This window comes from Sabulicella flocculans, assembly GCF_045449635.1.
Lineage (GTDB): Bacteria > Pseudomonadota > Alphaproteobacteria > Acetobacterales > Acetobacteraceae > Roseococcus.
In genome coordinates this window covers 437263-491570 of the sequence record NZ_JBJJBR010000001.1, presented here as the reverse complement: position 1 = coordinate 491570, position 54308 = coordinate 437263, and the positions used below count along the sequence as shown (strand labels likewise).

Annotated in this window: 54 protein-coding genes and 2 tRNA genes (2 of these 56 only partly in view); 33 read left to right on the top strand and 23 right to left on the bottom strand. The window is 73.4% G+C overall.

The window, feature by feature from the left end; genetic code table 11:
- The 3 genes in view from thrS to ACI6QG_RS02440 are tightly spaced (at most 58 nt apart) and all read right to left on the bottom strand, a layout consistent with a single transcriptional unit that may run on beyond the window.
- A protein-coding gene (gene thrS / locus ACI6QG_RS02450) for a threonine--tRNA ligase (RefSeq protein WP_407022967.1) crosses the window boundary here: on the bottom strand, positions 1-367 show its 5' end (the start). It extends 1574 nt beyond the left edge of the window; only the first 367 of its 1941 coding nucleotides appear in the window; the start codon lies at positions 365-367; its stop codon lies off the left edge, out of view.
- 58 nt (positions 368-425) lie between these two features.
- On the bottom strand, positions 426-1298 hold the full coding sequence (locus ACI6QG_RS02445) for a glycosyltransferase family 9 protein (RefSeq protein ID WP_407022966.1): 873 nt from the start codon (positions 1296-1298) through the stop codon (positions 426-428).
- The gene (locus ACI6QG_RS02440) at positions 1295-2398 is read right to left on the bottom strand and encodes a glycosyltransferase family 4 protein (protein WP_407022965.1); all 1104 of its coding nucleotides are present in this window, start codon (positions 2396-2398) and stop codon (positions 1295-1297) included. The genes ACI6QG_RS02445 and ACI6QG_RS02440 overlap by 4 nt, the downstream gene beginning before the upstream one ends.
- A 101-nt stretch (positions 2399-2499) precedes the next feature.
- Between ACI6QG_RS02440 and ACI6QG_RS02435 the strand changes: the two genes are divergently transcribed.
- Positions 2500-3255: an alpha/beta hydrolase gene (locus tag ACI6QG_RS02435; protein WP_407022964.1), complete on the top strand. Its 756-nt coding sequence runs from the start codon at positions 2500-2502 to the stop codon at positions 3253-3255.
- Here the strand turns inward: ACI6QG_RS02435 and ACI6QG_RS02430 are convergent.
- Positions 3205-4053, bottom strand: a complete 849-nt coding sequence (locus ACI6QG_RS02430; protein WP_407022963.1) for a Rossmann-fold NAD(P)-binding domain-containing protein — start codon at positions 4051-4053, stop codon at positions 3205-3207. The genes ACI6QG_RS02435 and ACI6QG_RS02430 overlap by 51 nt on opposite strands.
- Before the next feature lie 36 nt (positions 4054-4089).
- Between ACI6QG_RS02430 and ACI6QG_RS02425 the strand changes: the two genes are divergently transcribed.
- Positions 4090-4923 (top strand): tetratricopeptide repeat protein, encoded by an 834-nt coding sequence (locus tag ACI6QG_RS02425; protein ID WP_407022962.1) that lies wholly within the window; start codon positions 4090-4092, stop codon positions 4921-4923.
- A complete protein-coding gene (locus ACI6QG_RS02420) occupies positions 4920-5378 on the top strand; it encodes a hypothetical protein (RefSeq protein WP_407022961.1) in 459 nt (152 codons plus the stop codon). Before ACI6QG_RS02425 ends, ACI6QG_RS02420 begins: the two co-directional genes overlap by 4 nt.
- Before the next feature lie 9 nt (positions 5379-5387).
- Here the strand turns inward: ACI6QG_RS02420 and ACI6QG_RS02415 are convergent, their stop codons facing one another.
- The 4 genes from ACI6QG_RS02415 to ACI6QG_RS02400 all read right to left on the bottom strand — a co-directional run bounded on the left by ACI6QG_RS02415 (position 5388) and on the right by ACI6QG_RS02400 (position 13202).
- Positions 5388-6056, bottom strand: a complete 669-nt coding sequence (locus ACI6QG_RS02415) for a glutathione S-transferase family protein (RefSeq protein ID WP_407022960.1) — start codon at positions 6054-6056, stop codon at positions 5388-5390.
- Positions 6057-6142: 86 nt separating this feature from the next.
- On the bottom strand, positions 6143-10660 hold the full coding sequence (gltB, locus tag ACI6QG_RS02410) for a glutamate synthase large subunit (protein WP_407023041.1): 4518 nt from the start codon (positions 10658-10660) through the stop codon (positions 6143-6145).
- 5 nt (positions 10661-10665) lie between these two features.
- Positions 10666-12102, bottom strand: a complete 1437-nt coding sequence (locus ACI6QG_RS02405; RefSeq protein WP_407022959.1) for an NAD(P)-dependent oxidoreductase — start codon at positions 12100-12102, stop codon at positions 10666-10668.
- Between the two features lie 170 nt (positions 12103-12272).
- On the bottom strand, positions 12273-13202 hold the full coding sequence (locus ACI6QG_RS02400; protein ID WP_407022958.1) for a complex I NDUFA9 subunit family protein: 930 nt from the start codon (positions 13200-13202) through the stop codon (positions 12273-12275).
- Positions 13203-13313: 111 nt separating this feature from the next.
- Between ACI6QG_RS02400 and ACI6QG_RS02395 the strand changes: the two genes are divergently transcribed.
- Together ACI6QG_RS02395 and ACI6QG_RS02390 are read left to right on the top strand one after the other, a co-directional pair.
- Positions 13314-13400, top strand: a tRNA-Leu gene (locus tag ACI6QG_RS02395).
- A gap of 26 nt (positions 13401-13426) precedes the next feature.
- Positions 13427-14080 (top strand): ribonuclease D, encoded by a 654-nt coding sequence (locus ACI6QG_RS02390; protein ID WP_407022957.1) that lies wholly within the window; start codon positions 13427-13429, stop codon positions 14078-14080.
- A gap of 22 nt (positions 14081-14102) precedes the next feature.
- Here ACI6QG_RS02390 and ACI6QG_RS02385 read toward each other — a convergent pair whose 3' ends face one another.
- The gene (locus ACI6QG_RS02385; protein ID WP_407022956.1) at positions 14103-15065 is read right to left on the bottom strand and encodes a tripartite tricarboxylate transporter substrate binding protein; all 963 of its coding nucleotides are present in this window, start codon (positions 15063-15065) and stop codon (positions 14103-14105) included.
- 184 nt (positions 15066-15249) lie between these two features.
- On the bottom strand, positions 15250-16218 hold the full coding sequence (locus tag ACI6QG_RS02380; RefSeq protein WP_407022955.1) for a tripartite tricarboxylate transporter substrate binding protein: 969 nt from the start codon (positions 16216-16218) through the stop codon (positions 15250-15252).
- Between the two features lie 208 nt (positions 16219-16426).
- On the opposite strand from ACI6QG_RS02380, the gene lpdA reads away from it, so the two are divergent.
- Positions 16427-17818, top strand: coding sequence for a dihydrolipoyl dehydrogenase (gene lpdA / locus ACI6QG_RS02375; RefSeq protein WP_407022954.1), 1392 nt, complete (start codon positions 16427-16429; stop codon positions 17816-17818).
- Positions 17819-17822: 4 nt separating this feature from the next.
- Here lpdA and ACI6QG_RS02370 read toward each other — a convergent pair whose 3' ends face one another.
- Positions 17823-18566 (bottom strand): Crp/Fnr family transcriptional regulator, encoded by a 744-nt coding sequence (locus ACI6QG_RS02370; RefSeq protein ID WP_407022953.1) that lies wholly within the window; start codon positions 18564-18566, stop codon positions 17823-17825.
- A gap of 102 nt (positions 18567-18668) precedes the next feature.
- Between ACI6QG_RS02370 and ACI6QG_RS02365 the strand changes: the two genes are divergently transcribed.
- The 6 genes from ACI6QG_RS02365 to ACI6QG_RS02340 all read left to right on the top strand — a co-directional run bounded on the left by ACI6QG_RS02365 (position 18669) and on the right by ACI6QG_RS02340 (position 23632).
- Complete coding sequence (locus ACI6QG_RS02365; RefSeq protein WP_407022952.1) at positions 18669-19019, top strand: hypothetical protein; 351 nt, start codon at positions 18669-18671, stop codon at positions 19017-19019.
- A 68-nt stretch (positions 19020-19087) separates the two neighbouring features.
- Complete coding sequence (locus tag ACI6QG_RS02360; RefSeq protein WP_407022951.1) at positions 19088-19378, top strand: acyl carrier protein; 291 nt, start codon at positions 19088-19090, stop codon at positions 19376-19378.
- Positions 19378-19821, top strand: a complete 444-nt coding sequence (locus ACI6QG_RS02355) for a 3-hydroxyacyl-ACP dehydratase FabZ family protein (RefSeq protein WP_407022950.1) — start codon at positions 19378-19380, stop codon at positions 19819-19821. The genes ACI6QG_RS02360 and ACI6QG_RS02355 overlap by 1 nt, the downstream gene beginning before the upstream one ends.
- Complete coding sequence (locus ACI6QG_RS02350) at positions 19818-20831, top strand: beta-ketoacyl synthase N-terminal-like domain-containing protein (protein WP_407022949.1); 1014 nt, start codon at positions 19818-19820, stop codon at positions 20829-20831. Before ACI6QG_RS02355 ends, ACI6QG_RS02350 begins: the two co-directional genes overlap by 4 nt.
- The gene (locus tag ACI6QG_RS02345) at positions 20828-22048 is read left to right on the top strand and encodes a beta-ketoacyl synthase N-terminal-like domain-containing protein (protein WP_407022948.1); all 1221 of its coding nucleotides are present in this window, start codon (positions 20828-20830) and stop codon (positions 22046-22048) included. The genes ACI6QG_RS02350 and ACI6QG_RS02345 overlap by 4 nt, the downstream gene beginning before the upstream one ends.
- Positions 22049-22216: 168 nt before the next feature.
- A complete protein-coding gene (locus ACI6QG_RS02340) occupies positions 22217-23632 on the top strand; it encodes a sensor histidine kinase (RefSeq protein ID WP_407022947.1) in 1416 nt (471 codons plus the stop codon).
- Here ACI6QG_RS02340 and leuB read toward each other — a convergent pair.
- From leuB to ACI6QG_RS02325, 3 genes are read right to left on the bottom strand one after another with little or no spacing between them, the layout of a single operon-like run.
- Entirely contained in the window at positions 23567-24670 is a 1104-nt protein-coding gene (leuB, locus tag ACI6QG_RS02335; RefSeq protein ID WP_407022946.1) for a 3-isopropylmalate dehydrogenase, read from the bottom strand. The two genes, ACI6QG_RS02340 and leuB, sit on opposite strands and share 66 nt — an antisense overlap.
- A complete protein-coding gene (gene leuD / locus ACI6QG_RS02330) occupies positions 24661-25260 on the bottom strand; it encodes a 3-isopropylmalate dehydratase small subunit (protein WP_407022945.1) in 600 nt (199 codons plus the stop codon). Before leuD ends, leuB begins: the two co-directional genes overlap by 10 nt.
- Positions 25257-26672 (bottom strand): 3-isopropylmalate dehydratase large subunit, encoded by a 1416-nt coding sequence (locus ACI6QG_RS02325; protein ID WP_407022944.1) that lies wholly within the window; start codon positions 26670-26672, stop codon positions 25257-25259. The genes leuD and ACI6QG_RS02325 overlap by 4 nt, the downstream gene beginning before the upstream one ends.
- Before the next feature lie 56 nt (positions 26673-26728).
- On the opposite strand from ACI6QG_RS02325, the gene ACI6QG_RS02320 reads away from it, so the two are divergent.
- From ACI6QG_RS02320 to ACI6QG_RS02265, 12 genes are all read left to right on the top strand, one after another.
- Complete coding sequence (locus ACI6QG_RS02320; protein ID WP_407022943.1) at positions 26729-27463, top strand: SDR family NAD(P)-dependent oxidoreductase; 735 nt, start codon at positions 26729-26731, stop codon at positions 27461-27463.
- Positions 27464-28672: an acyl-CoA dehydrogenase family protein gene (locus ACI6QG_RS02315; RefSeq protein ID WP_407022942.1), complete on the top strand. Its 1209-nt coding sequence runs from the start codon at positions 27464-27466 to the stop codon at positions 28670-28672. It abuts the gene before it with no gap.
- Entirely contained in the window at positions 28665-29606 is a 942-nt protein-coding gene (locus ACI6QG_RS02310) for a phosphotransferase family protein (RefSeq protein WP_407022941.1), read from the top strand. Before ACI6QG_RS02315 ends, ACI6QG_RS02310 begins: the two co-directional genes overlap by 8 nt.
- Positions 29599-29901: a hypothetical protein gene (locus ACI6QG_RS02305; protein WP_407022940.1), complete on the top strand. Its 303-nt coding sequence runs from the start codon at positions 29599-29601 to the stop codon at positions 29899-29901. The genes ACI6QG_RS02310 and ACI6QG_RS02305 overlap by 8 nt, the downstream gene beginning before the upstream one ends.
- Positions 29901-30938, top strand: coding sequence for a CaiB/BaiF CoA transferase family protein (locus ACI6QG_RS02300; RefSeq protein WP_407022939.1), 1038 nt, complete (start codon positions 29901-29903; stop codon positions 30936-30938). Before ACI6QG_RS02305 ends, ACI6QG_RS02300 begins: the two co-directional genes overlap by 1 nt.
- Positions 30939-30984: 46 nt before the next feature.
- Entirely contained in the window at positions 30985-32142 is a 1158-nt protein-coding gene (locus tag ACI6QG_RS02295; protein ID WP_407022938.1) for an acyl-CoA dehydrogenase family protein, read from the top strand.
- Between the two features lie 123 nt (positions 32143-32265).
- Positions 32266-33222: a tripartite tricarboxylate transporter substrate binding protein gene (locus ACI6QG_RS02290; RefSeq protein WP_407022937.1), complete on the top strand. Its 957-nt coding sequence runs from the start codon at positions 32266-32268 to the stop codon at positions 33220-33222.
- Positions 33222-34088, top strand: coding sequence for an SDR family oxidoreductase (locus ACI6QG_RS02285; RefSeq protein ID WP_407022936.1), 867 nt, complete (start codon positions 33222-33224; stop codon positions 34086-34088). Before ACI6QG_RS02290 ends, ACI6QG_RS02285 begins: the two co-directional genes overlap by 1 nt.
- A gap of 55 nt (positions 34089-34143) precedes the next feature.
- Positions 34144-34899: an ABC transporter substrate-binding protein gene (locus ACI6QG_RS02280; RefSeq protein WP_407022935.1), complete on the top strand. Its 756-nt coding sequence runs from the start codon at positions 34144-34146 to the stop codon at positions 34897-34899.
- Complete coding sequence (locus ACI6QG_RS02275) at positions 34899-35552, top strand: amino acid ABC transporter permease (protein WP_407022934.1); 654 nt, start codon at positions 34899-34901, stop codon at positions 35550-35552. The genes ACI6QG_RS02280 and ACI6QG_RS02275 overlap by 1 nt, the downstream gene beginning before the upstream one ends.
- Positions 35549-36283 (top strand): amino acid ABC transporter ATP-binding protein, encoded by a 735-nt coding sequence (locus ACI6QG_RS02270; protein WP_407022933.1) that lies wholly within the window; start codon positions 35549-35551, stop codon positions 36281-36283. The genes ACI6QG_RS02275 and ACI6QG_RS02270 overlap by 4 nt, the downstream gene beginning before the upstream one ends.
- Positions 36283-37545, top strand: a complete 1263-nt coding sequence (locus tag ACI6QG_RS02265) for an NAD(P)/FAD-dependent oxidoreductase (RefSeq protein ID WP_407022932.1) — start codon at positions 36283-36285, stop codon at positions 37543-37545. The genes ACI6QG_RS02270 and ACI6QG_RS02265 overlap by 1 nt, the downstream gene beginning before the upstream one ends.
- A gap of 68 nt (positions 37546-37613) precedes the next feature.
- Here the strand turns inward: ACI6QG_RS02265 and ACI6QG_RS02260 are convergent, their stop codons facing one another.
- Both ACI6QG_RS02260 and ACI6QG_RS02255 read right to left on the bottom strand, forming a co-directional pair.
- Positions 37614-39254 (bottom strand): NAD(P)/FAD-dependent oxidoreductase, encoded by a 1641-nt coding sequence (locus tag ACI6QG_RS02260; RefSeq protein WP_407022931.1) that lies wholly within the window; start codon positions 39252-39254, stop codon positions 37614-37616.
- 13 nt (positions 39255-39267) lie between these two features.
- Positions 39268-40776 carry an AMP-binding protein gene (locus ACI6QG_RS02255; RefSeq protein ID WP_407022930.1) on the bottom strand — a complete coding sequence of 503 codons (1509 nt, stop codon included), beginning with the start codon at positions 40774-40776 and terminating at the stop codon, positions 39268-39270.
- A gap of 105 nt (positions 40777-40881) precedes the next feature.
- Here ACI6QG_RS02255 and ACI6QG_RS02250 point away from each other — a divergent pair, with 105 nt between their 5' ends.
- Positions 40882-41640, top strand: coding sequence for an SDR family NAD(P)-dependent oxidoreductase (locus tag ACI6QG_RS02250; RefSeq protein ID WP_407022929.1), 759 nt, complete (start codon positions 40882-40884; stop codon positions 41638-41640).
- Positions 41641-41734: 94 nt separating this feature from the next.
- Here ACI6QG_RS02250 and ACI6QG_RS02245 read toward each other — a convergent pair whose 3' ends face one another.
- The 4 genes from ACI6QG_RS02245 to ACI6QG_RS02230 are packed head-to-tail and all read right to left on the bottom strand — an operon-like array spanning position 41735 to position 46045.
- Positions 41735-43024: a class I adenylate-forming enzyme family protein gene (locus ACI6QG_RS02245; protein ID WP_407022928.1), complete on the bottom strand. Its 1290-nt coding sequence runs from the start codon at positions 43022-43024 to the stop codon at positions 41735-41737.
- Complete coding sequence (locus tag ACI6QG_RS02240) at positions 43021-44286, bottom strand: acyl-CoA dehydrogenase family protein (RefSeq protein WP_407022927.1); 1266 nt, start codon at positions 44284-44286, stop codon at positions 43021-43023. Before ACI6QG_RS02240 ends, ACI6QG_RS02245 begins: the two co-directional genes overlap by 4 nt.
- Before the next feature lie 14 nt (positions 44287-44300).
- Positions 44301-45023 (bottom strand): alpha/beta fold hydrolase, encoded by a 723-nt coding sequence (locus ACI6QG_RS02235; protein ID WP_407022926.1) that lies wholly within the window; start codon positions 45021-45023, stop codon positions 44301-44303.
- Positions 45020-46045, bottom strand: a complete 1026-nt coding sequence (locus ACI6QG_RS02230) for a 2,5-dihydroxypyridine 5,6-dioxygenase NicX family protein (protein WP_407022925.1) — start codon at positions 46043-46045, stop codon at positions 45020-45022. Before ACI6QG_RS02230 ends, ACI6QG_RS02235 begins: the two co-directional genes overlap by 4 nt.
- A 145-nt stretch (positions 46046-46190) precedes the next feature.
- Between ACI6QG_RS02230 and ACI6QG_RS02225 the strand changes: the two genes are divergently transcribed.
- On the top strand, positions 46191-46685 hold the full coding sequence (locus tag ACI6QG_RS02225; protein ID WP_407022924.1) for a MarR family winged helix-turn-helix transcriptional regulator: 495 nt from the start codon (positions 46191-46193) through the stop codon (positions 46683-46685).
- A 137-nt stretch (positions 46686-46822) separates the two neighbouring features.
- Here the strand turns inward: ACI6QG_RS02225 and ACI6QG_RS02220 are convergent, their stop codons facing one another.
- Complete coding sequence (locus tag ACI6QG_RS02220; RefSeq protein WP_407022923.1) at positions 46823-47155, bottom strand: hypothetical protein; 333 nt, start codon at positions 47153-47155, stop codon at positions 46823-46825.
- A gap of 103 nt (positions 47156-47258) precedes the next feature.
- On the opposite strand from ACI6QG_RS02220, the gene hslO reads away from it, so the two are divergent.
- The 3 genes from hslO to ACI6QG_RS02205 all read left to right on the top strand — a co-directional run bounded on the left by hslO (position 47259) and on the right by ACI6QG_RS02205 (position 48973).
- Positions 47259-48200, top strand: a complete 942-nt coding sequence (gene hslO, locus ACI6QG_RS02215) for an Hsp33 family molecular chaperone HslO (RefSeq protein ID WP_407022922.1) — start codon at positions 47259-47261, stop codon at positions 48198-48200.
- The gene (locus tag ACI6QG_RS02210) at positions 48197-48835 is read left to right on the top strand and encodes a hypothetical protein (RefSeq protein ID WP_407022921.1); all 639 of its coding nucleotides are present in this window, start codon (positions 48197-48199) and stop codon (positions 48833-48835) included. Before hslO ends, ACI6QG_RS02210 begins: the two co-directional genes overlap by 4 nt.
- A 55-nt stretch (positions 48836-48890) precedes the next feature.
- A tRNA-Leu gene (locus tag ACI6QG_RS02205) sits at positions 48891-48973 on the top strand.
- A gap of 12 nt (positions 48974-48985) precedes the next feature.
- Here the strand turns inward: ACI6QG_RS02205 and ACI6QG_RS02200 are convergent.
- Positions 48986-49753 carry a universal stress protein gene (locus ACI6QG_RS02200; RefSeq protein ID WP_407022920.1) on the bottom strand — a complete coding sequence of 256 codons (768 nt, stop codon included), beginning with the start codon at positions 49751-49753 and terminating at the stop codon, positions 48986-48988.
- A gap of 119 nt (positions 49754-49872) precedes the next feature.
- Between ACI6QG_RS02200 and parA the strand changes: the two genes are divergently transcribed.
- The 4 genes from parA to ACI6QG_RS02180 are packed head-to-tail and all read left to right on the top strand — an operon-like array spanning position 49873 to position 52391.
- A complete protein-coding gene (gene parA, locus ACI6QG_RS02195) occupies positions 49873-50499 on the top strand; it encodes a ParA family partition ATPase (RefSeq protein WP_407022919.1) in 627 nt (208 codons plus the stop codon).
- 7 nt (positions 50500-50506) lie between these two features.
- Positions 50507-50965, top strand: coding sequence for a CopD family protein (locus tag ACI6QG_RS02190; protein WP_407022918.1), 459 nt, complete (start codon positions 50507-50509; stop codon positions 50963-50965).
- Entirely contained in the window at positions 50962-51393 is a 432-nt protein-coding gene (locus tag ACI6QG_RS02185; RefSeq protein WP_407022917.1) for a GNAT family N-acetyltransferase, read from the top strand. Before ACI6QG_RS02190 ends, ACI6QG_RS02185 begins: the two co-directional genes overlap by 4 nt.
- Before the next feature lie 17 nt (positions 51394-51410).
- Positions 51411-52391 carry a zinc-binding dehydrogenase gene (locus ACI6QG_RS02180; RefSeq protein WP_407022916.1) on the top strand — a complete coding sequence of 327 codons (981 nt, stop codon included), beginning with the start codon at positions 51411-51413 and terminating at the stop codon, positions 52389-52391.
- A gap of 486 nt (positions 52392-52877) precedes the next feature.
- Here the strand turns inward: ACI6QG_RS02180 and ACI6QG_RS02175 are convergent, their stop codons facing one another.
- On the bottom strand, positions 52878-54308 hold the 3' portion of the coding sequence (locus ACI6QG_RS02175) for an ABC transporter substrate-binding protein (RefSeq protein ID WP_407022915.1). It continues 180 nt past the right edge of the window; the window shows 1431 of its 1611 coding nt (coding positions 181-1611); its start codon lies off the right edge, out of view — the gene reads right to left on this strand; it ends in the stop codon at positions 52878-52880.

The window sequence follows — 54308 nt, the reverse complement described above, 5'->3', positions numbered from 1 at the left end:
TCGCCTCGATGGCGGCGAAGTCCTCGGGGGTGAAGGGCTGGTTGCGATGGAAGTCGTAGTAGAAGCCGTTCTCGATCGGCGGGCCGATCGTCACCTGCGTGCCGGGGAACAGCGCCTGCACGGCCTCGGCCAGCACGTGGGCGGCGTCGTGGCGGATCAGCTCCAGCGCCTCGGGGTCCTTGCGGGTGATGAAGCGCAGGGCGGCGTCGTGCTCGATGCGTGCCGACAGGTCCATCTGGCGGCCATCCAGCACCATCGCCAGCGCGGCCTTGGCCAGGCCGGGGCCGATGCTGGCCGCGACCTCGGTGCCCGTCACCGCGCCTTCGAACTGGCGGACGGAACCATCGGGCAGGGTGATCGCGGGCATGCGGGGAGAACCTGTGCAGGAAAGGGGCGGCGGACCATGGGCAAGGCCGCCCGCAGCGTCAAGGCAAGGCGGCGAGCACCTGCCCCGCGGTGACGGCGCCGATGGGCGCGCCATGCAACCAGGCCGCGCGCGGCCCGCGCGGGGCGCAGAGGGCGGGGTCGCTCTCCGGCCCGAACACCGCCAATGTCGGCACGCCCAGCGCGGCGGCGAGGTGGGTGGGGCCGGTGTCGTTGCCCACGCAGAGCGCGGCGCGGCGGGCCAGCGCCGCCAGCTCGCGCAAGGTGGTTCGGCCGCGCAGGTCCAGCACGCCGGGGATGGCGGGGTCCGCCGGGCCGCCCACCGCCACCGCGGGCATGTCCAGCCGCGCCGCGAGTTCCGCGAAGCGCTGCGCCGGCCAGCGCTTGCCGGGGCGCAGCGGCGAGGCGCCGGGCACCAGCAGCGCGAAGCGCTCCGGCAGGTTCAGCCGCGACAGGTCGGCGGTCAGCCAGGACAGCTCTGGATCGGGGAAGCGGGTGATGCCGGCCATCGCCAGTTGCTCGCGCTGGCGTTCCAGCGTGTGCATCGCGTCCCGTGCCGGGTTGGCGTGGGGGTGCGAGGCGCCGGGCGCGATGCCCGACCATTCGGCGCGCCCGCCCACGAACCAGCGGTAGCGCGAGGACCGCGAGGAGGTCTGCAGGTCATACACGCGGTCGAAGCGCGAGCGCCGCAGCCACCATGCCAGCCGCGCCACCGCCGGCACGTCACCCCAGGCCGGCCTTCCATCGGCGCGCAGGGCGTCGAACCACGGCGCGCCGTCCAGCAAGGCGGCGTAGGGCGGCGTGGTCAGCAGCGTGACATGCGCGCCGGGATGATGCGCGCGGATGGCGGCGAAGGGGCCGAAGGCCTGCACCACGTCGCCCAGCGCCGCCAGCTTGATGACCAGCACCTTCATCGCAACAGCTCGCGGTACACGTCCAGCGTCGCGTCCTGCATGGCGCGCAGGGTGGGCACGCCGGCGCGCGCGGCGGCGCCGATGGCGGCGCGGGCGGCGGGGTCCAGCGCCAGCACCGCCTGCACGGCACCGGCCAGCGCGGTGGCGTCGCCGGGCGGCACCAGCCAGCCGGTTTCGCCGTGGCGTACCGTCTCGCGCGGGCCGCCGAGGTCGCTGGCGATCACCGGGCGCGCCATGGCCTGCGCCTCGATGACGCTGCGGCCGAAGCCCTCGGGCTCGGTGGAGGCATGGAGCACGATGTCGGCGGCCAGCAGCGCCGCCGGCACGTCGGCTAGGTGGCCGGGCAGGCGCAGGCGGCCGGCCACGCCCAGCGCTTCGGCGCGGGCGCGGAGGTCTGCCGCGAAGGCCGGGCGCCCGTCGCCCAGCAGAACCGCCACGGCGCCGGGGAGCCGGGCCAGCGCCTCCACCACCACCATCCCACCTTTCCAGCGCGTCAGCCGGGCGGGCAGCAGCAGCAGCGGCGCGCCCGCCGGCACATCCCAGGCGGCGCGCAGGGCGGCGACGCGCGCGGGGTCCACCGCCGCAGGGTCGAAGCGCGCCGGGTCCACGCCGCGCGGGATGACGCGCACCCGGGCCGGGTCGGTGCCGTGCCGCGCCTGGAGGTGCTCGGCCACGAAGCGGCTGATGGCGATGACGCGGTCGCCGTGCGCCATCACGGAATTGTAGAGGCGCTTGCCCGGGAAGCCCTCGTTGTAGGCGGCGTGGTAGGTGGTGACGAAGGGCAGCCCCAGCCGCCGCGCCGCCCGCAGCGCCGACCAGGCGGGGGCGCGGGAACGCGCGTGGATCAGCGCCACGCCCTCGCGCCGCGCCAGCGCCTCCAGCGCGGCGGCGTTGCGCCAGATGGCCAGGGGGTTCTTCGCGGCCAGCGGCAGGGTCACGTGCGCCTCGCCCAGCGCCGCCGCCAGCCGGCCGCCGGCGCTGGCGACCAGGGGGCGAAAACCGGTGCGCCCGATGGCTTCGGCGATTTCCAGCGTGCCGCGCTCCACCCCGCCGGCATCGAGGGCGGGCAGCACCTGGAGGATGGCGGGCGGGCGGGGCATGCGCGGCGGTCGTAACGCAGATCGCCGGAGGGCGGAATCGCCCGGAGGCGTGAATCTGCGGGCCCTGGCGCGGATCGGCGCCCGGCGGTATCGCCCGCGCCATGGAAGAGACCGGCACCCTCCCCGCCCCCGATGGCACCCCCCTCGCCTTCCGCCGCCTGCCCGGCAGCGGGCCGGGGGTGGTGTTCCTGGGCGGCTTCCACAGCGACATGACCGGCTCCAAGGCCGAATACCTGGCCACCTGGTGCGCCGCGCGCGGCACGCCCTTCCTGCGCATGGACTACAGCGGCCACGGCGCCAGCGGCGGCCGCTTCGAGGACGGCACCATCGGCCGCTGGACGGCGGATGCGGAGGCCGCGCTGCTGGCGCTGACCGACGGCCCGCAGATGATCGTCGGCTCCTCCATGGGCGGCTGGATCGCGCTGCTGCTGGCGCTGCGCCACCCGGCCCGGGTGCGCGCGCTGGTCGGCATCGCCCCCGCCCCCGACTTCACCGAGGACCTGATGTGGGCGCAATTCCCGCCCGCGGTGCGCGAGGCCATCCTGCGCGACGGCGCCTGGCGCCGCCCCTCAGATTACGGCGAGCCCTATCCCATCACCCGCGCGCTGATCGAGGATGGGCGCGCCCACCTGCTGCTGGGCGGGCGCATCGGCATCCAGGCGCCGGTGCGCATCCTGCAAGGCGACGCCGACCCGGACGTGCCCTGGCAGCACGCACTGCGCCTCGCCGCCGCGCTGGATTCCGCGGACGTGCGCGTCACGCTGGTGAAGGGCGGCGACCACCGCCTCTCCACCCCGCGCGACCTGTCACTGCTGGGCGACACCCTCGCCGCGCTCCTCCGCGAGGATGGCGCGTAGCCCTTCGCGGTAGCTCGGGTAGCGCCACTCCAGGCCCAGCGCCGCCTTGGTGCGGCGGTTCAGCACGCGCCGGCTCTCGCCCCAGAAGGAGCGCGCCATCTCGCTCATCCGCGCCCAGGCATCCGCGAAGGGCAGTTCCGGCGGTGGGTCCACGCCGAGCAGCCGGGCGGCTTCCTCGACCACGTGGCGCGGCTCGGCGGGCTCGTCATCCACCAGGTGCAGGATGCGCGGGCCGTCCGGGCCCTCCATCGCCGCCAGGCAGGCGCGGGCGATGTCGTCGCGGTGGATGCGGCCGAAGGCGTGGCCGGGCTTCACCACCCGCTTCGCCGTGCCGTCGCGCAGGTCGTCGAAGGCGCTGCGGCCGGGGCCGTAGATGCCGCCGACGCGCATCACGTCCACCGCGCAGGGCAGCGTCTGCCACTGCCGCTCCGCCGCCAGCCGCTGCACCGAGCGCGGCTGCATCGGCGCGGGGGGCGTCGCCTCGTCCACCGCCGCCCCGCCGCGGTCGCCATAGACGCCGGTGGTGGACAGGTAGCCCACCCATTCCAGGGGCGCCGCGCGCAGGGCCGCCGCGTGGCGCGCCCAGGCCGGGTCCCCGGCCTCGCCCGGCGGCGCGGTGGCCAGCAGGTGGGTGGCGGCGCGGAACGGCGCCGGGTCGTCGAAGGGCACCTCGCCGGGGCCGGGGGCGCAGCGCGTCGTCACCTGCACCTGCCAGCCCACGGCGCGGGCCAGCGCCGCCGCCGCACCGCCGGCATACCCACCCCCCAGGATCAGCAGCCGCCCCGCCATGGCCTTCATCTGGCGCGGGAATGGCCGTTGCGCTAGGGAGTCGCCGTGCGCCCCGCCCTTCCCCTGCTGCTCGGCCTCGCCGCCCTGTGCGCCGCCGGCGCATGGTGGGCCGCGCCGCGGCTGGCGGCGCCGCCGGAGCGCATCGTGCTGGGCGCCCCGCCCGACCTCCCGCTGCCGCCCGAGCCGCCGCGCATCGCCGATGGCGAGGAGTACGAGAACTGCCTGGCCCTGCTGCGCCGCGACGTGGACGAGGCGCAGCGCTTCGCCCTGGCGTGGGAGGCCACCGGCGGCGGCGAGGGCGCGCGCCACTGCCTCGCCCTCGCGACCCTGGGCACCGGCGAACCCGCCCGCGCGGCGGAGCGGCTGGAGCGCCTGGCCGCGGGCTCGCGCGCCGGCAACCAGGCGCGCGCCGCCATCTACGGCCAGGCGGCCCAGGCCTGGACCATGGCCGGCGACGGCAACCGCGCCTTCGGCGCCATCACCCTGGCGCTGACCCTGGCCCCCTTCGACACCGAGCTGCTGGTGGACCGCTCGGTCATCCTCGCCTCCCGCGGGCGCTACCGCGAGGCGATGGAGGACCTGGACCGCGTGCTGGCCATCGAGCCCGAGCGCGCCGAGGCGCTGGTGTTCAAGGCCGCCGCCCTGCGCCACCTGGACCGGGTGGAGGAAGCCCGCCGCACCGTGGACCGCGCGCTGGAGCTGGACCCCGACAGCGCCGAGGGCCTGCTGGAGCGCGGCATCCTGAAGCAGCTGCGCGGCGAGGTGCTGTCCGCCCAGGATGACTGGCGCCGCGCGGTGGAGCTGGCGCCCGACAGCGCCGCGGCCGAGCTGGCGCAGCAGAACCTGGCGCTGAGCGAGCTGGGGCCCGCCCGCCGGTGAGGGCGCTGGCGGCAGCGCTGCTGCTGCTCGCCGCGCCGGCCGCCGCGCAGCCCGCCGATTCCCGCTGCCGCGGCGCCCTGCAGGCGGAGCCCTTCGCCCGGATGGAGGGCATCTTCGGCTTCACCTACTTCCTGCGCCTCACCAACCGCTCCGAGGCGCCGCGCCGCTGGACGGTGGAGCTGCGCGGCGTGCCGGGCCGGGTGGAGCCGCGGCAGTCCGGCGGGCCCATCCCGCCCGGCGGCAGCGTGCTGGTGCGGCTGGGCGAGGGCAACATCCCCGACGTGCAGGGCGTGGCGCTGCGCTGGGACGAGGCGGGGCTGGAGACCGGCCCGCTGCTGCTGCTGCGCGGCTGCGCCGCCGAGCGCCGCCCCGAGGAAACCCGCCCCACCCTGCCGGGAGACCCGCCCGCCGCCAGCCCCGAGGAAGCGTTGCTGCGCCAGATGCTGGGGCGCTGAGGCGGCCGCTCAGAAATCCAGGTCGGCGTAGTGCGGCGGCGGGGCCATGCCGCTGATGCGGTCCCCCAGCAGGCCGCGGAAGGAGGGGCGCGACTTGATGCGGGCGTACCAGTCGCGCGCCGCCGGGTTCAGCGACCAGTCCACGTCATTGGCGTAGTCCAGCGCCGAGAGGTGGCCGGCCGCGGCGAAATCCGCCAGCGACAGGTGCGGCCCGGCCAGCCAGGGCCGCGTCTCCGCCAGCCAGCCGATCACTTCCATGTGCGGCTTCAGGTTGGCGTAGCCGGCGCGGATGGCGGCGCCATCCGGGTTGCCCAGGCCGAGCGGGCGCTTGAGGTGACGCTCCCAGATCAGGTTGCGCGTCACCTCCTCGCCGAACTTGCCGTCGAACCACGCCACCAGCCGGCGCACCTCGGCGCGCTCCGCCAGGGTGCGGCCGACCAGGGGGATGTCGGGGTAGGCCTCGTCCAGGTACTCGCAGATGGCGCCCGAATCGGCGATGGCCAGCCCGTTCTCCTCCACCAGCACCGGCACGGTGCCGGCGGGGTTCAGGCGCAGGAACTCCTCGCGGCGCTCCCACACCCGTTCCGTCAGCAGCTCGAAGGGGATGCGCTTCTCGGCGAGGGCGAGGCGCACCTTGCGGCAATAGGGCGACAGCGGGAGGTGATGGAGGACGCGCATCGCGTGCATGAATGCCACGCGCGCCCGCGGTGATGAAGGGAACGGAACGCGTCCACCGCAACAAATGGACACATTCCGTCAGAACCTTATTCCGCCGCCTGCGGCACCTCGCTCATCGGGCGCGGCAGGTACTTCGCGTACTCCTTGGGCACCACCTGCCAGAAGGCGTCGCGCTGCCCGGCCCAGTCGTTCAGGATCATGGCGGCGTGCCGGCTGCCCGTCTCGGCGACGTGGCGATGCAGGATGGCCTGCAGCTCCGCCTCCCAGTGCGGCGAGGCGAGGCGCTGCCACAACAGGGTGTCCGGGTTGATCCGGCGCTCGAAGGTGCCGGCGGCGTCGTGGATGAAGGCCATGCCACCGGTGAAGCCCGCGCCGAAATTGTCGCCCACCGGCCCGAGGATCACCACCGTGCCGCCGGTCATGTACTCGCAGCCATTGGCGCCGACGCCCTCGACCACCGCCAGCGCGCCGGAGTTGCGCACGGCGAAGCGCTCGCCGGCCTGCCCGGCGGCGAAGAGCGCCCCGGCGGTGGCGCCGTACAGGCAGGTGTTGCCGATGATGGTGTTCTCGTTCCAGACGAGGCCCGAGGACGGCGCCGGCCGCACCACGATGGTTGCACCCGACAGCCCCTTGCCCACGTAGTCGTTGCTGTCGCCATAGACCTCCAGCTTCAGCCCGCGCACGCCGAAGGCGCCGAGCGACTGGCCGGCGCTGCCGCGCAGCCGCACCGTCAGGTGGCCGTCCTGCAACCCGGTCATGCCGAATTGCCGCACGATGCGCGAGGACACCTTGGTGCCGATGGCGCGGTGCGTGTTGCGGATGTTGTAGGCCAGCTGCATCTTCTCGCCACGCTCGAAGAGCGGCGCGGCGTCCTTCAGCATGTCGGCGTCCAGCGTCTCCGGCACCTCGTTGCGGCCCTCGATGGTGCAGAAGGGCTTCTCCGAGCCGGGGTCGGCCTTCACCAGCAGCGGGTTGAGGTCGAGGTCGTCGAGGTCCGCGGCACCGCGGCTGACCTGCCGCAGCAGGTCGGTGCGGCCGATCACCTCCTCCAGCTTGCGGAAGCCCAGGCTGGCCAGGATCTCGCGCACCTCCTCCGCCACGAAGGAGAACAGGGCGATCACCTTCTCCGGCGTGCCGGTGAACTTGGCGCGCAGCGCCTCGTCCTGGCTGCACACGCCGACGGGGCAGGTGTTGGAGTGGCACTGGCGCACCATGATGCAGCCCATCGCCACCAGCGAGGCGGTGCCGATGCCGAACTCCTCGGCGCCCAGCATGGCGGCGATCACCACGTCGCGGCCGGTCTTGATGCCGCCATCGGTGCGCAGCTTCACCCGGTGGCGCAGCCGGTTCAGCAGCAGCACCTGATGGGTCTCGGAAAGCCCCATCTCCCAGGGCAGGCCGGCATACTTGATGGAGGTGACGGGCGAGGCGCCCGTGCCGCCGGAATGGCCGGACACCAGGATGGCATCCGCCTTCGCCTTGGCCACGCCCGCGGCGATGGTGCCGATGCCCGAGCGCGAGACCAGCTTCACGCAGACCGTCGCTTCCGGGTTGATCTGCTTGAGGTCGTAGATGAGCTGCGCCAGGTCCTCGATCGAGTAGATGTCGTGGTGCGGCGGCGGGCTGATCAGCGTGACGCCCGGCGTGGAATGCCGCAGCCGCGCGATGAGGCCGGTGACCTTGAAGCCGGGCAGCTGCCCGCCCTCGCCGGGCTTGGCGCCCTGGGCCACCTTGATCTCGATCTCGCGGCAGTTGTTGAGGTACTGCGCGGTGACGCCGAAGCGGCCGGAGGCGATCTGCTTGATGGCGCTATTGGCGTTGTCGCCATTGGCGCGCGGCTTGGCGCGGTCCGGGTCCTCGCCGCCCTCGCCGCTGTCGCTGCGCGCGCCGATGCGGTTCATCGCGATGGACAGCGTCTCATGCGCCTCGGGGCTCAGCGCGCCGAGGCTGATGCCTGGCGCCAGCAGGCGCTTGCGGATCTCGGTGATGCTTTCCACGTCCTCCAGCGCGATGGGCGTGGTGCCCTCGGCGCGGAAGTCCAGCAGGTCGCGCAGGGCCACGGGGGGTTGCTTGCGCACCATCTCGCTGTAGCGCTTGAAGGTCTGGTAGCTGTCGGTGTCCACCGCCTTCTGCAAGGTGTGGATCAGCGTGCCGCCGAAGGCGTGCGCCTCGCCGCGCTGGCGCAGCTTGTAGAGGCCGCCGACCGGCAGCGCGACCACCTCGGAGCCGAAGGCGTGGCGGTGCAGGTCCAGCACGCGCCGCGCCAGCCCGTTCAGCCCGATGCCCGAGATGCGCGAGGCGACGCCGGGGAAGTACTCCGCCACCAGCGCGCGCGACAGGCCGATGGCCTCGAAGTTCATGCCGCCGCGGTAGGAGGAGATGACGGAGATGCCCATCTTGGACATCACCTTCAGCAGCCCCTTGTCCACCGCCTTCTTGAAGCGGCCGATGGCGGCCTCCAGCGCGATGTCGCCGAACAGGCCGCGGCGGTGGCGGTCGGCGATGGAGGCTTCCGCCAGGTAGGCGTTCACCGTGGTGGCCCCCGCCCCCACCAGCACCGCGAAGTAGTGCACGTCCAGGCACTCGGCGGCGCGGACGTTCAGGCTGACGAAGGTGCGCAGGCTGGTGCGCACCAGGTGGGTGTGCACGGCGCTGACCGCCAGGATCATCGGGATTGCGGCGCGCGCCGGCCCCTGCGCCTCGTCGGTGAGGATGACGTGCTGGCAGCCGGAACGCACGCCGTCCTCGGCCTCGCGGCGCACCCGCTCCAGCGCCTTCTTCAGCCCGGCCTCGCCCTCATCGGCGGGGAAGGTGCAGTCCACCTCGCAGGCGCTGGCGCCCATGTAGGCGCGCATGGCGGCGAACTCCGCCGTGCCCAGCACCGGGCTGTCCAGCATCAGCATGTCGCACTGGCTGGGGTCCTCGTCGAGGATGTTGCCCAGGTTGCCCAGCCGGGTGCGCAGCGTCATCACCCGCGTCTCGCGCAGCGAGTCGATGGGCGGGTTGGTGACCTGGGAGAAGCTCTGCCGGAAGTAGTGGTGCAGGCCGCGATACTGGGAGGACAGCACGGCGATGGGCGTGTCGTCGCCCATGGAGCCCACGGCCTCCGCCGCGTCCTCCACCATGGGGTGCAGGATCTGCTCCAGCTCCTCCAGCGTGTAGCCCATGGCCAGCTGCGCGCGGCGCAGCGCCTCGCCCGAGAGCTGGGCCGGGACGGCGCCGCCGCGCTTCACGATCTCGTCGATGCGGGTGGTGCGGTTCACCCATTGGCCGAAGGGCTTGCGCGCGGCCAGCAGGTCCTTCAGCTCGCCGTCGAGGTAGAGGCGCCCTTCATCCAGGTCCACGCCGAGGAACTGGCCGGGGCCGACGCGCAGCTTGGCGGTGATCTCGTCCTCGCGCAGCTTCACCATGCCGGTCTCGCTGCCGACGATCAGCAGCCCGTCCGTGGTGGTGGTGGCGCGCAGCGGGCGCAGGCCGTTGCGGTCCAGCCCGGCGACGACCCAGCGGCCATCGGTGGCGCAGACGGCGGCCGGGCCGTCCCACGGCTCCATCACCGCGTTGCAGTAGAGGAACAGGTCGTGATGGCCCGCGGGCATGGTGGCGTTGTTGGTGATGCTCTCGGGGATCAGCATCGCCTTGGCCATCGGCGCGTCGCGGCCGCCGCGCACCAGCAGCTCGAACACGTTGTCCAGGCTGGCGGTGTCGCTGCCGCCGGCCTGCACGACCGGCTTGATGTCGTCGAGGTAGGCGTCCAGCAGCGGGTGGCTCAGGCGCGTCTCGTGCGCCTTCATCCAGTTGATGTTGCCGGAGACGGTGTTGATCTCGCCGTTGTGGGCCAGCGTGCGGAAGGGCTGCGCCAGCCGCCAGGTCGGGAAGGTGTTGGTGCTGTAGCGCTGGTGGTAGATGGCGAAGCGGGAGACGAAGCGCTCATCCTGCAGGTCGGGGTAGAAGATGCTGAGCGACTCCGCCAGGAACATCCCCTTGTAGATGATGGACCGGCTGGACAGGCTGCACAGGTACAGCTCGGGGATCTGCGCGGCGATGGCCTGCTTCTCGATCCGCCGGCGGATGACGTAGAGGTCGCGCTCCGTCGTCGCCTGGTCGCGCTGCTCCGGGTCGTAGATGAGGATCTGCTCGATCTCGGGCCGCGTGGCGTTGGCCTTCTCGCCGATCACGCTCGGGTTGATCGGCACCTGGCGCCAGCCATAGATGCCGTAGCCCATCGCCAGGATCTCGGTCTCGACGATGGTGCGGCAGCGCTCCTGCGCGCCGAAGTCGGTCTTGGGCAGGAACACCATGCCCACCGAGATCAGGCCCGGCTTCACCGTGTCGCCGCCCTCGCGCACCGCATCGGCGAAGAAGCTGGGCGAGAGCTCGACATGGATGCCGGCGCCGTCGCCGGTCTTGCCATCCGCATCCACCGCGCCGCGGTGCCACACCGCCTTCAGCGCATCGATGCCCGCCTGCACCACCTTGCGCGACGGCTTGCCGTCCAGCGCGGCGACGAGGCCGACGCCGCAGGCATCGTGCTCGGTGGTGTCGATGCCGGCGGCTTCGAGCTTCGCCTTGTTGGCCTGCCAGTTGGCGACGTAGTTGGCTTCCATCATCGTCACTCCGCCGCCACGGCCACGCGGGCCTGGTCCATCACGTATTGCTCGATGCGCTCGGCCGCGTCGCGGCCGTCGCGGATGCCCCACACCACGAGGCTGGCGCCGCGCACGATGTCGCCGCCGGCGAAGACGCCGGGCAGCGAGGTCATCATGGTGCGGTGGTCCACCTTCACCGTGCCCCAGCGCGTCACGCCCAGGCCGGGCTCGCCGAACAGGCTGGGCAGGTCCTCGGGGTCGAAGCCCAGCGCCTTGATGGCGAGGTCCGCCTTCACGGTGAACTCGCTGCCCGGGATGGGCTCCACCTGCTGGCGCCCGGTGGCGTCGGGCAGGCCCAGGTGCATCCGCACCGCGCGCACGCCGGTGACGTGGCCCGCGCCTTCGAAGCCGTCGGGCGCGGAGAGCCAAGCGAAGGTCACGCCCTCCTCCTCGGCGTTCTTCACCTCGCGCATCGAGCCGGGCATGTTCGCCTTGTCGCGGCGATACAGGCAGGTGACGGAGGCCGCGCCCTGGCGCACCGCGGTGCGCACGCAATCCATCGCCGTGTCGCCGCCGCCGATGACGACGACGTGCTTGCCCTCGGCGTCCAGCGCGCCGGAGTCGAACTCCGGCACCGCATCGCCCAGGCCCTTGCGGTTGGAGGCGGTGAGGTAGTCCAGCGCCGGCACGACGCCCGGCAGGTCGGCGCCGGGGAGCTCCACGTCGCGCGCCTTGTAGACGCCGGTGGCGATGAACACGGCGTCGTGCTCCGCGCGAAGCTGCTCGATCGTGATGTCCTTGCCGATCTCCACGCCCAGGTGGAAGCGGATGCCGCCGGCCTCGAACTGCTTCCAGCGGGCCAGCACCACCTCCTTCTCCAGCTTGAAGTTGGGGATGCCGTAGATCATCAGCCCGCCGACGCGGTCGTAGCGGTCATAGACATCCACCGCGAAGCCGCGCACGCGCAGGCGCTCGGCCGCGGCCAGCCCGGCCGGGCCGGCGCCGATGATGGCCACCGAGCGGCCATTCTCGCGGCTCGGCGTGGGCGGCTTCACCCAGCCCTTCTCCCACGCCGTGTCCACGATGTAGCGCTCCACCGAGCCGATGGTGACGGAGTCGAAGCCCTTCTCGATGACGCAATTGCCCTCGCAGAGCCGGTCCTGCGGGCAGACGCGGCCGCAGACCTCGGGGAAGGTGTTGGTGGCCGAGGCGACCTCATAGGCCTCCTCCAGCCTTCCCTCGGCGGTGAGCTTGAGCCAATCGGGGATGTTGTTGTTGAGCGGGCAATGCACTTGGCAGAAGGGCACGCCGCATTGCGAGCAGCGCGACGCCTGCTCCGACGCACGCGAAGGGTCGAAGCGGTCGTAGATCTCGGCGAAGTCCTCGCGGCGGATCGTGGCCGGGCGCTTCTCCGGCGTCTGCTGTTGCAGGCGGACGAATTGCAGCATGCGCTCGGCCATGGCGGGGGGCTTCCTCAGACGGGTGATCCGCGCGTGTTAGCGCAGGCCTTCCCTGGCGGGAAGCGGAAATCAACCAGAAAGGACAGCATAACTGTCCTATATTCTCCTTGGGCCCGTCGCGGTCGTCAGGAAGCCTCCGCCCCGATGGGACATATCGTCCTTTCCCGGACCTATCCCCCGCGGAGCCGCCGTCCGCCGCCAGGGCGGAACCGGGTCAGCAGCGGCGGCACGATGGCCTCCACCGCCTTGGGGGTGATGCCCAGCTCCGCCAACCCCGGCATGGCCGGGTCCGGGACGTTGTCGCGCTGCAGCAGCAGGAGCTGGTCGCGGGTAAGCGGCGGATTCGGCAGCAATTCGGCCAGCCGGGCCTGCAGCGCCGCCAGCCCGGTCGGGATGTTGACCAGCCGCCGCTCCCGCCGCGTCTCCTTCAGGATGAAGGCCAGCAGCTCGCGGAAGGTCCAGGCGCGGGGCCCGCCGAGTTCGAAGGTCCGCCCCGCCGTCGCCGGGTCATGCAGGGCGGCCAGCACGGCATCCGCCACGTCGCCCACGAAGACCGGCTGGAAGCGCGTCCCGCCCTCGATCACCGGCATGAAGGGCAGCCACGCCGCCATCGGCGCGAATCGCCCGAAGAATCCGTCGCCCTCGCCGAACACGATGGAGGGGCGCAGGATGGTGGCGTCCGGGAAGGCGGCGCGCAGCCCGGCCTCGCCCTCGGCCTTGGAGCGGGCATAGGCGCTGGCGCTGCCCACATCGGCGCCGATGGCCGAGATGTGGACCAGCCGCCCCACCCCGGCCGCGGCGGCCAGCCGGCCCAGCCGCGCCGGCCCCTCGGCCTGCACCCGCCGGAAGTCGCCATGCAGGATGCCCACGGTGTTCACCACCACCTCGGCGCCCTCCACGGCGCGGGCCACGTCGGCATCGCGCGTCAGGTCGGCGGCCAGGGTCGCCACCTGCGCCACCCGGCCCATGGTGTAGAGCAGCGCCGCCGTCGGCGGGCGGCGGGCGCAGACGCGCACCTGCCAGTCCTCGCGCGCCAGGCGCTGCACCACCTGCCGCCCGATGAACCCCGTTCCGCCGAAGACCGCCGCGACCTTGCGCATGACCATTCCCTTGCCGTGAGCGGCCCGCAGCATACACGCGATTTCTTCGCCCTGGGCGGGTTGACGGGTCACGCCACCGCCATTATTCCCCGCCTCACAGCACCGCTGAATGCCCAGGTGGTGGAATTGGTAGACGCGCTGGCTTCAGGTGCCAGTGACCGCAAGGTCGTGAAGGTTCGAGTCCTTTCCTGGGCACCACCACCAAGTATCCGGTTTCCCCCGACATGGCGAAGACGATGTTCACCCCCTCCGGGGCCGTCCATCTGCATCTGCATGACCTGCCGGACGGGCTGGAACTCGGCCCCGTCATCGCCGTGGACACCGAGACCATGGGCCTCGACCCGCGGCGGGACCGGCTGTGCCTGGTGCAGCTCTCGGCGGGCGACGGCGCGGCGCACTTGGTGCAGCTGATCCCCACCGCGCTGGGCGGGCGCGGCTACGCGGCGCCGAACCTGGCACGGCTGATGGCCGACCCGGCGGTGGTCAAGCTGTTCCACTTCGCCCGGTTCGACGTGGCCGCCATCCGTAACGCGCTGGGCGTGGCGGTGGCGCCGGTGCGCTGCACCAAGATCGCCTCCAAGCTGGTGCGCACCTACACCGACCGCCACGGCCTGAAGGACCTGTGCCGGGACCTGCTGGGCGTGGACCTGTCCAAGCAGCAGCAGAGCAGCGACTGGGGCCAGGCCGAGCTGACCCCCGAGCAATGCGCCTACGCCGCCAGCGACGTGCTGCACCTGCACGCGCTGTGGGCCCGGCTGGAGGCGCTGCTGCGGCGCGAGGGCCGGCTGGAGCTGGCCCAGGCCTGCTTCGACTTCCTGCCCGCCCGCGGCGCGCTGGACCTGCTGGGCTACGAGGACCCCGACATCTTCCGGCATTGAGGGCGCGCGGCGCGCGCCCCGGTCAGTCGATGCTCAGGTTCAGCCGCCGCACCATGTCGCGCTCGTAGTCCACGCGCTCGCGGATGAAGGACAGGTAGGCCTCCGGGCCCAGGTACTCGTCCGGCATCTCCCACTGGCGCATCACCCGCTGCACCGATTCGTCGCCCATCGCCTTGCGGAAGGCGGCGTGCAGGAAGGCCACCACCTCGGGCTCCATGCCCTTCGGCCCGGCGATGCCGTAGGGGCTGGTGACGCTCATGCCGTAGCCCAGGTCGCGCAGGGTCGGGGCGTCGGGGGCGAAGCGCAGGCGGGTGGGCGTCCAGGTGGCCAGCAGGCGGAACTCCCCGGATTCCACGTGCGGGCGCCAGGATTGCGCGTCGCTGACCATGTCGATCTGCCGGCCCAGCAGCGCCGTCACCCCCTCCTGCGCGCCGCGCATCGGGATGTGCTCCATCCGCGTGCCCTCGCGGGCCAGGATGTCCTCCTTCGCCAGGTGGTTGGAGGTGGCGATGCCGCTGGTGGAATAGGTCAGCCGCCCGGGGTTAGCCTTGGCGAAGTCCATCATCTGCCGCCAGTCGCGGAACGGGCTGTCGGCGCGCACCACTGTGCCGAACACGAAGCCGGTGAGCTGCATGACGGGGGTGAAGTCGGCCACCGGGTCCCAGGTGGGCTGCCGGGTCAGGAAGGGGTGGCGCAGGATGGACAGGTGGTGGTGCGCCAGGGTGTAGCCGTCGGGCCGCGCCTGCTGGATCAGGAAGGTGGCGGCGCGGGTGCCCCGCGCGCCGGCCATGTTCTCCACCACCACGGCCTGGCCGGTGTCCTTCTGGAACACCTCGAACATGGCGCGGTGCATGGCGTCCAGGCTGCCGCCCGGCGGCCAGGGGATCAGGAAGCGGATGCTGCGGCTGGGGAAGCGCGCCTGGGCGAAGGCGGGCGTGGCCAGCGGCAGCAGGGGCGCGGCCAGCAATGCGCGGCGAGTGGTCATGTCGTTTCCTCCCATCTGCCGCCGCCCTGTCCCGGGCGTGTCGGCCGTCAACACCAGAAAGCCCCGGCCGGGGCGCGGGCTTCGCCCGAATGGCGGGGCAGGCCGCGCGGGCCCGGCGCCCCCGGCGGGGCCGCCAAGCCGGCCTCCGCCGATGCCGTGGGCCAGTGGAAACCGGCCGGGAACCTCACTCCATCCGGATGCCCAGGCGGTTCACCATGTCGCGCTCCCACTCGGCGCGGCGGCGCACGAAATCCACGTATTGCTCCGTGTCCAGGTAGACCAGCGGCATGTCGAACTGGTTGCGCACCCGGGTGTTCTCCTCGCTCATCAGCGCGGCGCGGAAGGCGTCGTGCAGCGCGCGCACGATGCCGGGGTCCATGCGCGGCGGGCCGCTGATGCCGTAGTTGCTGGTCACCACGATGTCGTGCCCCAGCTCCTTCAGCGTCGGCACGGTGGGGAAGCGCGGGGCGCGCTCGGCGCTCCAGACGCTCAGCAGGCGCATCTGCCCGGCCTCGACCTGCGGCGCCCAGGCGCTGCTGTCGGCCACCATGTGAACCTGCCCGCCCAGCGCCGCCGTCACGCCCTCGTTGGAGCCGCGGAAGGGCACGTGCAGCAGCTCGATGCCTTCCTTGATCGCCAGTTCCTCCATCGCCAGGTGGTTGGTGGTGGCGATGCCGGAGGTGGAGTAGGAGACGCGCCCCGGATTGGCCTTGGCGTAGGCCACGAAGGCGCGATAGTCGGCAAAGGGGCTGTTGGCCGGCACCGCCATGCCGAACAGCCAGCCGGTGAGCCCGACGATGTGGGTGAAGTCGGTCACCGCGTCCCATTGCGGCTGGCGCACCAGGAATGGCCGTCGGATGACGGACAGGTGCATCTGCCCCAGCGTGTAGCCATCGGGCCGCGCCTCCCGCGACAGGTGGACGGCGTGCAGGGTGCCGCCGGCGCCGGGCCGGTTCTCGATCACCACCGGCTGGCCCAGCGCGCGGCTGGCGAGGTCGCCGAGGGAACGCAGCTGCGCGTCGGCGCTGCCGCCCGGCGGCCAGGGGACGATGAGGCGGATCGGCCGCTCGGGGAAGCGCCCCTGGGCGCTGGCCGGCGCGGCCAGGGCGGCGCCGCCGAGCACGAGGGCGGAACGGCGTGTCAGCCTGTTCATGGACGAAGAACCTCCGGTGCGGGGCCGTCATGGGTTGCGGCCCCGTCATGCGGGCATGGAATCACGGCGCCGCCATGCCTGCCAAGGGGTTTCTGCATGGCGGGACGGGCAGAAATCCGCCGCGCGCCGCCCCATTTTCCCCCCAGGGGCGATACCAGCCCGCGGATTCTTCCGCTAAGGGAGCCCGGTTCCGGGGTTGAGGGATAGCATGTCCGAGCAATTCGACGTCATCGTAATCGGGGCCGGCCCCGGCGGCTATGTCTGCGCCATCCGCGCGGCGCAGCTGGGCATGAAGGTGGCCTGCGTGGAGAAGCGCGCCACCCTGGGCGGCACCTGCCTGAACGTCGGCTGCATCCCGTCCAAGGCGATGCTCCACTCCTCCGAGAACTTCGAGGCCGCGCGCGACCACCTGGCCGAGCACGGGGTGAACGTGGGCCAGGTGACGCTCGACCTCGCGAAGATGCACGCCCGCAAGAACGAGGTGGTCGGCGCCAACGTGAAGGGCGTGGAGTTCCTGTTCAAGAAGAACAAGGTCACCTGGCTCAAGGGCGCCGCCACCATCACCGCCCCCGGCCAGGTGAGGGTGGAGGGCAAGGACTACGCCGCCAGGCACGTCGTGATCGCCACCGGCAGCGAGAGCATCCCGCTGCGCGGCGTCGAGGTGGACGAGAAGCGCATCGTCACCTCCACCGGCGCGCTGGAGCTGCCGGAGGTGCCGAAGCACCTGGTGGTCATCGGCGGCGGCGTCATCGGGCTGGAGCTGGGCTCGGTCTGGCGGCGCCTGGGCGCCGAGGTGACGGTGGTGGAGTTCCTGGACGCCATCCTGCCCGGCATGGACGGCGAGGTGCGCAAGCAGTTCGAGCGCGTGCTGGCCAAGCAGGGCATCAAGTTCCGCCTCAAGACCAAGGTCACCGGCGCCACCGCCGACGAGGCCGGCGTGGACCTGACGCTGGAGCCCGCCGCCGGCGGCACGGCCGAGACCCTGCGCGCCGACGTGGTGCTGGTCGCCATCGGCCGCCGCCCCTACGTCGAGGGGCTGGGGCTGGAGGCGCTGGGCGTGGAGCGCGACGAGCGCGGGCGGGTGAAGACCGACGCCCACTTCGCCACCAGCGTGCCCGGCATCTGGGCCATCGGCGACGCCATCGCCGGCCCGATGCTGGCCCACAAGGCCGAGGACGAGGGCGTGGCCCTGGCCGAGCAGCTGGCCGGGCAGAAGCCGCACATCAACTACGACGCCATCCCCGGCGTGGTGTACACCTGGCCCGAGGTGGCGAACGTGGGCGCCACCGAGGAGGAGCTGAAGGCGAAGGGCGTGGCCTACAAGGTCGGCAAGTTCCCCTTCACCGCCAATGGCCGCGCCCGCGCGATGGGCGACCTGGACGGCTTCGCCAAGATCCTCAGCGACGCGAAGACGGACAAGGTGCTGGGCGCGCACATCATCGGCCCCGACGCCGGCACCCTGATCGCCGAGATCGTGCTGGCGATGGAGTTCGGCGCCTCGGCCGAGGACGTAGCGCGCACCTGCCACGCCCACCCGACGCTGAACGAGGTGGTCAAGGAAGCCGCCCTGGCGGTGGACGGGCGCGCGCTGCACATCTGAGGCATCACGCGCTGCGCAGCGCCAGGCTCTCCGCGGCGGTGGGATAGACGCCGTCCAGCACCTCGCGGAAGTGCCGGCGCACCGCCTGCTCGCAGCCGCAGGACAGCGCGGCCAGCCCGGCGGGGTCGGTGATCTCCAGCCGCCCGCGCCGCGTCGCCACCACGCCGCGCGCGCGCAGGCCGTTGACCACGCGCGAGACGTAGGAACGCCCGACGCCCAGCATCCCGGCCAGCTCCTCCTGCGTCAGCTCCACCTCGGCCAGGCCGGTGCGGTCGCGCGCCGCCAGCAGCCAGCGGGCCGCGCGCTGGCCGATGGTGTGGGCGGCGTTGCAGGCCACGCCCTGGAACACCTGCGCCAGCAGGCAATCGGCGTAGCGGGCGAAGACGTGGGCCAGGGCCGGCGCCCGCTGCTTGGCCGCCTCCAGCTCGGCCGAGGGGATGCGCAGGAAGCCGCCGCCCACCCGCACCACCGCGCAGGAGAAGGCCGGCAGCCGCCCCTGCGAGACGATGCCGCCCACCGCCCCCTCGCGCCCCACCAGCGCCGTCTCCACCTCGTGCCCGTCCTCCAGCCCGACCTGGAAGGCCACCAGCGCGCCGCCGCAGGGGAAATGCGCCCAGCGCACCTCGTCGCCCGCCTGGAACAGCACCGTGCCCACCTCCAGCGTCACCGCCTCCAGGTGCGGGCGCAGCAGCGCGTGGTCGGCGGGACGGAGCAGCGACAGCAGGTTGTTGGTCACTGCCTGTTCCATCTTCGCCCGCCTTCCGTCCAATCCTGCACCGACCGGGGTGGAACGGTCGGCTATCCCTCTCCCAACGGGAGAAGGGAATTCAGGTTGCCGCATGGTCAGGGTTTGAGCGCGCGCGCGGTGCTGGCGGACGCCCTGCCGGGCCTGCCGCCGCCGGCGGGCGCGCAGGACGCCGTGCTGGACGCCGCGGCGGCCGGCTTCCTCGCCGCCGTGGCGCGGGCGTGGCTGGCCCGCGCCCGGGCCTGCGGCGCGCTGTCCGTGCCAAGCGGGCGCGTGTACCACTCGCTGTCCGTCATGCCGGACAGCCTGCGCTGGGAATGGCACGAGGCCGGCGGCCCGGCGGGCGACCTGGGCCCGCCCAGCCCGCCGCCGCCGCACCCGCCCGGGCTGCGGCTGCGCCGCTTCGTCTCCCCCGGCTCGCTGGGCGTGGTGCTGGACCTGCCGCTGCCGGGGTGACGGCTGGACACGGGCGGGGAATGGCGCGAAACCCGCCCGCAACGCCCCCCGCACGGAGTCACCGCCGCATGGCCACGGAAGACGCGACCTTCGCGACCATCGCCGACATCATCGCCGAGACGGCGAACGTGGACCGCGCGAAGATCACCCCCGGGGCCCACGTCATCAACGACCTCGGCATCGACAGCCTGGACTTCCTCGACATCGTGTTCGAGGTGGACAAGCGCTTCGGCATCAAGGTGCCGGTGGAGGCGTGGACCGAGCAGGTGAACAGCGGCAAGGCGCCGGCCGAGCAGTTCTTCGTGATGGGCAGCCTGGCGCGCCGCATCGACGAGCTGGTGGCCGCCAAGGGCGCCTGATGCGCCTGGAAACCTTCGAGATGCTGGACCGCGTGCTGGAGCGCGGCGAGACGCGGCTGCGCGCCGCCTGCCGCATCCCTGAGCAAAGCCCCGTCTTCGAAGGCCACTTCCCCGGCTTCCCCCTGCTGCCCGGCGTGCTGATGATCGAGATCATGGCCCAGGCCGCCGGCTGGCTGCTGATCGAGCGCTCGGCCCGCACCCGCATCGCCGTGCTGGCCAAGGTGGGCGAGGCGAAGATGCGCGGCCAGGTGCCGCCCGGCGCCGCGCTGGAGGCGGAGGCGGAGCTGCTGCACGACGGCTCGGGCTACGCCGTGCTGAAGGGGGCGCTGCGCCAGGAGGGCCGCGTGGTGGCCGAGGCCGAGCTGACCCTGCGCACCCTGCCCTTCCCCGCCCCGGCGCTGGAGGCCGCGGTGCAGGACCGCGCCCGGGCGCTGGGGCTGTGAGGCCGGTCCACGTCCTCGGCGTCGGCCTGGCCTCCTCGCTCGGCCATGGGCGGGACGCCCATGCCGGCTGGGCCCAGGCGGCGCCGGTGGTGGACGAAGCGCGCTTCGCTCCCCACCCGGTGCACCCCCTGCCCCCGCTGCCCTTCGCCGAGGCCATCCCGCGCCGCGAATCCCGGCAGATGGAGGATTGGCAGCGCCTGGGCACCTTCGCCGCCGGCCTCGCCATCGCCGATGCCGGCGCGCAGGACCGCGTGGCTGAGATGGACCTGGTGGTGGCGGCCGGCGGCGGCGAGCGCGACGCGGCGCTGGACGCGCAGATCCTCCAGGCGCGGCCGGAGGAGGCGGCGCTGCACGCCATGCTGCAGGGCGGGCTGCGCCCCACCCTGTTCCTGGCGCAGCTGTCCAACCTGCTGGCCGGCTCCGTCTCCATCGTGCACGGCGTCGGCGGCTCCTCCCGCACCCTGATGGGCGAGGACGCGGCGGGGGCCGAGGCGGTTCGCATGGCCCATGCCCGCATCGCCGCCGGCACCTCCGCCCTGGGCCTGTGCGGCGGCGCCTTCCTCGCCGAGCGGCCGGAGATCGTGCTGATGCACGGCTTCGGCGGCGCGCTGCACGCCGGCCCCTGGGCGCCGATGGCGGCGCGGCCGGGGCGGCTGGTGCTGGGCTCGGCCGCCGCCTTCCTGCTGCTGGGCGAAGCGCCGGGCATCGCCCGCCTCGCCTTCGCCGCCACCGACCAGGGCGCGCCGGAGGGCAGCGACGCCCGGCTGGACGCGCTGTGGGCCGCCGCGCCGCCCGCCCGGCCCGGCGCGCTGGACATCTGGGCCGGCCCCTTCGACACCCCGCGCCCCGGCCTGCGCCTGGCCGACGCCTTCGGCCACGCCGTCGAGGCCGCCTTCCCCCTGGCCGTCGCGGTGGGCGCGCTGGCGGTGCAGGCCGGCGCGCCGCAAGTGCGCGTGGCCATGCAGGGCGCCTGGCTCGGCGAGGCCGTGGCCGTGCTGGAGGCCGCATGAGCCAGCGCATCGCCGTCACCGGCATCGGCCTGGTCACCGCCCTGGGCTGGGGGGCGGAGGCCAACTGGGCCGCCATGCGCCAGGGCCGCTCCGGCGTGCGCCCCATCGCGCGCTTCGACACCCAGGGCCTCAAGACGCGCTTCGCCGCCTGCGTGGACCTGCCGGAGGACCGGCCGGGCGCCCCGCTCTCCGTCGCCGCGCGCTCGCGCCGGCTGGGCGAGGCCGCCATCGCCGAGGCGCTGGCGCAATCCGGCCTGCCCGCCCCCTTCGGCGGCCTGCTGTGCCTGGGCCTGCCGCCGGTGGAGATCGAGTGGCCGCAGCGCCTGGCGCTGGGCGCCACCGACTATCGCGGCCTGATCGCCGCCGCCGCCGGCCGGCTGGACCTGCGCGACGAGTTCATGTTCGGCGCCACCGCGGCGCACGTCGCCGCGCGCTTCGGCACCCGCGGCGCGCCCCAGGTGGTGACGACGGCCTGCGCCTCCGGCTCCTCGGCCATCCAGATGGCCATCGAGGCGATCCGCCGCGGCGAGTGCGACCGCGCCATCGCCGCGGGCGCGGAGGCGTCGCTGCAGCCGGAGACGCTGGTCCGCTTCTCCCTGCTGCAGGCGCTGTCCACCCGCAACGAGGCGCCGGAGGCGGCCTCGCGCCCCTTCACCCTCAGCCGCGACGGCTTCGTGATGGCGGACGGCGCCGGCGCGCTGGTGCTGGAAAGCGAGGCGCATGCCCGCGCCCGCGGCGCCGCCATCCTGGGCTGGGTGCTGGGCGCCGGCGAGGCGGCGGACACCTTCCACCGCACCCGCTCCACTCCCGATGGCTCCGCCATCATCCGCGCGATGCAGCGCGCCATGGATGACGCGGGGCTGGAGCCTGCCGACATCGGCTACGTCAACGCCCACGGCACCTCCACGCCGGAGAACGACCGCATGGAGGCGATGGCCTGCCGCGCGGTGTTCGGCGACGCGCTGCCCCCGGTTTCGTCCACCAAGAGCATGATCGGCCACACCCTGTCCGCCGCCGGCGCCATCGAGGCCGCGACCTGCCTGCTGGCCCTGCGCGACCAGGTGCTGCCGCCTACCATCAACCAGGACGACCCCGACCCCGAGCTGGGGCTGGACACCGTTCCCGCCGCCCGCCCGCACGCCTTCCGCGCCGCGCTGTCAAATTCCTTCGGCTTCGGCGGCCAGAACGTGTGCGTCGCGCTGGGGCGCGCGGAGTGATGTTTGTTGGGGCGCGCGGAGTGATGGTTGCTGGGGCGCGCGGAGTGATGTTTGCTGGGGCGCGCGGAAGGAAGATTGGCGGGGCGAGCGGATTGACCGTCTCGCTCGGTCCCGTGCTTTCCTGAGCCCTTGCCGGATGCCCTGCCCCGGCCGCGGAGCAATCAACCCATGAGTGAATGGTTGCGGAGCTGGTTCGAGCCCTCCGCCTTCTCGCCGCACGGCTTCTGCCTCCTGTGGGAGCCGGGGCTGATCTGGCTGCACGCCGTCTCGGACGTGCTGATCGCGCTGGCCTACTTCTCCATCCCGCTGGCGCTGCTGGCCTTCCTGCGCCGCCGCCGCGATTTCGGCTTCCCGGGGCTGGCGCTGCTGTTCATAGCCTTCATCGCCCTGTGCGGCCTGACGCACGTGATCGGGGCGCTGACCCTGTGGCAGAGCTGGTACTGGCTGGAGGGCGGGGTCAAGGCGGCCACGGCGGCGGTGTCGGTGGTGACGGCCATCGCCATCTGGCCGCTGATTCCCCGCGCGCTCGCTATCCCCTCCCCCGCCGCGCTGGAGCGCGAGGTGGCCGAGAAGACCCGCCTGCTGCGCGCGCTGGAGGAGGCGCGAGATGGGCTGGAGCGCCGGGTGGCCGAGCGCACCGCCGACCTCGCGCGGGTCAACCAACGCTTCGAGGCGGCGCTGGCGGCCTCGGGCGTCACGGTGTTCAGCCAAGATGACCGCCTGGCCTACACCTTCATCAGCAAGGATGAGCTGGGCCGCACGCCGGAGCAGTTCATCGGCCGCACCGACGCCGAGGTGCTGCCCGCCGCCGACCAGGAGGCCATCATCGCCCTGAAGCGGGGCGTGCTGGACAGCGGCACGCCGGCGCGGGCCGAGGTGCGCGCCGCCGGCAAATGGTACGACCTGTCGGTGGAGCCGCTGCGCGACGAGGCCGGCATCATCTGCGGCGCGGTGGACGTGACCGCCCGCAAGCGCGACGAGGCGCGCATCCGCTTCCTGTTCGACGAGGTCAAGCACCGCGTGGGCAACCTGCTGGCCGTCGCCCAGGCCATGCTGCGCCAGACCGCCGAGACGAGCGCCAATGTCGAGGAGCTGGTGGACCGCTACGGCCAGCGGCTGCGCGCCCTCGCCGGCTCGCAGCAGCTGCTGGTGCGCGAGGGCCCGCGCCGCGCCGGCCTGCACGAGGTGATCGGCAGCCAGCTGGGCTACCTGGAGGCCGCGCGCTTCCACGTGGACGGGCCCGAGGTGGTGCTGGACGACGCCGCGGTGCTGCACATCGGCATGGCGCTGCACGAGCTGGCGACCAACGCGGCGAAGTACGGCGCGCTCTCGGTGCCCGGCGGGCAGGTGTCCATCACCTGGACGGTGGCGGATGGCCGCTGCACGCTGCGCTGGGCGGAGCATGGCGGCCCGCCCGTGCGCCCCTCCAACCGCCGCGGCTTCGGGCGCGAGGTCATCGAATGGGCGGCCGCCCAGGCGGTGCGCGGCACGGTCCGCCTGGACCTGCCGCCCGAGGGCCTACGCTGGGAGCTGGACTTCCCGTTGCAGGGCGTCGAGGACGGCATCGCCTATCCCAGCGGTTGACAGCGCCGCCTCGCCGGGTGCCGCGATGTCCGCCGTGCGGGCGCCGGCGGCCAGCGCGGCATCCACCGCGCGCTCCAGCAGCGCGGCCTCCTCCGGCCGCTTCGCGCTCCAGCGCAGCAACAGCGCGGCGGAAAGGATGGCGCCCAGCGGGTTGGCGATGCCCTTCCCCGCGATGTCGGGCGCCGAGCCGTGCACGGGCTCGTACAGCGCCTGCCCGCGGTCGTTCAGCGAGGCCGAGGGCAGCATGCCCAGCGAGCCCAGCGCCGCGCCGCCAGCGTCGCTCAGCAGGTCGCCGAACAGGTTGTCGGTGACGATGACGTCGAAGCGCGTCGGCGCTCTCGTCAGCTGCAAGGCGCAGTTGTCGGCCAGCATGGGCTCCAGCGTCACCTCGGGGAATTCGTCGCGCGCCACGCGGGCGGCGACTTCGCGCCACAGCGCGCCGGCCTCCATCACGTTGGCCTTGTCCACGCTGGTGACGTGGCGGCGCCGCCCCATCGCCAGGCGGCAGGCGAAGCGCACGGCGCGGATGATCTCGCCCTCGTCGTAGCGATGGGTGTTGACGCCGCGGCGCGTTCCGTCCTCCAGCACGGAAACGCCGCGCGGCTCGCCGAAATAGGTGCCGGCGGTGAGTTCACGCAGGATGACGTAGTCGGTGCCCCGCACCACGCGCGGCTTCAGCGGGCTGGCGTCGAGCAGCGCATCCGGCACCCGCACCGGGCGCAGGTTGGCGTAGAGGTCCAGCGCCTTGCGCATCCGCAGCAGGGAGCCCTTGCGGCGCTCCTCCGGCGGCACGACGCCCTGCTGGTCCAGGCTGCCGGTGGCGCCGAACAGGATGGCGTCGGCCGCGGTGATGCGCGCCCAGGTTTCGTCCGGCATCATGGTGCCGTGGCGCTGCCAGTTCACCAGGCCGAAGCCGCGCTCGGTGATGTCCATGGGGATGCCGCGATGGGCGGCGAACCACTCCAGCACGCGCACGGCCTGCGCGGTGACTTCCGGCCCAACGCCGTCGCCGGGCAGGACCAGCAGCTTCATTGCCATGGGCGATCCTTCTCCGCGCGCGCCTGGAAGGCGGCGATGGCCTCGGCGTGGCGCAGGATCACGCCCGTGCCGTCCAGCCCCTCCAGCATCGCCGCGCGGCGCAGCGGATCGGTGCGGAAGGGGATGGCCTCGCCATCCGGGCCGATCACCACCTCCCGCTCCAGGTCCACCGTCACCGTCGCATTGGCGCCCTGCCCGGCGGCCAGCCGGCGCACCGCCTCCATCGGCAGCGCCACCGGCAGCAGGCCGTTCTGGAAGCAGTTGGCGAAGAAGATGTCGCCGAAGGAAGGCGCGATGACCACCCGCACCCCCATGCCCATCAGCGCCCAGACCGCGCCTTCGCGCGAGGAGCCGCAGCCGAAATTCTCGCCGGCCAGCAGGATCGGCGCGCCGCGCCAGGGCGGCTGGTTGCACAGGAAATCCGGGTTCTCCGTGCCGTCGGCGCGATAGCGCAGCCGGGCGAAGCAGCGCTCGCCCAGCCCCTCGCGCCCCGGCCGCAGCAGGTCCTGGATGGGGATGATCAGGTCGGTGTCGGTGTTGGGCTGCAGCCAGGGGATGGCGGGGCCGGTGACGGTGGTGAAGGGCGTCATGCGCGCGGGTCCGCGATGGCGCCGGCCAGCGCGCTGGCGGCGGCGGTGGCGGGGCTGGCCAGGTGGGTGCGCGCCCCGGTGCCCTGGCGGCCGACGAAGTTGCGGTTGGAGGTGGAGACGCAGCGCGCCCCCGGCGGCACCGCCTCGCCATTCGCCGCGACGCAGAGGGCGCAACCGGGCTCGCGCCAAGCGAAGCCGGCATCGGTGAACAGGGTGTGCAGCCCCTCCGCCTCGGCCTGCGCCTTCACGCCCTCGCTGCCCGGCACCACCCAGGCGGTGACGTGCGGCGCCACCTTGCGGCCGCGCAGCAGCGAGGCGGCCTCGCGCAAATCCTCGATGCGGGAGTTGGTGCAGGAGCCGATGAAGACCCAGTCCACCCTGGTGCCCAGCAGGGGCTGGCCCGGTTCGAGGCCCATGTAGTCCAGCGCGGCCTTCCAGGCGGCGGCCTGGGCGGCGTCGCGCGCCTCCTCTGGCCGCGGGGCGCGGCCGGTGACGGCGGAGCCATGCTCCGGGCTGGTGCCCCAGGTGCATTGCGGCGCGACGTCCTCCATGCGGATCACCTCGTCGCGGGTGAAGCGCGCCTCCGGGTCGCTGGGCAGGCCGCGCCAATCCGCCAGCGCGGCCTCCCAGTCGCGGCCCTGCGGGGCGTAGGGGCGGCCGGCCAGGTATTCGAAGGTCACGTCATCCGGCGCCACCATGCCGAACTTGGCGCCGATCTCGATGGACAGGTTGCACAGCGTCAGCCGCTGCTCCAGCGACAGGGCGCGCACCGCGCTGCCGGCGTATTCCATCGCCATGCCGGTGCCCGCATCGGCGCCGAAGCGGTGGATGGCGTGCAGGATCATGTCCTTGGCCGCCACGCCCGGCCCGCGCACCCCCTCGAAGCGGATGCGGAAGGTGCCGGGGCGTTGCTGCGGCAGGCATTGCGTCGCCAGCGCCTGCGCCAGTTCGGAGGCGCCGATGCCGAAGGCCAGCGCGCCGACGCCGCCATTGGTGCAGGTGTGGCTGTCGCCACAGGCCAGCGTCAGCCCCGGCAGCACGATGGCCTGCTCGGGCGCCACCACGTGCACGATGCCCTGGCCGCGCGTGCCGAGGTCGAACAGCGTCACCCCCTGCGCCGCGCATTCCTCGCGCAGCGACCGGAGCAGCAACGCCCCCTGCGGGAAGGTGGCTGCGGTGCGGCCGGGCGCGGAGGACACGGCGTGGTCCGCCATGGCGAAGACGCGGCGCGGGTGGGGGATGCGCAGCCCCTTCTCCGCCACCTCGCGCAGCGCGCGACCGCCCGAGAGGTCGTGCAGCAGGATGCGGTCCAGCCACAGCAGGTCCCACCCGCCACCCATCTCCGTCACCACGTGGCGGTCCCAGATGCGGTCGAACATCGTGCGAATGCGCGTGTCAGGCATCGTGCTCATGGAAGGGATGCTGCCGCAGCTTGAAGGCGGCGCGAAGCCCGGGCAGCATCGGCGGCATGGGAGTTGAGACGATCTTCCGCCTTGATGGCCGCCGCGCGCTGGTCACCGGCGCATCCGGGGGCCTGGGCGCGCATTTCGCCCGCACCCTGCACCAAGCGGGCGCCGAGGTGGTGCTGGCCGCCCGCCGCGTCGAGGCCTGCGCCGCCATCGCCGCCGAGCTCGGCCCGCGCGCGAGCGCGATGGCGCTGGACGTGACGGCGCCGGAGGGTCTGGACCAGCCCTTCGACATCCTGGTCAACAACGCCGGCATCGCCGAGACGCGCCCCTTCCTGGAGCAGACGCCGGAGGAGTGGGACCGCGTGATGGACGTGAACCTGCGCGGCGCCTTCCTGGTGGGCCAGGCGGTGGCGCGCGGCATGGCGCAGCGGGGTACGGGTGGTGCCATCGTCAACATCGCCTCCATCCTCGCCAGCCGCATCATCCCCGGCGTGGCGGGCTACACCGCCGCCAAGGCCGCCTTGGTGCAGCTGACGCGGCAGATGGCGGTGGAGCTTGCGCGCCACGGCATCCGCGTGAACGCCATCGCGCCGGGCTACGTGGCCAGCGACATCAACCGCGCCTTCTTCGCCTCGCCGGCCGGGCAGGCGATGGTCAAGCGCATTCCCCAGCGCCGCCTGGGCACGCCGGAGGAGCTGGACGGCGCCCTGCTGCTCCTGTGCTCCGAGGCCGGGCGGCACATGACCGGCAGCACCGTCACCGTGGATGGCGGACACAGCATTGGATCGCTCTAGATGGAACTGAACCTCGACCCGCGCAGCGAGTCCTTCCGCCAGCGCATCCGCGCCTTCGTGGAGGCGCGCATCATCCCGCTGGAGGCTGACCGCGCCAATTACGACGCGCATGAGAACATCGCGCCCGCCGTCCTCGCCCGCCTGCGCGCCGAGGCGAAGGCCGAAGGGCTGTGGTGCCTGCAGCTGCCGCCGGAGCATGGCGGCCAGGGCCTGCCCTTCACCGGCATGGTGGCCTGCTACGAGGAGATGAACCGTTCGATCTTCGGCCCGGTGGTGTTCAACTCCGCCGCGCCCGATGACGGCAACATGATGGTGATGGCCAAGCTGGCCACGCCGGCGCAGCAGGAATGGTGGCTGAAGCCCGTCATCGCCGGCGAATGCCAATCCGCCTTCGCCATGACCGAGCCCGGCGAAGGCGCCGGCAGCGACCCCGGCATGACGCTGACGGCGGCCGAGCGCGTCGGCAATGACCGCTGGCGCATCACCGGCCGCAAGTGGTTCATCACCGGCGCCGGCGAGGCCAAGCGCTTCATCCTGATGGCCCGCACCTCGGACGACGCCCGCCGCGGCCTCACCGCCTTCCTGTTCGACGCCAGCCAGCCCGGCTGGCGCATCGAGCGCCGCATCCCGATCATGGGCCCCGAGGAGCATGGCGGCCATTGCGAGTTGGTCTTCGACGGGCTGGAAATCCCTGATGAGAACGTGCTGATGGGCGTCGGCGACGGGTTGAAGGTGACGCAGATCCGCCTCGGCCCCGCGCGCCTCACCCACTGCATGCGCTGGGGCGGGCTGGCCCGCCGCTGCCTGGAGATCGCGCTGGAGCGCGCCGAGACGCGCCGCGCCTTCGGCCAGACCCTGGTGGAGAAGGAAAGCGTGCAGATGCTGCTGGCAGGTGCGGCCATGCAGCTCGACACCGCGCGGATGCTGACCATGCGCGCCGCCTGGCTGCTGGACCAGGGCAGCTATGCCCGCAAGGAGATCTCGCTGGCCAAGGTCGCGGCGGCCAACGCGCTGCACGGCTGCGCCGACGTGGCGCTGCAATTGCTCGGCGCCAAGGGCTATTCCAAGGACACGGTGGTGGAGTGGATCTACCGCTACGCCCGCCAGGCGCGGCTGGTGGACGGCGCGGACGAGGTGCACCGCATGGTCGTCGCCAATTTCCTCCGCAAGGAGCGCGACGGCTTCTTCGCCTGGGGCCACCATGGATGACGCCGCGCTCGGCGCGCGGGTGATCGCGCGGCGGCTGCTCTCCGGCGGCGCCATCCAGCAGAACTGGCTCTACGAGGTGGAGAAGGACGGCGCCCGCCAGGAATGGGTGGTGCGGACGGACAACGCCGCCACCCTGGCCGTCTCGCGCTCGCGGCCGGAGGAGTTCGCCCTGCTGCGCGCCGCCTGGGATGCCGGGGTGCCGGTGCCCGAGCCGCTGTTCCAGGGCACCCATGCCGGCAAGCCCTTCTTCGTCATGCGCCGCTTACACGGCGAAGCCAACGCGGTGGCGCTGTGCAAGGCGGTGGGCCCCGAGGGCGATGCTGCCCTGCTGCGGCAATGCGGCGCGGCGCTGCGGCGCATCCACGCCATCCGGCCGCCGCGCGCGGACCTGCCCTTCCTGGGCGAGCCGCCCGCCGACCCTGCCCTGGCCTTCATCGCGCAGATGCAGGGGCGGCTGGACGCCGCCGGCACGCCGCGCCCGGTGCTGGAATGGGGCCTGGCCGCGCTGCGCCGCCACGCCCCGCCGCCCGTGCCCGCCGTGCTGGTGCACAACGACTTCCGCAACGGCAACCTGATGGTGCGGGACGGCGCGCTGCAAGGCGTGCTGGACTGGGAGTTCCCCGCCTGGGGCGACCCGCACCAGGATATCGGCTGGATCTGCGCCCCCTGCTGGCGCTTCACCAACCAGCAGCTGGAGGCCGGCGGGCTGGGCCACCGCGCCGACCTGCTGGCCGGCTACGGCCCCGGCCTGGATGAATCGCGCATCCCCTTCTGGGTGCTGGCGGCGACGATCCGCTGGGCGGTGATCGCCGCCGACCAGGGCGCCCGCTTCCTGTCCGGCGTGGAGCGCACGCTGGAACTGGCCTTGACCGCGCACCTGCTGCCCGCGCTCGAATGGCAGGTGCTGCAGCAGGTGGAGACGCTGGATGCTTGAGCAACCCGATGCCGGCGCGCTGGTCGCCGCGGCGCGGCAGACCGTGCTGGACGCCCTGCTGCCGCATCTGCCGAAGGAGAAGCACTACGAGGCGCGCATGGTGGCCAATGCGCTCGCCATCGCCGGCCGCGCCATGCACGCCCCGTCCCCCGCGCAGGACGCCGCCGCCCTGGCGCGCGCCATCCGCGCCGCGCCGCCCGCCCCCGGCACGCCCGACTACGCGCGCATCCACGCCGATTTGGTCGAGCTGACGCGCGCCCGCGCCGCCGTTTCCGCGCCCAAGGCCATCGCCTGATGCCCGGCCCGCTGCATGGCCTGAGCGTGCTGGAATTCGCCGGGATCGGCCCCGGCCCCTTCTGCGCCATGGTGCTGGCGGACCTAGGCGCGGAGGTGACGCGGCTCGACCGCCCCGGCGCCCCGCCGCGTGACCCGCGCGACGTGGCGCTGCGCGGCCGCCACGCGACCGCCTCGCTGGACCTGAAGCGCGCCGAGGACGTGGAACGCGCCCTGGCCCTGTGCGAAACCGCCGACGCGCTGATCGAGGGCTTCCGCCCCGGCGTGATGGAGCGCCTCGGCCTGGGGCCGGATTCCGTGCATGCCCGCAACCCTCGCCTGGTCTATGGGCGCATGACCGGCTGGGGCCAGCACGGGCCGATGGCCCACATGGCCGGGCACGACATTAACTACATCGGCCTCTCGGGCGCGCTGCACGCCATGGGCCGCGAGGGGCAGCCCCCCGCCCCGCCGCTGAACCTGGTGGGCGACTACGGCGGCGGCGGGCTGCTGCTGGCGCTGGGCATCCTGGCCGCGCTGCTGGAGCGCGGGCAGTCCGGCCAGGGCCAGGTGGTGGACGCCGCCATGGTGGATGGCGCGGCGCTGCTGATGGCGCCGATCTACGGCATGCTGGCGCGCGGCCGGTGGCAGCCGGGGCGCGCCCGCAACCTGCTGGACGGCGCGGCGCCCTTCTACGACAGCTACGCCTGCGCCTGCGGCGGCTTCCTGGCCGTGGGGCCGATCGAGCCCGCCTTCTTCGCGCAGATGCTGCGCATCCTCGGCCTGCCCGAGGATGCCTTCGCCGACCGCATGGACCCCGCGCGCTGGCCGGTGCAGAAAGCCCGGCTGGCCGGCGCCTTCGCTGCCCGCACGCGCGACGAATGGGCCGCCGCCTTCGCCGGCACAGATGCCTGCGTCACGCCCATCCTCTCCATGGCCGAGGCGCCGCAGGACCCGCATCTGCGCGCCCGCGGCACCTTCCAGGAGGTGGAGGGCGTGGTGCAGCCCACCCCGGCGCCGCGCTTCTCGCGCTCGGAATCCCTGTTGCGCCGCGGCTGAAGGCGGCTACCCTCTCGGCCAACGACCTGTGAGGGAAACCGTCCAGATGGACACCATCATCCGCGCCGCGCGCCCGCGCGCCGTCTTCTCGCCTGACCACGAGGCCTTCCGCGACAGCTTCCGCCGCTTCGTCGAGAAGGAGATCGTCCCGCACCACCGGCAGTGGGAGCGCGAGGGCATCGTCCCGCGCGAGCTGTGGCGCAAGGCCGGCGCGCAGGGCTTCCTCTGCCCCATGCTGCCGGAGGAATATGGCGGCGCCGGCGGGGATTTCGGCTTCTCCGCCGTGGTGATCGAGGAGCTGGCGCGGGCCAACGCCACCGGCGTCGCCTTCCAGCTGCACAGCGACATCGTGGTGCCCTACATCCAGGCCTACGCCACCGAGGCGCGCAAGTGCGAATGGCTGCCGAGGATGGCGTCGGGCGAGATGATCGGCGCCATCGCCATGACCGAGCCGGGCATGGGCAGCGACCTCAAGGCGGTGCGCGCCACCGCGCGGAAGGAAGGCGACAGCTGGGTCATCAACGGCGCCAAGACCTTCATCAGCTCCGGCCAGAATGCCGGCCTCGTCATCGTCGTCTGCAAGACCGACCCGGCGGCGGGGCGCAAGGGCGTCTCGCTGATCGCGGTGGAGGAGGGCACGCCGGGCTTCACCAAGGGCCGCAAGCTGGAGAAGATCGGCCTGCACGCGCAGGACACGTCGGAGCTGTTCTTCGAGGATGTGCGCGTCCCGCTCGATCACCTGATCGGCGAGGAAGGCGGCGGCTTCCGCCACCTGATGCACCAGCTGCCGCAGGAGCGCCTGGTGATCGCCGTGCGCGCCGCCACCAGCATGGAGGCGATGCTGGAGGAGACCATCGCCTACACCAAGTCCCGCCCGGTCTTCGGCCAGACGGTGTTCGACTTCCAGGTGCACCGCTTCAAGCTGGCCGAGGCCAAGGCCGAGATCGGCATGTTCCGCGTCTACCTGGATGACTGCCTGGCCCGCCACCTGCGCGGCGAACTCAGCGCCGAGGACGCGGCGGCCGCCAAGCTGCTGGGCACCGAGATGCAGAACAAGTGGCTCGACGCCTTCCTGCAGATGCATGGCGGCTACGGCTTCATGGCCGAATACGCCATCGGCCGCGCCTGGGCCGATGCGCGGGTGGGCCGGATCTATGGCGGTTCCTCCGAGGTGATGAAGGAGATCATCGCGCGGAGCCTCTGATCCGCCTTCGAACGCCGGCCGCCCGGCTTTCGCCGCGCCGCGGGTTCGCCAGTTGCAAGGGCGCAGGTGCGGCGCGGGCCGCCCTGCGACCCGAAGGACAAACAAGTCGGGAGTCACGTCACCATGAAGCGCCGCACCCTCCTCGCCGCCTCCGCCGCCGGCCTCGCCGCGCCGCGGCTGGCCGATGCCCAGGCCGCTTTCCCCAACCGCCCCATCACCCTGCAGATCGCCTTCCCCGCCGGCGGCGCCACCGACGTGCAGATGCGCTCCTTCGCCGAGGCGGCGACGCGCGCCCTGGGCCAGCAGGTGATCATCGAGAACCGGCCCGGCGGCGGCGGCACTCTGCCGGCGGCCAACATGCGCAACGTGCGCCCGGACGGCTACACGCTGGGGCAGCTCGCCCTGCCTGCCATCCGCCTGCCCTACATGCAGCGCATGGCCTTCAACCCGCGCACCGACTTCACGCCCATCATCCACCTCACCGGCTACCTCTTCGCCGTCTGCGTGCGCGCGGAATCGCCCTACCAGACCTGGGCGGACCTGGTGGCCGATGCGCGCCGCCGCCCCGGCATGGTCAAGATGGGCAACACCGGCGCCAACGGCACGCCGCACCTGACCCTGGTGGACATCGCCGCCGCCGAGCGCATCGAGCTGGAGCACGTGCCCTTCCGCGGCGAGGGCGACGCCGTGCCCGCGCTGATCGGCGGGCACATCGACGCCTCCGGCACCGGCTCGGGCGTGGTGGAGCTGGTGGAGCAGGGACGGCTTCGCGCGCTGAACGTCTGGTCGCGCGAGCGCTCCTGGCGCTGGCCCAACGTGCCCACCCTGCGGGAGCTGGGCTACGACATGGTCGTCACCTCGCCCTATGGGCTGGTCGGCCCGCTGGGCATGGAGGCCGACATCGTGCGCCGCCTGCACGAGGGCTTCCGCACCGCCCTGCACGACCCCGCGCACGTCGCCACGCTGCGGCGCCTCGACATGCCGCTGGAATACCTGGGGCCGGAGGACTACGCCGCCTTCATCCAGCGCACCGCGACGGAGGAGGAGGCGCGCGTCACCCGGCTGGGCCTGCGCGGCTGATGGTGCTGCGCGACGACGCGCTGGGGGGCGCGCGCGTGCTGGTCACCGGCGGCGGCACCGGGCTGGGGCTGATGATGGCGCGGTGCTTCCGCGCCTGCGGCGCCGAGGTCGAGATCTGGGGCCGCCGCGCCGCCGTGCTGGAACCGGCGGCAGCGGGGCTGGACGCCCGCTGGCAGGCAGTGGACATCCGCGACGCCGAGGCGGTGGAGGCCGCCCTGGCCCGCAGCCTCGACGCCGGCGCCGGCCCGACGCACCTGGTGAACAACGCCGCCGGCAACTTCCTGTCCCGCACCGAGGACATCTCGCCCCGCGGCTTCCGCGCGGTGGCGGACACGGTGCTGCACGGCACCTTCCACGTCACCCACGCGCTGGGCCGGCGCTGGATCGCCGCCGGCACCGGCGGCGCGGTGGTGAGCATCCTGGTGACCTGGACGCGCACCGGCGCGCCCTTCGTCGTGCCCTCGGCGATGAGCAAGGCGGCGGTGGAGGGGATGACGCGCAGCCTGGCGCTGGAATGGGGGCCGCACGGCATCCGGCTCAACGCCATCTCGCCCGGGCTGATCCCGACGGAGGGGATGCTGGCCCGCATCCGCCCCGGCGCCGAGGACCCGGCCGGGAAATGGAGCGCCAGGAACCCGCTGCGCCGCGCCGGCACCGCGGAGGACATCGGCACGCTGGCCGCCTTCCTGCTGAGCGAAGGCGCCTCCTGGATCACCGGCGAGACGGTGGCGCTGGACGGCGCGCAGCACCGCGCCACCGGCGCGGGCACCTACATGGACTACGCCGCCTGGGGCGATGCCGAATGGGCGGAAGCGCGGGCGCGCATCAAGGCGGTGGACGCGAAGGACAAGTCCGCGCGCGCTTGATGCGGCGCCGCCGGCATGGCTTCATTCCTTCCTGCACCCGCAAGGAGCCCTGCCGATGATCCGCCGCCGCCACCTGCCCGGGCTGGGTGCCGCCATCCTCGCCACGCCCGCCCTGGCGCAGACGCCGCCGGTGCTGAAGGTGGGCTCCACCCCCACCGGCATCCCCTTCACCTTCCTCGACACCGCCACCAACCGCATCACCGGCTTCATGGTGGAACTCATCACCGAGATCGGCCGCCGCCAGGGCTTCGGGGTGGAGGTGCAGGCCACGCCCTTCGCCGCCCTGATCGCCTCGCTCACCTCCTCGCGCATCGACCTCATCTCCGCCGCCATGCTGGCCACCCCGGCGCGGCGCGAGCAGGTGGACTTCTCCGACCCCGTCTACACCTATGGCGAGGGCGTGGCGGTGCGCGAGGGCGAGCAGCGCCCGTGGCGCGGCCTGGCCGACATGCGCGGCGTGTCCGCCGGCGCCCAGGTCGGCACCATCTACATCGAGCCGCTGCGCGCGGCCGGGCTGGACGTGCGCACCTATGACAGCGTCGGCGACATCATGCGTGACGTGTCGCTGGGCCGCATCCAGGCCGGCTTCGGCGACGCGCCCATCGTCTCCTACCAGATCGCGCAGGGCACCTTCCGCGGCGTGCGGCTGCTGGCGGACTACCGCCCCTCCGTCGTCGGCTCCATCGGCATCGCCACCCGCAAGGGCGACGCCACCATGGCGCGGGTGAATGCCGGGCTGGCCGCGATGAAGGCGGACGGCGCGATGGCCGCCCTCATCGCCAAGTGGAACCTGCCGCCCGACGTCGCCTGATGGCCGGGTTCTGGGCCGACGCCCAGCGCTTCCTGCCCATCCTGCTGCAAGGCATGGGCATGACGGTGCTGGTGACGCTGGGCGCGCTGGTGCTCTCCACCGGGCTGGGGGTCGTCTGGGCGCTGATGCGCACCTCGGGCATCGCCTGGCTGGAATGGCCGGCGCGGGTGTTCACCAACGTGATCCGCGGCATCCCCATCCTGGTGCAGCTGTTCTACATCTACTTCGTGCTGCCCGAGCTGGGCGTGGACCTGAACGCCTTCCAGGCCGGCGTCATCGGCCTCGGCGTCGCCTACTCGGCCTACATGGGCGAGGTGTTCCGCTCCGGCATCCTGGCGGTGGACCCGGGGACGGTGGAGGCGGCGGAATCGCTGGGCATGCGCCGCGCCCGCATCCTGTGGCGCGTCGTGCTGCCGCAGGCGGTGCGCATCGTGCTGCCGCCCTATGGCAACACCCTGATCATGCTGCTGAAGGACAGCTCCCAGGCCAGCGTCATCACGGTGGCGGAGATGTCCACCCAGGCGCGCCTCATCGCCGCCTCCACCTTCAAGAACCAGGAGGTCTGGACACTGGTGGCGCTGCTCTACCTCTGCCTCTCCATCCCGCTCATCCTGCTGGTCTCCTGGCTCGAGCGCCGGTACGGCCGCCGATGATCGCCATCGAGTCCCTGCGCAAGTCCTTCGGCGCGCATCGCGTGCTCGACGGCATCTCGCTCACGGTGGCGGCGGGCAAGGTGGTCTGCGTCATCGGCCCCTCGGGCTCGGGCAAGTCCACCCTGCTGCGCTGCGTGAACGGTCTGGAGGCCTACCAGGGCGGGCGCGTCGCGGTGGACGGCGTGGTGGTGGACCGCGCGGCGCCCTCCATCCACGCCGTGCGGCGGCAGGTCTCCATGGTGTTCCAGCGCTTCAACCTGTTCCCGCACCGCACCGCGCTGGGCAACGTGATGGAGGGGCCGCTCGCCGTGCTCGGCACGCCGCGGGCGGAGGCGGAGGCGCAGGCCCGCGCGCTGCTGGCCCGCGTCGGCCTGGCGGGGCGGGAGGATGCCTGGCCCTCCGCGCTGTCCGGCGGGCAGCAGCAGCGCGTCGCCATCGCCCGCGCCCTGGCCATGCGTCCCAAGGCCGTGCTGTTCGACGAGCCGACCAGCGCCCTGGACCCGGAGCTGGTGGGCGAGGTGCTGTCGGTGATGCGCGACCTGGCGCGGGAGGGGATGACCATGATGGTGGTGACCCACGAGATGGGCTTCGCGCGCGAGGTGGCGGACCGCGTGGCCTTCATGGATGGCGGCGTGGTGGTGGAGGAAGGCCCGCCGGCCGAGTTGCTCGCCGCCCCGCGCGAGGCGCGCACGCAGGACTTCCTGCGCCGCGTGCTGCGGCCGCTCGGCTGATGCCCCACCCCTCGCTCTACGCGGCCACCGCCGCGCCGGGGCCGGATTGCCCGCCGCTGGAGGGCGAGGCGCGCGCCGATGTCTGCGTGGTCGGCGCCGGCTTCACCGGCCTGTCCGCCGCGCTTCATTTGGCGGAGGCCGGGGCGCGCGTCGCGGTGCTGGAGGCGGAGGAGCCGGGCTTCGGCGCCTCCGGCCGCAATGGCGGGCAGGTGAACCCCGGCCTGAAGCCGGACCCGGACACGATCGAGCGCGATTTCGGCCCCGACCTCGGCGCGCGCATGGTGGCGCTGTCCTGGGGGGCGCCGGAGGCGGTGTTCGCGCTGGTGCGCCGCCACCAGATCGCCTGCGAGGCGCGCCAGGGCGGCACGCTGCGCGCCGCACTGGGGCCCCGCAACGCCGCCGCGGTAGAGGAAAGCGCCGCGCAATCGGCCCGGCGTTCCGGCGAGGTGCTGTGGCTGGACGCCGCCGCCACCGCCGCCGCCACCGGGACGGACCACTACGCCGGCGCCATGCTCGACCGGCGCGGCGGCGACCTGCAGCCGCTGCTCTACGCGCGCGGGCTGGCGCGCGCCGCCATCGCGCAGGGCGCGCGCATCCACGCCGCCACCCCGGCCCGGCGCCTGGCGCGCGAGGGCGCGCTGTGGCGCGTCGAGACGCCGCGCGGCGCGGTGCGGGCCGAGCAGGTCATCCTCGCCACCAATGGCTACACCGATGCGCTGTGGCCCGGGCTGGCGCGGTCGGTGGTGCCGGTGTTCTCCTCCATCGCCGCGACGGCGCCGATGCCGCCGGCCATGCAGGCGGCGGTGCTGCCGCTGCGCGCCTCGCTCTACGAGGCGGGGAACATCACCGTCTACTACCGCGTGGACCAGGCGGGGCGGCTGCTGATGGGCGGGCGCGGGCCCCAGCGCCCCATCGGCAGCACCGACCCCATCCGCTACCTCATCGCCCATGCCGGGCGCCTGTGGCCCGGCGCGGCGGAGCTGGACTGGACGCATGGCTGGAACGGCCAGCTGGCGATGACGCCCGACCACTACCCGCACCTGCACCAGCCGGCGCCCGGCCTCCATGCGGCCCTGGGCTACAATGGCCGCGGCGTGGCGATGGCGACGGTGATGGGCATGGAGCTGGCGCGCTGGCTGCGCGGCGGCACCCCCGACATGCCTGTCACCGGCATCAAGCCCATCCCCTTCCACGGCCTGTGGAAGCTGGGGGTGCTGGCCAAGGTCTGGGAAGGCCGGGTGAAGGACCGGCTGGGCCTCTAGATCATGATCCAGCCTTTGCTGGGAGGACGAGTCACCGCTGTGTTGATTCCATCAAGGCGGCTCGTCCTCTAGCCGTAGGCCACCGCGTCATCCTTGTGCCGCCCCGAGGACCGCACCGCCCCACCCCCGGTCATCGCCAGCGACACCGCCTCGGCCACGCGGATGCCGTCCACCCCGGCCGACATGATGCCGCCGGCATAGCCCGCCCCCTCGCCCGCCGGGTACAGGCCGGGCGTGTTCAGGCTGGCGCAATCCTCGCCGCGCGGGATGCGCAGCGGCGAGGAGGTGCGCGTCTCCACCCCCGTCAGCACGGCGTCGCGCATGGCGAAGCCGGGGATGTCCTTGTCGAAGGCGGCCAGCGCCTCGCGCATCGCCGCCACGGCGAAATCCGGCAGGCAGGGCGACAGGTCGGTGGGCGTCACGCCAGGCAGGTAGCTCGGCACCACCTCGCCCAGCGCGGTGGAGGCACGGCCTTCGAGGAAGTCGCCCACCAGCTGCGCCGGGGCGCGCCAGGCGCCGCCGCCGGCGTGGAAGGCTGCTTCCTCCCACCGCCGCTGGAACTCCACCCCGGCCAGCGGCCCGCCCGGATAATCCGCCGGGCTGATGCCCACGACGATGCCGGCATTGGCGTTGCGCTCGTCGCGCTGGTACTGGCTCATGCCGTTGGTCACCAGCCGGCCGGGCTCGCTGGCCGCGGCGACCACGCGCCCGCCGGGGCACATGCAGAAGGAATACACGCCGCGGCCATTGGCGGCGTGGTGCACCAGCCGGTAGTCGGCCGCGCCCAGCAGCGGGTTGCCGGCATTGGGGCCGAAGCGGCGGGCGTTGATCAGCGCCTGCGGGTGCTCGATCCGCACGCCGATGCTGAACGGCTTGGCCTCCATCTGCACGCCCTGGCCGTGCAGCATGGCGAAGCTGTCGCGCGCCGAGTGGCCGATGGCCAGCACGGCGTGGCGCGCGGGAAGCAGCGTGCCGTCGCTCAGGTGCAGGCCGCGCAGGCCGCGGGTGGCGGGGTCCAGATCCAGTCCCTCCACCCGGGTGTCGAAGCGGTACTCGCCGCCCAGCGCCTCGATCTCGGCGCGGATGCGCTCGACCATGGAGACGAGTCGGAAGGTGCCGACATGCGGCTTGGAGATGAACAGGATCTCCTCCGGCGCGCCGGCCTTCACGAACTCCTGCAGCAGCTTGCGGCCGAAGAAGAAGGGGTCGCGGATCTGCGACCACAGCTTGCCGTCGCTGAAGGTGCCCGCCCCGCCCTCGCCGTACTGCACGTTGCCCTCGGGATGCAGGATGCTGCGTCGCCACAAATCCCAGGTCTGCTTCGTGCGCGGGCGCACCGCCGGGCCGCGCTCGATCACGATGGGCCGGAATCCCGCCTGCGCGAGGATGAGGGCGCACATGAAGCCGCAGGGCCCGGCGCCGATCACCACCGGGCGCTCCTCCATCCCCGCCGGCGCGCGGGCGACGAAGCGGTAGGCCATGTCCGGGCTGGGGCGCAGCCGGGCGTCACGCGCCAGCAGCGCCGCTTCCTCCCGCACCTCCGCGTCCACGGTGTAGGAGAGCATGATGCGCCGCGGGTTGCGCGCGTCGTAGCCGCGGCGGAACACCGAATAGCGCAGCGGGGCGCCGCCCAGCCGTTCGGCGAGGGCCTGCTCCAGCGCTTCGGGGGCATGGTCCAGCGGCAGGCGAATCTCGGTGACGCGCAGCATGATCGCGCGCGGGTTACGCCAGGAAGCGCTCCTTGAGCAACCGGCGCATCAGCTTGCCGGCCTCGGAGCGCGGCAGTTCCTCCACGAACTCCACCGTGCGCGGCACCTTCAGCCGGCCCAGATGGGCGCGGCAATGCGCCAGCACGGCGGCGGCGTCCGGCGCCTCGCCGCGCGGCACCACCAGGGCCATCGGCACCTCGCCCAGATCGTCGTCCTTCACGCCGATCACCGCGCATTCGGAGACGTCCGGATGCTGCGCCAGCACCGCCTCGATCTCGGCCGGATAGACGTTCACCCCGCCGGAAAGGATGAGGTCCGCCCGCCGGTCGCTCAGGAACAGGTAGCCCTCCTCGTCCAGCCAACCCAGGTCGCCCAGGCTGGCCCAGCCTTTCTCGTTGTAGCAGGCGGCGGTCTTCTCCGGGTCGTTGTGGTAGGCGAAGCGCGCCCCGCCGGAGAACCAGATGCGCCCCACCTCGCCGGGCGGCAGCTCGCGCCCTTCCTCATCGGTGACGTGCACCGCGCCGTAGGCGGGCCGGCCGACGCTGCCGGGGCGGCGCAGCCATTCCTCGCTGGAGATCACCGTGGTGCCCACGCCCTCGCTGCCCGCGTAGTACTCGCGCAGGATGGGGCCCCACCATTCGATCATCGCGCGCTTCACCCCCGGCGGGCAGGGCGCGGCGGCGTGGATGGCGCAGCGGTGGGTGGACAGGTCGTAGGCGGCGCGCGTGGCCTCCGGCAGGGCCAGCAGCCGGCCGAACATGGTCGGCACCCACTGGCTGTGCGTCACCCCGCATTGCTGGATGGTGCGCAGGCAGGCCTCGGCGTCGAACTTGCGCAGGATGACCGCGCTGCCGCCGCCATCCATGGCGCGCTGCACGTAGCGCAGCGGCGCGGCGTGATACAGCGGCGCCGGCGAGAGGTACACGGTGTCGGCGTCGAAGCCGTACAGCGCCTTCCACGTCATGTCGAACTCGGGGTCGTGGCGCTTCTCCCACGGGATCAGCGGGCGCTGGATGCCCTTGGGCAGCCCGGTGGTGCCGGAGGAGTACAGGAAGTCCCGCCCGATGGGCCGCGGCGGCTCGGGCCAGGTGGCCGGCTGCCCGGAGGACAGCCAGGCGAAGGGCGCGAAGCCCGGCAGCCCGCCGCCGGTGGCGTAGCGGTGCGGCACCCCCGCCAGGTCCAGCGCCGCCGCCAGCCCTTCCAGCGCCGCGTCGGCGATGATGAGGCGCGCGCCGGAATCGCGCAGCACGTGCGCCACCTCCTGCGGGCGCAGGTGGATGGACAGCGGCGTGACCATCAGCCCCGCTCGCTTGGCGCCATACAGCGCCAGCAGGAAGTCGGGCGAGTTCGGCAGCAGCAGCGCCACCCCCTCGCCGGGCTGCAGCCCGAGCGCGACCAGCCCGTTGGCGATGCGGTTCGCGCCCTCGTCCAGCGCGCGGAAGTCGAGGCTCTCGTTGGTTTCGGGAAAGAAGGCGCAGGTCTTGTCCGGCGTCCTCTCGGCCTGGCGGGCCAGCTGCGGCATGGGGCTTCCTCGGCGTCTCGTTGGTGGCATCGTCCCGCCCCGCACCGGCTTGCGTCAACCGCGCCCGCGTGGTGCCCTGCCGGAAATCATTCCGGAGGGACGGGCATGGACGTGAAGGGGGCATCCGCCATCGTGACGGGCGGCGCTTCGGGGCTGGGGCTGGCCACGGCGCGGCGGCTGGCGGCGGCCGGGGCGAAGGTGCTGATCGCGGACCTCGCGACCTCGCCCGGCGCCGCGGTGGCGCAGGACCTGGGCGGCGGCTTCGCGGTGGCCGACGTGGCGGACGAGGCGCAGATGCGCGACGCCGTCGCGGCCGCCGAGGCGATGGGCCCGCTGCGGGTGCTGGTGCATTGCGCCGGCCGCGGCGGCGCGCTGCGCATCCTGGAGAAGGACGGCACGCCGGGCAGCCTGGCGCATTTCGAGACGGTGATCCGCGTCAACCTCACCGGCTCGTTCAACGCGCTGCGACTCGCCGCCGCCGCGATGGCGCGGACCGAGCCGGTGGAGGGCGAGCGCGGCGTGTGCATCCTCACCGCCTCCATCGCCGGCTATGAGGGGCAGATCGGGCAGATCCCCTACGCCTCCTCCAAGGCGGGCGTCATCGGCATGACGCTGGTGGCGGCGCGCGACCTGGCTTCCAAGGGCATCCGCGTCTGCACCATCGCGCCGGGCATCATGGACACGCCGATGCTGGCCCGCCTGCCCGACCCGGTGAAGGAATCGCTTGCCCAGGGCGTGCCCAACCCGCATCGCCTGGGCACGCCGGACGAATACGCCAGGCTGGCCATGCACATCGTGGACAATGGCTACCTGAACGGCGAGACGGTGCGCATGGACGGCGCGCTGCGCATGGCGCCGCGGTAGCGCGCGACCCGCCTTGGCGGAGGCGCCGCGGCGGCGGACGGCCCGTGCAGCAGGCTGGACCCCAGTTCCGTGACGCGGAACCGGGGCTGGCGGCTCAGCCGGCCACCAGCGCCCGCAGCGCCGCCACCTGCACCTTGCCCAGCGCGGTGCGCGGCAGGCTGGCGGCGGTCACCACCGCGCGCGGGTGCTTGAAGCGGGCCAGCCGGCCTTCGAAGTGGCGCAACACCGCCGCTTCGTCGAAGCCCTCGCCGGGGACGACGACGGCGACGGGCACCTCGCCCCAACGGGCATCGGGGCGGCCGACCACCGCGGCCTCCCGCACGCCCGGCGCCGAGAGCAGCACGCGCTCAAGCTCCGCCGGGGCGATGTTCTCGCCGCCGGAGATGATGAGGTGCTTCAGGCGGTCGGTGAACCAGAAGCGGCCCTCCGCATCCTGGCGCCCGGCATCGCCGGTGCGGAACCAGCCGTCCTCCGTGAAGGCGGCCGCCGTCGCCGCGGCGTCGTTCCGGTAGCCGGCGAAGAGGTTGGGGCCGCGCAGCTGGATCTCGCCATCCGCAGCGATGCGCGCCTCGCAGCCGCCCACGGGAAAGCCGATGGAGCCGGGATGCGCCAGCGCCTCCTCCACCGATTGCGCGATGGCGATGGGGCCGCTCTCCGTCATGCCATAGACCTGCTGCACCGGCACGCCCTTGGCGTGGAAGGCGGCGATGAGGTCCGGCGGCACGTCGGAGGAGCCGGCGCCGACAGCGCGCAGGCAGGAGAGGTCCGCCCCCGCCCAGCGCGGATGCGCCACCAGCGCGGCCATCACGGCGGGCACCAGCAGGGACAGCGTGGGGCGGTCCTGCACCATGGCATCGAAGAAGGCGTCGGCGTCGAAGCGCGGATGCAGGATGACCTGCGCGCCGGCCACCAGCGCCGGCAGGGTCTGGATGGCCAGGCCGCCCATGTGGAACAGCGGCAGCACGGTCAGCACCCGGTCCTCCCGCGTCAGGCCGAACAGGCTGATGCCGTGCCGGATGTTGGTCTGCACCGCCGCCGCCGTCAGCATCGCCCCCTTGGGCCGCCCGGTGGTGCCGGAGGTATAGGCGATGACCCGCACATCCGCGGCGCCGCGCGCCGGCCGGGCAGCGGGGCTGGGTGCGGTGGCGCCGGCAGGCGGGCCGCAGCGCACCAGCCTAAGCCCCGCATCTTCGCTGATCCATTGCAGCTCCGCCGCCGAAAGGCGCCAGTTCAGCGGCACCAGGGCGACGCCGGCTTCCTCGCAGGCCGCGAGGCAGGCGAGCATGGAGGGGTGGTTCAGCCCCAGCCAGCCGACGCGGTCACCCGCCGCCACGCCGGCGGCGCGCAGGGCTTCGCGTTCGGCGGCCAGCAGGGCGGGGGTCAATCCGTCTCGCCCTTCTCGTAGAGCGCCTCGCGGCCGATGCGGTCAATGCACAGCTCGGCCGTCCAGGGCAGCATGAGGGAGCCGCAGCGGCTGTCGCGATACAGACGCTCCAGCGGCAGGGAGCGCAGCATGGATTGGCCGCCGCAGGTGCGCACCGCCTTGGTGGCCAGGGCGTTGGCGTTCTCCATCACGGTGTGCTGCGCGGCCAGGGCGCGCAGCACCTGCTCCTTGGAGGGGTCGGGGCCGGCCTCGCTGATGGCCTGGAACCACAGCGCCTTGGTCTGCTCCAGCATCACCCGCATCTCGGCCACCGCGACCTGCTTGGTGGCGTACATGCGGCGCTTGACCGGGGGCGTGCCCGGCTGCTCGCCGCGCAGGTAGCGCACGGTGAAGTCGTAGGCGGCCTGGGCGATGCCCATGTAGGTGGGCGTCAGCGTCATGAACATGTGCGGCCAGCGCGAGGCCGCCTGGAAATACAGGCCGGGCGGCATCAGCATGGCCTCTTCGGGCACCCAGACATCCTTGAACACCAGGGTGCGGGACACGGTGCCGCGCATGCCCAGCGGGTCCCACTCGCCCTCCACCGTCACGCCCGGCGCGTCCCTGGGCACCGAAAGATACAGCGTGTCGCGGCGGGACGGCTTCCCCTCCCCCGTCACCTGCGTACACAGGATGCCATAGCAATCGGCGTGGCCGGCCAGCGAGGCGAAGATCTTGCGGCCGTTGATTCGGAAGCCGCCATCAACCGGCGTGGCGGTGGTGCCGAAGGCCACGGTGCCGGCGGCCGCCGCGCCGCCCTCGCTGAAGGGCTGCGAGAAGATGGCGCCATCCTGGAGGATGCGCGCGTAGTGGCCGCGCCGCCGCGCGTGGTGGGTGGCGCGGGTGGCGTCGTCCATCTCTAAATCGTCGGTCAGCAGGCCGGTCCAGAGCGTGCTGCACACATGCATGTTCCAGGTCAGCGCCGTGGCGCCGCAGAAGCGGCCGAACTCGGCGGCGGCCAGGCAATAGGCGCGGAAATCGGCGCCCAGCCCGCCATCCGCGCGCGGGATGCAGATGCCCAGCCAGCCCTCGCGCCGCATGTCGGCGTAGTTGTCGGTGGGGAAGCTCGCCTCGCGGTCCCAGCGGGCGGCGCGGGCGGCCAGGATGCGCGCGCCGAACTCGCGGGCACGGGCGGTCAGCTCGGCTTCCAGGGGCGAGAGGCGGAAGCCGCGCGGGTCGAAGATCGGCGCCTCGGCGGCGGCGGTGGGCAGTGGCATGTCCATGGCGGCGGGTCCCTTCAATCCAGGAAGGCGTGCAGGGCGGCGTGGAAGGCGTCCGGCGCCTCCAGCGGCAGCAGGTGGCCGATGCCAGGCAGCACCTGCAGCCGCGCATCGGCCATGGCGGCGGCCATGCGGGCCATGCCGCGCGGCGGGGCGGTGGCGTCGGCCTCGCCGGCCAGCAGCAGGGCGGGGTGCGGGATGCGAGCGAGGTCGGCGCGGCGGTCGAAGCCGGTCAGCGCCGCCAGCGTCACGCGATACGCCGCCTCGTTCACACTCGACATCGCGGCGATGGCGGCGGGCATGGCGCCGGGGTCGGCGGCGGGCCCGGCCATGCCGGGCACCAGCGCGGCGGCGACGCCCGCCATGCCCAGCCCCTCATCCAGCGGGCGCTGGCGGGCGGCGAGGAAGGCATCGCGGAAGGCCGGGTCGCTGCTGCCGAAGGCCGGAGAGGAGGCCGCGACCACCAGCCGCCGCACCCGCGCCGGGTGGCGCAGCGCGCCCTCCAGCGCCACCATGCCGCCGAGCGAATGGCCCACCCAGTCGGCCTGGGCCACGCCGGCCTGGTCCAGCAGCGCGGCGGCGGCATCGGCCATGGCGGCGATGCTGTCCAGCGCCGGGCGGGTACCGTCATAGCCCGGCAGGTCCAGCGCCAGCACGCGGCGCGGGGCCAGGGCGGCGACGGTGGCAGCCCAGAGCGAAGCGCGGCCACCGATGCCGTGCAGCAGCAGCACCGGCGTCACAGCACGCGCCCCCGCTCGACGACAGCTTCGCCATCCAGGGTGATGGTGGTGTTGAAGACCGGGATGTCGAAATGGCCTTCGGTGTGGCGGCCGGCGAACTCGTTGGCGCCGGTGGAGAACAGGAAGTTGCCGGCGACGGCGCGCAGCTCGGTGCCGTTGGTCTCGGCCTTGTCCAGCATGGCCAGCGCCTCGTAGCGCGCGCGCGGGTTCAGCCCCCAGCCGACATGGGAGACGGCATAGGCGGCGCGGTCGCCCCAGGCTTCGAGGTAGCGGCGCGTCATCTCGGCATCCGCGCCGGTGCCCTCGATGCGGGTGACGTGGTCATCCTCGATGGTCAGCGTGACCGGGCGCTCCAGGTAGCGCTTGAAGGTGAGGTTCACGTCGCCGGCATCCAGCACCAGCCGCCCGTTCACCGTGCCGGCGCGGGGGAAGGAGACGACGACGCCGCCGGGCCAATGCGCCACCGTGCCGGGGCGGTCGGTCCAGCCCCAGACGCCGGCGGTGGCCGCGCCTTCCATCGCCACCGAGAGGTCGGTGCCGGCCTCGGAGGTGACGCGCATCAGCTTCGCCGCGCGCAGGCGCTTCACCGCGGCCTTCACCGGCGCGTCGTCGCCCTCGCGCGGGACCAGGCGCTCCAGCGTCTCGGGGTGCTCGTCGCTCACCATCAGCATGCGGGTGCCGGCCTTGAGGATGCCGGGAAGCTCGGGCGCGTGCAGCAGCCCTTCGACGGTGAGGTCCAGCAGCAGCGGGCAGGCGGCGATGGCGGCCAGCGCGCCCGGATGCCCGGCCAGCGCGCGGGACGCGCCGGTGGAGCGCACCTGCACCGGCGCCGTCGGGCGCGGGCTGGGCACCGTCACCCGCACCGGGCGCGCGCCCAGCCGGTGCAACGCGGCCTCGGCCAGATGGAGATTGACCGGGCGGGACAGCGTCTCCGCCAGCACCGCCACCGGCTCGCCGGGCTGGACGCGGCACAGGCGCAGCACCTCCTCGAAGGCATCCTGCCAGCCCGCTTGCCACTCCATGCCAGACATCCCCCTGATGGCCCCGGTTGTAACAAATGAAAATTCATATGTCAGGGAGAATCCCATATCCGCAGTTCCCCGAATAGGAAGCTGTTCAGCCGCCATTCATGATGGCCGCATGGACACGTCATTCCGGGACAGCGCTATGGATGTCACTCCCGCCACTCCCCGGCTGGGGGACGGGCGCACCGACGGGCGCTTCGTGGATGACTACCTGCTCTACCTGCTGGCGCGCGCCTCGCACGCCGTGTCGGCCGAGTTCCACACCACGCTGCGCCGCGCCGGCGTGCAGGTGCCGGTGTGGCGCGTCCTGGCCTCGCTGTCCGGCAGCGAGGGCGAGACGGTGACCGGACTGGCCGAGGCCTGCCTGCTGCAGCAGCCCACCATGACCAAGCTGCTGGATCGCATGGTGCGCGACGGGCTGGTGAAGCGCCTGCCCGACGCGCGCGACCGCCGCGTCGTCCGCATCCAGATGACGCCGCGCGGCGAAGCCGTGGTGCGCGACCTGCTGGGCGCCGCCAAGACGCACGAGGCCGAGGTGCTGGCCCGCTTCCCCGACATCGGCGCCCAGCGGCTGAAGGAGCTGCTGCGGGCCATGGCGGTGAAGCCCAGCCGCGCCCGCCGCCGCGAAGCGGCCTGATACCCCTGGCGGCGCGGGGCCGCGCGCCCCACCTGCCGCGCATGCGCCTGCCCAGCCCCGGCCAGCTCGGCCCCTACGTCCTCGCCGCCATCATCCTGGCGGCGGTGGTGCAGCTGGTGGTGGCCCTGGCGCGCTGACTACCGCCCGGCCAGCCACAGGCAGCGGAAGCCGGCCGCCGCGAACAGCGCCGCGCCCAGGAACAGCCCGGCTGGGGATTCGGTCGCCGTCACCGTCGCCGCCTCCGCCCCGATGGTCAGGAACAGGCCGCCGATCAGGCACAGGGCGAAGCCGGCCGCCCGCAGCTTGCGCCGCCCGGCCGCGCGCAGCGCCGCCTCGGCCTCCGCCGGCGCGCGGGCGCCGCCGGGCAGCGCCAGGGTCAGCCCCACCAGCGCCAGCAGGATGGACGCCACCGCCTCCCGCGGCAAGTTGCCCCAGGCCCGCATCATCCAGCCCAGCAGAAGGTCGGCCATCGCACGCCCCTTTCGTTTCGCCGGCAGGCTACAGTTGGAAGCCTGCACCCAGGCTTCAACCCGCGGTGATGCAACGCGGCACCGGGCGCGCTATTTGCGGGGGGTGAACACAGAACCCGACTTCCTGAACCATGACCGGCCGGACGTGCCGAACCTCGTCGTCAGCGACGGCGTCAGCCCCTTCCACTTGGCCCGCAAGCCGGTGCGCGGCCGCCTGGTGCGTCTGGGCCCGCTGGCCGACGCGCTGCTGACCCGCCACGGCCACCCCGACCCCGTCACCCGCCTGCTGGGCGAGGCGCTGGCGCTGACCGCCGGGCTGGCGGCGGCGCTGAAGTTCCGCGGCTCCTTCTCCCTCCAGGCCAAGGGGGATGGGCCACTGCCCCTGCTGCTGGCCGACGCGACCGATGGCGGGGAGCTGCGCGGGCACGTGCGGGTGGACGCGGCCAAGCTGGGCATGTACGGCCGCAACCCCTCGCACCGCGCCCTGCTGGGCAAGGGCTTCCTGGCCTTCACCTGCGACCAGGGGCCGGAGATGGAGCGCTACCAGGGCATCGTCGCGCTGGAAGGCGGCGACCTGACCGAGATGGCCCAGGGCTACTTCGCCACCTCCGAGCAGCTGCGCACCCACCTGCAGCTGGCCTGCGCGCGCACGCCCGCGGGCTGGCGCGCCGCGGCGCTGATCCTGGAGCGCGTGGCCGGCGAGGGCGGCATCGGCGAGGAGCTGGACGCCGCCGCCCAGGACGACGCATGGGACACCGCCGTGGTGCTGGCCAAGTCGCTGACCGAGGCGGAGCTGCTGGACGACGCCCTGCCCCCGGCCCTGTTGCTGCACCGCCTGTTCGCGCTGGAGGGGCTGGCGCTGGATCGGCCCCGCGCCCTGGCCTATGGCTGCCGCTGCTCGCGCTCGCGCCTCGCGGGCGTGCTGGAAGGCTTCCCGGTGGAGGACCTGGACCACATGGCCAAGGAGGGGCAGATCACCATGACCTGCGAGTTCTGCAACGTGGACTTCCGCTTCGACCGCGCCGGCGTGCGGGGCCGCGCGTGAGGCGCCGCCGCTCCCTGCTGGCGCCGCTCGCCCTGGCCCCCCTGGCCCTGGCCGCCTGCGCGGGCGACCCGCCGGCCCGGGTGGAGGGGCCGCCCATCTCCTACGGCCACCTGACCCAGCTGCGCCTGGACGTGGCCGGGCTGGACTTCGCCGAGCGCGACCCGATGCCCGGCCCCAACGACATCGGCCGCGACCTGCAGCCCAGCGCCGCCGAGGCCGTGCGCATCATGGGCCGCGACCGCCTGGCCGCCTTCGGCTCGGAGCACCGGGCGCGCTTCACCGTCACCCGCGCGCAGATCCTGCGCGAGCGCCAGGGCGGCGGTGGCTTCCTGGCCGCCGACCGCGGCGAGCGGCTGGAAGCGCGGCTGGCCGCGCGGCTGGAGGTGGTGGACGCCAATGGCCGCCGCCTGGGCTTCGCCGAGGCGGAGACGACGCGCGCGCGCACCGGCGTCGAATCCACCCCCGCCGGCCGGCGCATCGCCGCAGAGACCCTGCTGCGCCAAGCCATGTTCGACCTGAACACCGAGTTCGAGTTCCAGATCCGCCGCGCCCTGCGCCCCTACCTGGTGGAAGGCCCCGGCCGTGCCGCCCCGCCCTCCGGCGAGGTGCGGCGCGAGGCGCTGCCGCCGTCGTGAGCGCCGCGCGCCCTGGGCGCGCGGTCCGGGACGGGGCATAAGCGCCGGCGCGCAGGCGGGCGTGCCGAAACGGTAGCCGGAAGGGTCTTAAAAACCCTGGGCCGAAAGGCCGTGCGGGTTCGAGTCCCGCCGCCCGCAGGCGCCCCTCCCCTACGCCATCAGCAGCACCGGCATCCCGGCCTGGCCGGTCATCACGTCGTGCGTCAGGCTGCCGAAGAGCATGTCGTGCACCGGCGCGTGCCGGGCGGCGCCGGCCACCAGCAGCCCGACGCCGTGCCGCGCTGCCGCCTCGCGCAATGTGGCCAGCACGGGGCGCCCGCCGCGCAGCTCCACCGCCGCCTGCGCCGCGATGCCCTGCTCGCGCAGCGACTCGGCGAGGGGTCCGGGGTCGTGCTCCTCCTTGCCGGGGGTGGCGGCGCAGGCCACCACCACCGCCTCGGCCCGCCGCAGCAGCGGCATGGCGGCGTGGACGGCGCGCACGCTGGCCGGGCTGTCGTCCCAGCCCACCAGGATGCGGCCGGGCAGGCCCGCCATCGCGCCCGGCGGGGCCAGGATCACCGGCCGGCCGCTGCCGAACACCACCGCCGTGGCCATCATGCGGTGGCCGGGCAGCGCCGGGGCGGGCCAGTCCAGCACGGCCAGCCCGCCCAGCCGCAGCCGCGCGGCCAGCTCGCTGCCCAGCCCCTCGGCCATGCTGCGGCGGCCATGGGCGTGGCAGGCCACGCCGCGGGCGGCGGCGCGCGCCGTGAAGTCGCGCAGGGCCGCGGCCTCGTCCGCCTCCGGGCGGTTGCCGATGACCTCGGCGGCGAAGACCAGCGCCTCCACCCGCGCCTCCAGGGCGGTGGCGAGGGCCAGGGCGGCCTCGCCCGCGCCGGGATCGCCCGGCTCGGCATGGGTGAGGATGCGGGAGAGGGACATCGTGGCGGCTTCCTTCATGTCGTTTGCATCACCTTACATCCATCATCGGGTAAGTTGGTGCCATCGGCGTTGACGTGGCTCAATGGCCGCCGGAATCGAGAGAAGAGGGGCCTCCCGGGATGGCCTTCGTGATCGCGGTGGCGCAGCAGAAGGGCGGCGCCGGCAAGTCCACCCTGGCGGCCAACCTCGCCGTCGCCCTCGCCGAGGACGCGCCGGTGACCCTGCTGGACACCGACCCGCAGCAATCCCTGGCCCGCTGGCACGCCATCCGGGTGGCGCAGGGGCACCCGCCGCTGCCCTTCGACACGCCCTCCGGCTGGCGGGTCGGCAACGCGCTGGACCGGCTGCGCCGCGCCGACGGCTTCGTGGTGCTGGACACCCCGCCCCAGGTGGAGGCGGACGCCGCCCGCGCCCTGCGCGCCGCCGACCTGGTGCTGGTGCCGTTGCAGCCCTCCCTGCCCGACCTCTGGGCCAGCGAGGCCACGGTGCGCATCGCCGAGGCGGAGAAGCGCCCCTGGCGCTACGTGCTGAACCGCGTGCCGCCGCAATCCCGCGTGGCCGAGGTGGTGGCGGAGGAGCTGGCCCGCCGCCGCGCCCCGGTGCTGGAGGCGCGGCTGGGCAACCGCACCGCCTTCGCCACCGCCTTCGCCACCGGCCAGGGCGTGACGGAAGCCCAGCCGCGCTCCGCCGCGGCGGCCGAGGTGCGGGCGCTCGCCTCTTCCATCCTGGCGCTGCGCGGCCAATAACAGGTCCATGCTGCCCAACCTGCTGAACGCCCTCCATGTCCTGTTCGCCGCGCTCTGGGTGGGGGGCATGGCCTTCGCCCTGCTGGCGCTGCGCCCCGCCCTGGCGGCGCTGGAGCCGCCGCAGCGGCTGGCGCTGATGGCCGGGGTGCACAAGCGCTTCTTCCTGCTGGTGTGGCACGCCATGCCCATCACCCTGCTGTCGGGCTACGGGCTGCTGTTCGGCGTGTATGGCGGCTTCCGCGGCACCGGCTGGCACGTCCACCTGATGCACCTGACCGGGCTGGTGATGGCCGGGGTGTTCCTGTTCATCGCCCTGGTGCCGTGGCGCGCCATGCGCGCGGCGCTGGCCGCGGGCGACGCCCCGGCCGCCGCGGCGGCCAACGGGCGCATCCGCACGCTGGTGGCGCTGAACCTCGCCCTCGGGCTGCTGACGGTGGGCGTCGCCGCCTGGGGGAAGATGGGATGAGCAGCGCCCCGCGCCTGACCATCAGCGACGACGACTACCCCGAGCTGGAAGCGGTGGCCGCCATCCAGCGCGGCCTGCACCAGTTCAACCAGGAGATGGGCGGCCCCTACGACCGCGAGCCCGTCACCGTGCTGGCGCGCGACGAGGAGGAGGTGGTCAAGGGCGGGCTGCTGGGCCTGACCTACTGGAACTGGCTGTTCATCGACTGGCTGTGGCTGTCGCGCGAGGTGCGCGGCCAGGGCCTGGGCACCGACCTGCTGGCCCGTGCGGAGGCGGTGGCGCGCGGCCGCGGCTGCACCGACGCCTACACCGACACCTTCAGCTTCACCGCCCCCGGCTTCTGGCGACGCAACGGCTGGACGGAGGCCGGGCGCCTGGACGGCATGCCGCCCGGCCATTCGCGCATCTGGTACCGCAAGAAACTCTGAGAAGGGGGGAGCCCGCCATGAAGGCCGCCATCGTCACCGAAACCGGGCTGGAGGTCCGCGAGGTGCCCGAGCCGCGCCCGGGCGCCGAGCAGGTGCTGATCCGCCTGCGCGCCATCGGCATGAACCGCGCCGACCTGGGCGTGGCCGCCGGGCACCGGCACGGCAGCGTCGGCGGCCCCGGCGCCATCCCCGGCCTGGAAGGCGCGGGCGAGGTGGTCGAGGTCGGCCCCGGCGTGCCGGACACCATCCGGCCGGGGATGCGCGTCATGGCCTCCATGGGCGCCTCCTGGGCGGAATATGCGCTGGCCGACTGGGGCCGCGTCTCCCCGCTGCCCGAGGGCGCCAACCTGTCCTGGGAGCAGGCGGCCGGGCTGCCCGTGGCGCTGCAGACCATGCACGACGCGGTGGTGACGCATGGCCGCGCCGGGCCGTCCAAGACGCTGATGATCCAGGGCGCGTCCTCCGGGGTCGGGCTGATGGGGCTGCAGGTGGCGCGCCTCATGGGCTGCCCGGTCGTCATCGGCACCTCCACCAACCCCGAGCGCCGCGCCCGCCTGCGCGAGTTCGGCGCCACCCACGCGGTGGACACCAACGACCCCGCCTGGGTGGACCAGGTGCTGGAGGCGACCGACGGGCGCGGCGTGGACTCCGTGGTGGACCAGGTGAGCGGCCGGCTGGTGAACCAGACGCTGCGCGCCACCTCCATCCTGGGGCGGATCGTCAATGTCGGGCGGCTGGGCGGCATGGCGGCGGAATTCGACTTCGACCTGCACGCGGCCCGGCGCATCACCTACATCGGCGTCACCTTCCGCACCCGCAGCGCCGACGAGATCCGCGAGATCGTGCGCAAGATGCGCGCCGACCTGTGGCCGGCGCTGGAGCGCGGCGAGCTGCGCCTGCCGCTGGACCGCGTCTTCCCGCTCGACGACGTGCACGCCGCCATCGCGCACATGAAGGCCAATGCGCATTTCGGGAAGATCATTTTGTCCCCGTCGTAGTTTTGCCGGGACGCTGCGCGGCCCGGCAAAACCACGACGGGGGCCCCGGGGGGCAGGCGCGCGTTTCGGTTGAACGCGGCCGCCGGATGGGGGACGGCCGCGCGGCTCCGCGCGCTCCGGGCCGCGCCCGGTCCTGGAGGGCCTGCTCCGCGCCAGGGCGAAGCCCCGGCGCGACCGCAAGGCGCAGGGCGCCTTGGCCGGGAGCGGCGCCCGAGGCCGGCGCCACAGGCGCGGCCGGCCCATCCGCACCATTCCGCGAAAGGCCAGCGGACCCCCCAACTCCAGAGGCCGACGCCGCAGGCGAGGCCGGCCAGCCCGCGCCCCCGGCCAAGAGCAGCACCGCCTTTGGAGGATGCGCGCGCACAGCGCGCGCCGGCCCCCTTCAGGGGGCCGCAGCCAAGCCCGCCGGAGGCGGGCGCCTGGCGTAGCCGCCGCCATGGGCGGCGGCGGTGAGGGCATCAAGACCGTGCATCAGCGCAGAACCCGTCACCCCCGGCGGAGGTTCCAGAACAGCGGCGGCTGGCCCTTGAGCATGCCGGTCAGGTTCCGGCGGTAGGCGGTGGGCTGGTAGTACATGCCGGTCGGCACGTAGGGCACCTCCTCGAAGGCGATGCGCTGCATCTCCGTCGTCGCGGCCTTGGCGGCCGCGTCGTCGGGCGCGTCGAACCAGGCATCGCGCTGGGCTTCCATGGCAGGGATCACCGGCCAGCCCGGCCAGGCATTCTCGCCATGGCCGCGGATGGAGGCGTGCGAGGCCGGGTTCCAATGATCCACGCCGCTCCAGAAGGTGAAGAAGCCGGACCAGCCGCCCTGCTCCAGCGGGTTGCGGGAGGCGCGGCGGGCCACCACCGTGCCCCAGTCCGTGCTCACCATCTCCACGTTGAAGCCCATGGCGCGGAACAGCGCCTCGCCCACCAGGGTGGAGGCGTTGATGGAGGACAGGTCGGTGGCGTTCATCAGCACCAGCCGCGCGCCCATGGCGCCGGCCGCCTGCAGCTCCTGCCGCGCGGCGGCGACGTTCTTGCGCAACTTGTCCAGCCCGACGGTGGAGACGGAGGGGCTGTCGGGCGCGAAGTAGCCGATGCCCTCGCGCCGAAGGTCGGCATAGCCCTCGACGCCGGTGGTGCCGATCACCGCCGTCATGAAGTCCATCTGGTTCACGGCGGTGAGCACGGCGCGGCGCACGGCGGGGTTGTTGAAGGGCGCCGCCTGGTGGTTGGGGCGGAAGATGCCGATCAGCCCGGTGTTGTTGATGACCTCGACCTTGATGTTGTTCGCGTTGCGGCCGCGCAGGAAGCTCGGGAACAGGTCGGCGGTCGGCTGCTCCCACCAGTCCACCTCGCCGGCCTGCAAGGCGGCGGAGGCCGTGGCGGCGTCGCCCATGATGTGCCACTCGACGCGGTCGAAATGCGCCACCTTGCCGCCGGCGGTCATGCTCGGCGCGCCCTGGGCGGGCACGTAGTCCGGGTTGCGCTCGTAGGCGAGGCGCGAGCCGGGGTTCCACTCGTTGCGGATGAAGCGGAAGGGGCCGGAGCCCACGGCCTCGGTGATGTTCTGGAACGGGTCCACGTTCGCCAGCCGCTCGGGCATGATGAACAGGCAGGAGGTGGTGACCTTGGAGAAGGCCTCCAGCATCTTCGGGAAGGCCTTGTTCAGCCGGATGGAGAAGACGCGGTCGCTCTCCTCCGTCATCTCGGCCACGCGGGCCATCAGCACCTGGCCGAAGGCGTCGCGCCGGCCCCAGCGGCGGATGGAGGCGATGCAGTCGCGGCCGCGGACGGGAGTGTTGTCGTGGAACTTCAGCCCCTCGCGCAGGGTGAAGCGCCAAAGCAGGCCGTCATTCTCCACCACGTGGCCCTGCACCATCTGCGGGCGGATCTCGAAGCGCTCCGTCATGCCGTAGAGCTGGTCGAACAC

Excerpts from the sequence above, each read along its gene's own strand:
- ACI6QG_RS02445 (WP_407022966.1), bottom strand. The coding sequence starts at position 1,298 with ATGAAGGTGCTGGTCATCAAGCTGGCGGCGCTGGGCGACGTGGTGCAG.
- ACI6QG_RS02440 (WP_407022965.1), bottom strand. The coding sequence starts at position 2,398 with ATGCCCCGCCCGCCCGCCATCCTCCAGGTGCTGCCCGCCCTCGATGCC.
- ACI6QG_RS02435 (WP_407022964.1), top strand. The coding sequence starts at position 2,500 with ATGGAAGAGACCGGCACCCTCCCCGCCCCCGATGGCACCCCCCTCGCC.
- ACI6QG_RS02430 (WP_407022963.1), bottom strand. The coding sequence starts at position 4,053 with ATGAAGGCCATGGCGGGGCGGCTGCTGATCCTGGGGGGTGGGTATGCC.
- ACI6QG_RS02415 (WP_407022960.1), bottom strand. The coding sequence starts at position 6,056 with ATGCGCGTCCTCCATCACCTCCCGCTGTCGCCCTATTGCCGCAAGGTG.
- gltB (WP_407023041.1), bottom strand. The coding sequence starts at position 10,660 with ATGGAAGCCAACTACGTCGCCAACTGGCAGGCCAACAAGGCGAAGCTC.
- ACI6QG_RS02405 (WP_407022959.1), bottom strand. The coding sequence starts at position 12,102 with ATGGCCGAGCGCATGCTGCAATTCGTCCGCCTGCAACAGCAGACGCCG.
- ACI6QG_RS02400 (WP_407022958.1), bottom strand. The coding sequence starts at position 13,202 with ATGCGCAAGGTCGCGGCGGTCTTCGGCGGAACGGGGTTCATCGGGCGG.
- ACI6QG_RS02390 (WP_407022957.1), top strand. The coding sequence starts at position 13,427 with ATGGCGAAGACGATGTTCACCCCCTCCGGGGCCGTCCATCTGCATCTG.
- ACI6QG_RS02385 (WP_407022956.1), bottom strand. The coding sequence starts at position 15,065 with ATGACCACTCGCCGCGCATTGCTGGCCGCGCCCCTGCTGCCGCTGGCC.
- ACI6QG_RS02380 (WP_407022955.1), bottom strand. The coding sequence starts at position 16,218 with ATGAACAGGCTGACACGCCGTTCCGCCCTCGTGCTCGGCGGCGCCGCC.
- lpdA (WP_407022954.1), top strand. The coding sequence starts at position 16,427 with ATGTCCGAGCAATTCGACGTCATCGTAATCGGGGCCGGCCCCGGCGGC.
- ACI6QG_RS02370 (WP_407022953.1), bottom strand. The coding sequence starts at position 18,566 with ATGGAACAGGCAGTGACCAACAACCTGCTGTCGCTGCTCCGTCCCGCC.
- ACI6QG_RS02360 (WP_407022951.1), top strand. The coding sequence starts at position 19,088 with ATGGCCACGGAAGACGCGACCTTCGCGACCATCGCCGACATCATCGCC.
- ACI6QG_RS02355 (WP_407022950.1), top strand. The coding sequence starts at position 19,378 with ATGCGCCTGGAAACCTTCGAGATGCTGGACCGCGTGCTGGAGCGCGGC.
- ACI6QG_RS02345 (WP_407022948.1), top strand. The coding sequence starts at position 20,828 with ATGAGCCAGCGCATCGCCGTCACCGGCATCGGCCTGGTCACCGCCCTG.
- ACI6QG_RS02340 (WP_407022947.1), top strand. The coding sequence starts at position 22,217 with ATGAGTGAATGGTTGCGGAGCTGGTTCGAGCCCTCCGCCTTCTCGCCG.
- leuB (WP_407022946.1), bottom strand. The coding sequence starts at position 24,670 with ATGGCAATGAAGCTGCTGGTCCTGCCCGGCGACGGCGTTGGGCCGGAA.
- leuD (WP_407022945.1), bottom strand. The coding sequence starts at position 25,260 with ATGACGCCCTTCACCACCGTCACCGGCCCCGCCATCCCCTGGCTGCAG.
- ACI6QG_RS02325 (WP_407022944.1), bottom strand. The coding sequence starts at position 26,672 with ATGAGCACGATGCCTGACACGCGCATTCGCACGATGTTCGACCGCATC.
- ACI6QG_RS02320 (WP_407022943.1), top strand. The coding sequence starts at position 26,729 with ATGGGAGTTGAGACGATCTTCCGCCTTGATGGCCGCCGCGCGCTGGTC.
- ACI6QG_RS02315 (WP_407022942.1), top strand. The coding sequence starts at position 27,464 with ATGGAACTGAACCTCGACCCGCGCAGCGAGTCCTTCCGCCAGCGCATC.
- ACI6QG_RS02310 (WP_407022941.1), top strand. The coding sequence starts at position 28,665 with ATGGATGACGCCGCGCTCGGCGCGCGGGTGATCGCGCGGCGGCTGCTC.
- ACI6QG_RS02305 (WP_407022940.1), top strand. The coding sequence starts at position 29,599 with ATGCTTGAGCAACCCGATGCCGGCGCGCTGGTCGCCGCGGCGCGGCAG.
- ACI6QG_RS02300 (WP_407022939.1), top strand. The coding sequence starts at position 29,901 with ATGCCCGGCCCGCTGCATGGCCTGAGCGTGCTGGAATTCGCCGGGATC.
- ACI6QG_RS02295 (WP_407022938.1), top strand. The coding sequence starts at position 30,985 with ATGGACACCATCATCCGCGCCGCGCGCCCGCGCGCCGTCTTCTCGCCT.
- ACI6QG_RS02290 (WP_407022937.1), top strand. The coding sequence starts at position 32,266 with ATGAAGCGCCGCACCCTCCTCGCCGCCTCCGCCGCCGGCCTCGCCGCG.
- ACI6QG_RS02285 (WP_407022936.1), top strand. The coding sequence starts at position 33,222 with ATGGTGCTGCGCGACGACGCGCTGGGGGGCGCGCGCGTGCTGGTCACC.
- ACI6QG_RS02280 (WP_407022935.1), top strand. The coding sequence starts at position 34,144 with ATGATCCGCCGCCGCCACCTGCCCGGGCTGGGTGCCGCCATCCTCGCC.
- ACI6QG_RS02275 (WP_407022934.1), top strand. The coding sequence starts at position 34,899 with ATGGCCGGGTTCTGGGCCGACGCCCAGCGCTTCCTGCCCATCCTGCTG.
- ACI6QG_RS02270 (WP_407022933.1), top strand. The coding sequence starts at position 35,549 with ATGATCGCCATCGAGTCCCTGCGCAAGTCCTTCGGCGCGCATCGCGTG.
- ACI6QG_RS02265 (WP_407022932.1), top strand. The coding sequence starts at position 36,283 with ATGCCCCACCCCTCGCTCTACGCGGCCACCGCCGCGCCGGGGCCGGAT.
- ACI6QG_RS02260 (WP_407022931.1), bottom strand. The coding sequence starts at position 39,254 with ATGCTGCGCGTCACCGAGATTCGCCTGCCGCTGGACCATGCCCCCGAA.
- ACI6QG_RS02255 (WP_407022930.1), bottom strand. The coding sequence starts at position 40,776 with ATGCCGCAGCTGGCCCGCCAGGCCGAGAGGACGCCGGACAAGACCTGC.
- ACI6QG_RS02250 (WP_407022929.1), top strand. The coding sequence starts at position 40,882 with ATGGACGTGAAGGGGGCATCCGCCATCGTGACGGGCGGCGCTTCGGGG.
- ACI6QG_RS02240 (WP_407022927.1), bottom strand. The coding sequence starts at position 44,286 with ATGGACATGCCACTGCCCACCGCCGCCGCCGAGGCGCCGATCTTCGAC.
- ACI6QG_RS02230 (WP_407022925.1), bottom strand. The coding sequence starts at position 46,045 with ATGGAGTGGCAAGCGGGCTGGCAGGATGCCTTCGAGGAGGTGCTGCGC.
- ACI6QG_RS02225 (WP_407022924.1), top strand. The coding sequence starts at position 46,191 with ATGGATGTCACTCCCGCCACTCCCCGGCTGGGGGACGGGCGCACCGAC.
- ACI6QG_RS02220 (WP_407022923.1), bottom strand. The coding sequence starts at position 47,155 with ATGGCCGACCTTCTGCTGGGCTGGATGATGCGGGCCTGGGGCAACTTG.
- ACI6QG_RS02200 (WP_407022920.1), bottom strand. The coding sequence starts at position 49,753 with ATGTCCCTCTCCCGCATCCTCACCCATGCCGAGCCGGGCGATCCCGGC.
- parA (WP_407022919.1), top strand. The coding sequence starts at position 49,873 with ATGGCCTTCGTGATCGCGGTGGCGCAGCAGAAGGGCGGCGCCGGCAAG.
- ACI6QG_RS02190 (WP_407022918.1), top strand. The coding sequence starts at position 50,507 with ATGCTGCCCAACCTGCTGAACGCCCTCCATGTCCTGTTCGCCGCGCTC.
- ACI6QG_RS02185 (WP_407022917.1), top strand. The coding sequence starts at position 50,962 with ATGAGCAGCGCCCCGCGCCTGACCATCAGCGACGACGACTACCCCGAG.
- ACI6QG_RS02180 (WP_407022916.1), top strand. The coding sequence starts at position 51,411 with ATGAAGGCCGCCATCGTCACCGAAACCGGGCTGGAGGTCCGCGAGGTG.